At 40.1% G+C, this 47,415-nt stretch carries 50 protein-coding genes and 7 tRNA genes (1 of these 57 running past the window's edge); 26 read left to right on the top strand and 31 right to left on the bottom strand.

What is annotated here, in order from left to right; all coding sequences use genetic code 25:
- Together WC753_03500 and WC753_03495 are read right to left on the bottom strand one after the other, a co-directional pair.
- On the bottom strand, positions 1-1,308 hold a 1,308-nt coding region (locus WC753_03500; GenBank protein MFA6080514.1), incomplete at its 3' end, for a hypothetical protein.
- Between the two features lie 10 nt (positions 1,309-1,318).
- The gene (locus WC753_03495; GenBank protein ID MFA6080513.1) at positions 1,319-2,017 is read right to left on the bottom strand and encodes an exonuclease domain-containing protein; all 699 of its coding nucleotides are present in this window, start codon (positions 2,015-2,017) and stop codon (positions 1,319-1,321) included.
- Positions 2,018-2,215: 198 nt separating this feature from the next.
- On the opposite strand from WC753_03495, the gene WC753_03490 reads away from it, so the two are divergent.
- The 8 genes from WC753_03490 (at position 2,216) to WC753_03455 (ending at position 10,859) form a co-directional block, all read left to right on the top strand.
- Entirely contained in the window at positions 2,216-2,611 is a 396-nt protein-coding gene (locus WC753_03490) for a hypothetical protein (GenBank protein ID MFA6080512.1), read from the top strand.
- 40 nt (positions 2,612-2,651) lie between these two features.
- A complete protein-coding gene (locus tag WC753_03485) occupies positions 2,652-3,458 on the top strand; it encodes a WecB/TagA/CpsF family glycosyltransferase (GenBank protein ID MFA6080511.1) in 807 nt (268 codons plus the stop codon).
- 57 nt (positions 3,459-3,515) lie between these two features.
- On the top strand, positions 3,516-4,739 hold the full coding sequence (locus WC753_03480; protein MFA6080510.1) for a glycosyltransferase family 2 protein: 1,224 nt from the start codon (positions 3,516-3,518) through the stop codon (positions 4,737-4,739).
- A 65-nt stretch (positions 4,740-4,804) separates the two neighbouring features.
- Positions 4,805-5,560 (top strand): hypothetical protein, encoded by a 756-nt coding sequence (locus WC753_03475; protein MFA6080509.1) that lies wholly within the window; start codon positions 4,805-4,807, stop codon positions 5,558-5,560.
- A gap of 188 nt (positions 5,561-5,748) precedes the next feature.
- On the top strand, positions 5,749-7,401 hold the full coding sequence (dnaG, locus tag WC753_03470) for a DNA primase (GenBank protein ID MFA6080508.1): 1,653 nt from the start codon (positions 5,749-5,751) through the stop codon (positions 7,399-7,401).
- A gap of 11 nt (positions 7,402-7,412) precedes the next feature.
- Positions 7,413-8,897 (top strand): sigma-70 family RNA polymerase sigma factor, encoded by a 1,485-nt coding sequence (locus tag WC753_03465; protein ID MFA6080507.1) that lies wholly within the window; start codon positions 7,413-7,415, stop codon positions 8,895-8,897.
- Between the two features lie 74 nt (positions 8,898-8,971).
- Positions 8,972-9,388 carry an NUDIX domain-containing protein gene (locus WC753_03460; protein ID MFA6080506.1) on the top strand — a complete coding sequence of 139 codons (417 nt, stop codon included), beginning with the start codon at positions 8,972-8,974 and terminating at the stop codon, positions 9,386-9,388.
- A gap of 400 nt (positions 9,389-9,788) precedes the next feature.
- On the top strand, positions 9,789-10,859 hold the full coding sequence (locus WC753_03455) for a hypothetical protein (GenBank protein MFA6080505.1): 1,071 nt from the start codon (positions 9,789-9,791) through the stop codon (positions 10,857-10,859).
- A 2-nt stretch (positions 10,860-10,861) separates the two neighbouring features.
- Here WC753_03455 and WC753_03450 read toward each other — a convergent pair whose 3' ends face one another.
- The 4 genes from WC753_03450 to WC753_03435 form a co-directional block, all read right to left on the bottom strand.
- The gene (locus tag WC753_03450) at positions 10,862-12,133 is read right to left on the bottom strand and encodes a L,D-transpeptidase (GenBank protein ID MFA6080504.1); all 1,272 of its coding nucleotides are present in this window, start codon (positions 12,131-12,133) and stop codon (positions 10,862-10,864) included.
- A gap of 59 nt (positions 12,134-12,192) precedes the next feature.
- Complete coding sequence (locus tag WC753_03445) at positions 12,193-12,945, bottom strand: hypothetical protein (GenBank protein MFA6080503.1); 753 nt, start codon at positions 12,943-12,945, stop codon at positions 12,193-12,195.
- Positions 12,946-13,084: 139 nt separating this feature from the next.
- Positions 13,085-13,801 (bottom strand): hypothetical protein, encoded by a 717-nt coding sequence (locus WC753_03440; protein ID MFA6080502.1) that lies wholly within the window; start codon positions 13,799-13,801, stop codon positions 13,085-13,087.
- Positions 13,802-13,869: 68 nt separating this feature from the next.
- On the bottom strand, positions 13,870-15,090 hold the full coding sequence (locus WC753_03435; protein MFA6080501.1) for a hypothetical protein: 1,221 nt from the start codon (positions 15,088-15,090) through the stop codon (positions 13,870-13,872).
- A gap of 306 nt (positions 15,091-15,396) precedes the next feature.
- Here WC753_03435 and WC753_03430 point away from each other — a divergent pair, with 306 nt between their 5' ends.
- The 3 genes from WC753_03430 (at position 15,397) to WC753_03420 (ending at position 17,145) form a co-directional block, all read left to right on the top strand.
- Entirely contained in the window at positions 15,397-15,711 is a 315-nt protein-coding gene (locus WC753_03430) for a YbaB/EbfC family nucleoid-associated protein (protein MFA6080500.1), read from the top strand.
- A gap of 88 nt (positions 15,712-15,799) precedes the next feature.
- The gene (locus WC753_03425) at positions 15,800-16,159 is read left to right on the top strand and encodes a four helix bundle protein (GenBank protein MFA6080499.1); all 360 of its coding nucleotides are present in this window, start codon (positions 15,800-15,802) and stop codon (positions 16,157-16,159) included.
- Positions 16,160-16,191: 32 nt separating this feature from the next.
- On the top strand, positions 16,192-17,145 hold the full coding sequence (locus WC753_03420; GenBank protein MFA6080498.1) for a sugar phosphate nucleotidyltransferase: 954 nt from the start codon (positions 16,192-16,194) through the stop codon (positions 17,143-17,145).
- A gap of 251 nt (positions 17,146-17,396) precedes the next feature.
- Here the strand turns inward: WC753_03420 and WC753_03415 are convergent, their stop codons facing one another.
- The 9 genes from WC753_03415 to WC753_03375 all read right to left on the bottom strand — a co-directional run bounded on the left by WC753_03415 (position 17,397) and on the right by WC753_03375 (position 21,633).
- Entirely contained in the window at positions 17,397-18,269 is an 873-nt protein-coding gene (locus tag WC753_03415) for a cupin domain-containing protein (protein MFA6080497.1), read from the bottom strand.
- Between the two features lie 149 nt (positions 18,270-18,418).
- Positions 18,419-18,493, bottom strand: a tRNA-Arg gene (locus WC753_03410).
- A gap of 93 nt (positions 18,494-18,586) precedes the next feature.
- Positions 18,587-18,662 (bottom strand) — tRNA-Thr (locus WC753_03405).
- A gap of 269 nt (positions 18,663-18,931) precedes the next feature.
- Complete coding sequence (gene rpmB / locus WC753_03400) at positions 18,932-19,153, bottom strand: 50S ribosomal protein L28 (GenBank protein ID MFA6080496.1); 222 nt, start codon at positions 19,151-19,153, stop codon at positions 18,932-18,934.
- Between the two features lie 20 nt (positions 19,154-19,173).
- The gene (gene rpsJ / locus WC753_03395; GenBank protein MFA6080495.1) at positions 19,174-19,539 is read right to left on the bottom strand and encodes a 30S ribosomal protein S10; all 366 of its coding nucleotides are present in this window, start codon (positions 19,537-19,539) and stop codon (positions 19,174-19,176) included.
- A 164-nt stretch (positions 19,540-19,703) separates the two neighbouring features.
- Positions 19,704-20,891 carry an elongation factor Tu gene (gene tuf, locus WC753_03390; GenBank protein ID MFA6080494.1) on the bottom strand — a complete coding sequence of 396 codons (1,188 nt, stop codon included), beginning with the start codon at positions 20,889-20,891 and terminating at the stop codon, positions 19,704-19,706.
- Positions 20,892-21,066: 175 nt separating this feature from the next.
- Entirely contained in the window at positions 21,067-21,258 is a 192-nt protein-coding gene (locus tag WC753_03385; GenBank protein ID MFA6080493.1) for a hypothetical protein, read from the bottom strand.
- A gap of 137 nt (positions 21,259-21,395) precedes the next feature.
- Positions 21,396-21,472, bottom strand: a tRNA-Ala gene (locus WC753_03380).
- Between the two features lie 84 nt (positions 21,473-21,556).
- A tRNA-Asp gene (locus tag WC753_03375) sits at positions 21,557-21,633 on the bottom strand.
- Between the two features lie 91 nt (positions 21,634-21,724).
- On the opposite strand from WC753_03375, the gene WC753_03370 reads away from it, so the two are divergent.
- Positions 21,725-22,177 (top strand): NUDIX domain-containing protein, encoded by a 453-nt coding sequence (locus tag WC753_03370; protein MFA6080492.1) that lies wholly within the window; start codon positions 21,725-21,727, stop codon positions 22,175-22,177.
- 18 nt (positions 22,178-22,195) lie between these two features.
- The gene (locus tag WC753_03365) at positions 22,196-22,858 is read left to right on the top strand and encodes a phenylalanine--tRNA ligase beta subunit-related protein (GenBank protein ID MFA6080491.1); all 663 of its coding nucleotides are present in this window, start codon (positions 22,196-22,198) and stop codon (positions 22,856-22,858) included.
- A 13-nt stretch (positions 22,859-22,871) separates the two neighbouring features.
- On the opposite strand, the gene WC753_03360 is transcribed toward WC753_03365, so the two are convergent.
- Both WC753_03360 and WC753_03355 read right to left on the bottom strand, forming a co-directional pair.
- On the bottom strand, positions 22,872-23,975 hold the full coding sequence (locus tag WC753_03360) for an MraY family glycosyltransferase (protein MFA6080490.1): 1,104 nt from the start codon (positions 23,973-23,975) through the stop codon (positions 22,872-22,874).
- Between the two features lie 163 nt (positions 23,976-24,138).
- Positions 24,139-24,222 (bottom strand) — tRNA-Leu (locus WC753_03355).
- Between the two features lie 135 nt (positions 24,223-24,357).
- On the opposite strand from WC753_03355, the gene WC753_03350 reads away from it, so the two are divergent.
- Both WC753_03350 and WC753_03345 read left to right on the top strand, forming a co-directional pair.
- Positions 24,358-24,588 carry a hypothetical protein gene (locus tag WC753_03350; GenBank protein ID MFA6080489.1) on the top strand — a complete coding sequence of 77 codons (231 nt, stop codon included), beginning with the start codon at positions 24,358-24,360 and terminating at the stop codon, positions 24,586-24,588.
- Positions 24,589-24,592: 4 nt separating this feature from the next.
- Positions 24,593-25,198, top strand: coding sequence for a hypothetical protein (locus tag WC753_03345; protein ID MFA6080488.1), 606 nt, complete (start codon positions 24,593-24,595; stop codon positions 25,196-25,198).
- Positions 25,199-25,588: 390 nt separating this feature from the next.
- Here WC753_03345 and secD read toward each other — a convergent pair whose 3' ends face one another.
- The 6 genes from secD to secG all read right to left on the bottom strand — a co-directional run bounded on the left by secD (position 25,589) and on the right by secG (position 32,860).
- On the bottom strand, positions 25,589-27,277 hold the full coding sequence (gene secD / locus WC753_03340) for a protein translocase subunit SecD (protein MFA6080487.1): 1,689 nt from the start codon (positions 27,275-27,277) through the stop codon (positions 25,589-25,591).
- 57 nt (positions 27,278-27,334) lie between these two features.
- A complete protein-coding gene (locus tag WC753_03335; protein MFA6080486.1) occupies positions 27,335-28,936 on the bottom strand; it encodes a hypothetical protein in 1,602 nt (533 codons plus the stop codon).
- Positions 28,937-29,055: 119 nt separating this feature from the next.
- A complete protein-coding gene (locus WC753_03330; protein MFA6080485.1) occupies positions 29,056-29,631 on the bottom strand; it encodes a hypothetical protein in 576 nt (191 codons plus the stop codon).
- A gap of 9 nt (positions 29,632-29,640) precedes the next feature.
- Positions 29,641-30,597, bottom strand: coding sequence for a hypothetical protein (locus tag WC753_03325; GenBank protein ID MFA6080484.1), 957 nt, complete (start codon positions 30,595-30,597; stop codon positions 29,641-29,643).
- The gene (locus WC753_03320; GenBank protein ID MFA6080483.1) at positions 30,575-32,647 is read right to left on the bottom strand and encodes an ABC transporter substrate-binding protein; all 2,073 of its coding nucleotides are present in this window, start codon (positions 32,645-32,647) and stop codon (positions 30,575-30,577) included. Before WC753_03320 ends, WC753_03325 begins: the two co-directional genes overlap by 23 nt.
- 9 nt (positions 32,648-32,656) lie before the next feature.
- Positions 32,657-32,860 (bottom strand): preprotein translocase subunit SecG, encoded by a 204-nt coding sequence (secG, locus tag WC753_03315; protein ID MFA6080482.1) that lies wholly within the window; start codon positions 32,858-32,860, stop codon positions 32,657-32,659.
- A gap of 92 nt (positions 32,861-32,952) precedes the next feature.
- Here secG and WC753_03310 point away from each other — a divergent pair, with 92 nt between their 5' ends.
- The 4 genes from WC753_03310 to WC753_03295 are packed head-to-tail and all read left to right on the top strand — an operon-like array spanning position 32,953 to position 35,448.
- Positions 32,953-33,645, top strand: coding sequence for a TrbC/VirB2 family protein (locus tag WC753_03310; GenBank protein ID MFA6080481.1), 693 nt, complete (start codon positions 32,953-32,955; stop codon positions 33,643-33,645).
- A gap of 4 nt (positions 33,646-33,649) precedes the next feature.
- Entirely contained in the window at positions 33,650-34,033 is a 384-nt protein-coding gene (locus tag WC753_03305) for a pilin (protein ID MFA6080480.1), read from the top strand.
- A 1-nt stretch (position 34,034) separates the two neighbouring features.
- The gene (locus tag WC753_03300) at positions 34,035-34,436 is read left to right on the top strand and encodes a hypothetical protein (GenBank protein ID MFA6080479.1); all 402 of its coding nucleotides are present in this window, start codon (positions 34,035-34,037) and stop codon (positions 34,434-34,436) included.
- Positions 34,420-35,448 (top strand): hypothetical protein, encoded by a 1,029-nt coding sequence (locus tag WC753_03295; protein MFA6080478.1) that lies wholly within the window; start codon positions 34,420-34,422, stop codon positions 35,446-35,448. The genes WC753_03300 and WC753_03295 overlap by 17 nt, the downstream gene beginning before the upstream one ends.
- Positions 35,449-35,584: 136 nt before the next feature.
- Here WC753_03295 and WC753_03290 read toward each other — a convergent pair whose 3' ends face one another.
- The 4 genes from WC753_03290 to WC753_03275 are packed head-to-tail and all read right to left on the bottom strand — an operon-like array spanning position 35,585 to position 38,706.
- Positions 35,585-36,550 carry a hypothetical protein gene (locus WC753_03290; protein ID MFA6080477.1) on the bottom strand — a complete coding sequence of 322 codons (966 nt, stop codon included), beginning with the start codon at positions 36,548-36,550 and terminating at the stop codon, positions 35,585-35,587.
- Positions 36,537-37,757, bottom strand: a complete 1,221-nt coding sequence (locus WC753_03285; protein MFA6080476.1) for an MFS transporter — start codon at positions 37,755-37,757, stop codon at positions 36,537-36,539. Before WC753_03285 ends, WC753_03290 begins: the two co-directional genes overlap by 14 nt.
- 6 nt (positions 37,758-37,763) lie before the next feature.
- Positions 37,764-38,420, bottom strand: coding sequence for a SufD family Fe-S cluster assembly protein (locus WC753_03280; protein MFA6080475.1), 657 nt, complete (start codon positions 38,418-38,420; stop codon positions 37,764-37,766).
- A gap of 4 nt (positions 38,421-38,424) precedes the next feature.
- On the bottom strand, positions 38,425-38,706 hold the full coding sequence (locus tag WC753_03275; GenBank protein MFA6080474.1) for a glutaredoxin: 282 nt from the start codon (positions 38,704-38,706) through the stop codon (positions 38,425-38,427).
- Between the two features lie 47 nt (positions 38,707-38,753).
- Between WC753_03275 and WC753_03270 the strand changes: the two genes are divergently transcribed.
- From WC753_03270 to WC753_03240, 7 genes are all read left to right on the top strand, one after another.
- Entirely contained in the window at positions 38,754-39,206 is a 453-nt protein-coding gene (locus WC753_03270) for a TrmH family RNA methyltransferase (protein MFA6080473.1), read from the top strand.
- 37 nt (positions 39,207-39,243) lie between these two features.
- On the top strand, positions 39,244-39,558 hold the full coding sequence (locus tag WC753_03265; protein ID MFA6080472.1) for a zinc ribbon domain-containing protein: 315 nt from the start codon (positions 39,244-39,246) through the stop codon (positions 39,556-39,558).
- Positions 39,559-39,626: 68 nt separating this feature from the next.
- The gene (locus tag WC753_03260; protein ID MFA6080471.1) at positions 39,627-40,181 is read left to right on the top strand and encodes a Sua5/YciO/YrdC/YwlC family protein; all 555 of its coding nucleotides are present in this window, start codon (positions 39,627-39,629) and stop codon (positions 40,179-40,181) included.
- 3 nt (positions 40,182-40,184) lie between these two features.
- Positions 40,185-40,796 carry a phosphatase PAP2 family protein gene (locus WC753_03255; GenBank protein MFA6080470.1) on the top strand — a complete coding sequence of 204 codons (612 nt, stop codon included), beginning with the start codon at positions 40,185-40,187 and terminating at the stop codon, positions 40,794-40,796.
- A gap of 42 nt (positions 40,797-40,838) precedes the next feature.
- Positions 40,839-41,915 carry a M23 family metallopeptidase gene (locus WC753_03250; protein ID MFA6080469.1) on the top strand — a complete coding sequence of 359 codons (1,077 nt, stop codon included), beginning with the start codon at positions 40,839-40,841 and terminating at the stop codon, positions 41,913-41,915.
- A 448-nt stretch (positions 41,916-42,363) separates the two neighbouring features.
- On the top strand, positions 42,364-44,463 hold the full coding sequence (locus tag WC753_03245) for a ribonuclease J (protein MFA6080468.1): 2,100 nt from the start codon (positions 42,364-42,366) through the stop codon (positions 44,461-44,463).
- Positions 44,464-44,532: 69 nt separating this feature from the next.
- Positions 44,533-45,660: a hypothetical protein gene (locus tag WC753_03240; protein ID MFA6080467.1), complete on the top strand. Its 1,128-nt coding sequence runs from the start codon at positions 44,533-44,535 to the stop codon at positions 45,658-45,660.
- A gap of 43 nt (positions 45,661-45,703) precedes the next feature.
- Here WC753_03240 and WC753_03235 read toward each other — a convergent pair.
- The 4 genes from WC753_03235 to WC753_03220 all read right to left on the bottom strand — a co-directional run.
- A tRNA-Met gene (locus tag WC753_03235) sits at positions 45,704-45,778 on the bottom strand.
- A gap of 57 nt (positions 45,779-45,835) precedes the next feature.
- Positions 45,836-45,911 (bottom strand) — tRNA-Arg (locus WC753_03230).
- Positions 45,912-46,101: 190 nt separating this feature from the next.
- Positions 46,102-46,269, bottom strand: coding sequence for a hypothetical protein (locus WC753_03225; GenBank protein ID MFA6080466.1), 168 nt, complete (start codon positions 46,267-46,269; stop codon positions 46,102-46,104).
- Between the two features lie 61 nt (positions 46,270-46,330).
- Positions 46,331-47,415 carry the 3' portion of a sugar transferase gene (locus WC753_03220; GenBank protein ID MFA6080465.1) on the bottom strand. 331 nt of this gene lie beyond the right edge of the window, so the window shows 1,085 of its 1,416 coding nt (coding positions 332-1,416); its start codon lies off the right edge, out of view; the stop codon is at positions 46,331-46,333.

The raw sequence follows: 47,415 nt of genomic DNA, 5'->3' as shown, positions 1-47,415 counted from the left end.
AAAGTATTCTTGTGCCACTGTTTCATTGTATCAGAAAGGAGAGAGTTTATGAGGAAAGAATTCTCACCATTCTCCTGTACTTCTCATATGATCGATGATCTTTCCACAGAGCGTCTCATATTCTTGGGTTGAATAAGACTTATTGAGGATGCAGTGATGAGCTTTTTTGAGAGAAGAGCACCCAAAAAGATGCTGACTTCCATGACAATTATTGAGATAGAGACCATCAGTACAATCCCAGACATACGTACTAAAGGCGTTATTTTGCGCGGGAAACGGACTCAGACATTCATAGCACCATTGGCTCCCGAGAGCCGTATAGTTGCAATCATATCCGTCCATACTCCATCGGCCAGTACTGACATATCGGAGACGTTCTCACTTGGAATAATTGAAACAATAAAAGCAATCTCCACACTCATTGAGATAATCTCCGATACAATTTTCATTTTTTATCCCTTGAACGGCTTGATGCGGTACGTGAGCAATCATCTCCAGAAAACGCTTTTGGAGAAGTGGAAGATGTTCTTGGAGCGAAATCCGTGCTCTCTCTTTTTGATACTCATCTGGAGAAAGTTGCGTATTATTGATACAGTATTCCTTGCCTCTCAGATTCGAACAAAAAAGACAATGTGTACAATTTTTGCAGTCATAACAAAATTGACAATCCCGACAACTCGCAAGTTCTTGAGAAAAATAACAATTGTAGCAGCTATGCGTATCGACGACCTGATAACAGTATTCTGAATCATTTGCATGGTAAAAATCAAGGCAATTTTTCGATCCATTTCCCTGATATCCATACAGCAGGTTTTCTCCAAACATGGTCGATATAATCAGATAACAATTTTTCATATTCCCCGAGTGAAGTGTAAAATCACTATTTTCGAGATTCTTTCCGAGTGACGCTGGAAGAGGTACCTGTCTCATCAGTTCATGAAATTGCTCAAAAAATCATCGCTCAAAATCAAATGGTCTTCCATAGTCAAGCGGTGACCAATCATCACTCCACCATACTTTCTGATCATAGACTACATAAGGAGATTCTGGAGCATACATTCAGACAGTTTCTCTTCCGGTCTTATCACAGGTTCTCTTATAAAGCTTTCGCTCGTTACGAAAAGAAAGCCGCCTCTTTTGTCTCTCATCCGGACACAAAGTTGGGCTCGGAATGCTATACTTCTTCCCTCTGAAAACAGGAGAAATCCGATCATAAAATTCTAGATCTTTGTCAGTAATCACAAAATCTTGACCTGAAAGCAGGCACTTCTTTGTCTCAATACTCTGTTCTCCAGGAGGTAGTATCATAGAGATGTGGCTAAGATTTTTCGAGATAATATCTCGCTGTATACAGTACATCTTCATCCGTAAAATCGGATTTATTGACTACCCAGTCCAGATAATCTCGTGGGACTTCGCTCCACAGAGTGCCTTTATGTTTGCCAAATTTACACATATAGAGCACTGATGGACGTGACGAGATGTCGATCATGAGTGACTGTAATTCTTCCTCATTTTTCTCTGGATTCTGAGCTTTGAGAGTTTCGTGAAGTTTATAAAATACTTTTTCGAGAACGAGGACATCACCAAGGGCATCATGCGTTTGTGGTTTTTCCGCAAACTCGATACCGAGATAGTATCGCAGGTATTGGAGCTTATGTTGCTCTATTTCTGGATAGAGATAACGAGCCAGACGAAGCGTGCAAATAGAAGAGCTGATTTCGATGCCTTGACGGACCAATACGTCGATATCATACGTGGCATTGTGAGCGACCAGTGTATAGGTTTTGAGGAGTTTCTGGAGATTTCACGCATCGGAAGAATCACGAAAAAGCGGTTTATCAGCTATCTCTCATTCTGTGATATGATGCACTGCCATGGCTGAGAAATCCATAGCCACACCCCCAGTACTATACAGGGCTGAGAAGTATTCAAATCTATCTGATGGCTTATAGGCGAGCTGTATCAGGATAGGATCCGTGGTGCTATGCGTTTCGGTATCGAGAAAAAGATACATAAGGGAAAGGTTAATAAGTTTAGTAGGTTTATTGGGTTGATAGGTTCTGGACTAATAATCTGTTCGCTGTGGCGAATTCCTTTCTCTAACTCCTGCTTCTGCTCTATCTATCCATAGCAGATAATATCGTAAACCCCTGAAAAAGAAAGAGGATATAGAGAATTTGCAATACCATCATATATAGAGTATACTAATTCTATGGATAAAAATCCTCCTTCATTGCCAGAATCTCATGCAAAACCTGAGACCGTTTCAGAGAAGATAACAAGAATATTGGGATATGAATTTACGAATCCAGATTTTGTACGATTTATAGATACTTGTGGAGATATTGATCAGCTTAACTGCCTCGAACGCACAGATGGTATCCGGCTAAAAACTCAAGAAAGAGTCGTAAGAATGATTCGGTGATGGGAAATAGAATGTACTCATTCTATAGCCAATGAAGCCATAGAAATAGTGCATGCTGAAAAAGAGGCAAATAGAAAATTACGATGAGCCAATATTCCAATAATCCTTAGAAAAGCACAAGTATTATTAAGAGAAGAACACCGCCCTGTATTTGAAGCAACGGGATACCGAGGAAGAAAATAACTATGATTTGATAAGTACGTATTTTCAGTACTATATCGGTATGTTTTCCCATACCTTTTTTGGCATCGATTTTATCAAAAGCTCCTACGAGGATTGTCTACGAGAGATTCAAATACGCCTAGTGGAAGGACAAAAAACACTGATAGTGACCCCAAATCCTGAAATGCTCTATGCGGCATCGCAAGATGCAGAGCTCCAGAAAATACTGGAGTCAAGCGATATGGCTCTACCCGATGGAGTAGGGATTTTTGTCGGATATCAGATAAGAGCATCACGACTTCCGAAATGGATGAAATATATGATGCTCCCCTATTGGTGCTTGCGTGCTATTATGCAGACAGAAAAATTTCGAAAATACTACGGAGAGCGCATCACAGGATCAAAAATCACACCAGATATTCTCTCCTATGCCGCTCAAAATAGTATTTGAATAAGTATTATCGATCCTCCCGTGACTGGGAACAGTCCGTGAGATACACTCAAAAAAGAATCACAAAAAACGATGAAAGATATTCTCCAAAAAAAATATCCATGACTGATGTGTGATATTATCCTCGCAGACAGTGGTGGGAAAGGTGATTATTGGCCCATAGTGCTCACGACACACGGCAATGGAACACAAGAAAAAATCGTAACGCAAATTCTCGCAGAAAATTCTGAGGTTCTCCTCGGTATAGGAGTTGGGAGCTCTATTGATCTTTTAACAGGATTTCGAATACCAGCACCGATATTCTTTCGCCGTTTTGGTGGCGAGTGGCTCTATCGGCTGTATAAAAACCCGAGAAAACATATAAAGAGAATAGGAAATGTGTGGCAATTTCTAAAAATATGTTTAGGAGAAAATTAAACTCGCTTTTCCAAAAAAATATTTATAATAAGCGAAAATACCATAAAGCTTGGGCATATGAATCAGTTTTTCCAAATTATCAGCTATATTTTTCTCTTCTTCGTTTTTTACTTTGAAATCTTTATTCTTCTCTCATTCCTTGAGAGAAAAAAGACACCAGAAAGTAAAGAGATGATTGAAGATATGCCGGTCACTATTCTCATCCCCTGTTTCAATGAAGAGACCACAATAGTAGGCACTTTAGAATCTATTTTTGAGCTGAATTATGATCAAGAAAAACTCCAGATTATCATCATCAACGATGGGTCAACAGACAAAACAGCAGAACTCCTAAAACCATATGCGTCACATCACAATATACAGATTATTCATAAGGAAAATGGAGGAAAACATACCGCTCTCAATCTCGGGCTCGAATATTGTACGACGTCTTTTGTTTGATGTCTCGATGCGGATTCATTTGTCGTTCCAGATGCTCTTCGTCAGATAATGCACAAATTCGCAGACCCGAAAGTGATGGCCGTGACGCCCTCTACAGTCATCTGGGAAGCGAAAACATTGATACAAAAAATGCAAAGGGCCGAATACCACTATGGAAATCTCATCAGATATGCGATGTCACTGATGCATGCTATTCATATCGCTCCTGGACCATTTTCTTTCTTTCGAAAAGAAGTCTTCGAAATGCTCTGAAACTACAAACATGCGCACAATACTGAGGATATGGAAATCGCGATGAGAATGCAAAAAAATAATCTCAAAATCGTACACTCCCCTCGAGCTGTGGTCTACACTTCAAGTCCTAGTACTATCAAAAAACTCTATAAACAACGCGTTCGATGGGTCGGTGGCTTTCTCGGGAATCTGATAGATTACAAGAATATGTTGTTCAATAAAAAGCATGGTGACCTCGGGATTATCGTCCTTCCTATGGCACTCATCAGCATCCTCCTCACGATACCATTTGTTCTCGCAAGTGTTTATAGGATGATCATAAGCATACAGAGCACAATAAATGATTATTGGATATACGGACTCAAGCATTGGAAGTGGGAAAATTTTGATATCTTTTTCGTAAATATGAATACTATGTGACTCCTAACGTCTGTTTTACTCCTGATTCTCATTTTTTTGCTCGCCTGCGGAAAGCGGATAACATCAGGAAAATGGGAGATAAGTGGAGACTTTATTTTTCTGATGCTCTACACATTTATAGCTCCTTTTTGGCTCTGAAAAGCTCTCTACAATAATGTCCAGAAAAAACAAGCCAACTGGAGATAATCACACGAGCTACTCTCTCATCTTAATACTTCTTGTAGCCATCTTAATACTTAATACTTTTCTTTATGATCGACTGGAAAAAATATATCATCACCTTTATTATGACAGGCACAGTCTTTGGCTCAGCCGTTGTCGTCAATAATTATTTCAATCGGACACGTGTCGTGGAGATGAAGTCTATTTATGAAAGTATCTCAACCGATATCCTCGCGAGTGAGACACAGTTCTCACTCATCTCAGAACTTTCATGCAAAGAAGTAGGAAGTCAGATTCTCTCTCAAGAGCTCGTAGATCTGGCTCGAAAAATTGAATTTACAGAACAAAATGTTGGAGCGAAAAGTCCCGATATTGTCCAACTAAAAAAGTTTTATTCTCTCTTGGAAATCAAAGACTATCTCCTTATGAAAAGAATCACCGAACGGTGTGGCAAAAAAATTATGTTTGCTTTTTATTTTTACTCCAATTCAGATAAATGTGATGACTGTATCAATGCGGGTAATACGCTCACAAAACTTCGTGAAAAATATCCTCAACTCAGAGTCTATTCTTTTGATTACATCCTCGATCTCTCTGTTATAAAGACCCTTATCTCTATATTTAATATTGAAAATACCTTACCTGCTATGGTCATGGGGGATAAAGTGAGTTATGGGTATAAAAATATCGATGAACTGGAGAAGCTGCTCAGGACAGCGTATCCACGAGAGATGAAGCTTATTGATGATGAACAGAAAGCGAAAGAGGAAGCAGAAAAGGCGAGAATAGAAGCTGAAAAAAATGCTATCCTCCTCGAACTCGGCAAAACAACAAGAAAAGAATAAGCGCTAGAATCAGAAAACAGCCAAAGCAGAAGAGAGAGAAAGGATTTATTCGTTCGGATAACCTATGAAATCAAGAAGAGTAATAGTCATAGTAAAAGTCATAGGAAGGAATTATCTATTTGGTAACAACTCAATAAACTTAAGAAACTCAGTAAACCTAGTAAACTTATTAACTTCCCCCATCCCCTATGTCCTCCACACTTGTCTCTGACATAGAATCACGTATCGATATCGTCGAACTCGTGCGAGAATACGTACCTCTCAAAAAGTCTGGAACGAATTGGAAATGACTCTCTCCTTTTAAGGCGGAAAAAACACCTTCTTTTGTCGTATCACCCGCCAAACAAATTGCCTACTGTTTTGCAACAAATCAAGGAGGGGGACCACTACAAATACTCATGCTTTTAGAAAAAATAGAATTTCGGGAAGCACTCCAAATACTCGCTAAAAAAGCATGAGTAGAGCTCAAGACAGATACCGTGCAAAACCAAACCAGTGATGAAAAAGCACTCCTCATAAAGCTCTATCAAGAAGTGGCAGCATTTTATACCAAAACATTGTGGTCACCCGAGGGGGAAAAGGCACGCGAATATATCCTCGCACGGGGACTCTCAGAAGAGACACTGAAGACGTGGGGGATTGGTTATAGTCTTGAGCCACGAGAAATGTTTGAATCGATGAAAAAGAAAGGTTTTTCAGAAAAACTCCTGCTCGAAAGTGGCATTTTTATATCGGGATATAAAGACCGATTTTTCGGACGACTGATATTTCCTATACGAAATTATCGCTGAGATGTCATCGCTTTCTCAGGAAGAACGCTCAAATCAGGAAGTGATGAGGCAAAATATGTGAATTCTCCTGAGACACTTATTTTTCATAAAAGTAATATCCTCTTTGGTATCGATCGTGCAAAGCAATCCATCGCAAAAGCAAAAAAGGTCATCATCGTGGAGGGACAAATGGACACAGTCAGTCTCCATCAGGCCGGTATAGATAATGTCGTCTGAATCAGTGGCACGGCCCTCACAGAAGAACATATCCGACTCATCCGACGTCTGACAGACCAGATTTACCTCTGCCTCGATCGAGATGAGGCAGGCACATTGGCGATTCTGCGTTCAATAGAAAATCTCCAAAATGAAGCAGTGGATATTTATGTGATTGACCTCGGAGGAGCAAAAGATCCTGATGAATTTCTCCGGTCATGAGGAGATTTTTGAGAAAAAATACAGCATGCCAAACCTGCCATAGAATTTCTTATAGAAGCTGGGGCACAAAAGCATAATATCACAACAAATCAAGGCAAGAAAGCTCTCCTACAAGAAATTCTCACGATGATAACCCATATGCAGGGGACGGTGGAAATCGACCAATCCCTGCGTCTTACGGCAAAAAAACTTGATTTAAGCTTGCAAACTCTCTACTCTGAATACAATAGAGCAGTTCGTGGGAAAAAGTATGAGAAACCTCAGACCGAAAGTGCATCTCCACAGCTCTCATGACAAGACTATCTTATCGCTTATATAGCGGGTCTTGTGGGAGGAAAAGAACTATTTTTGGAGCAGTGTATTTTCTATACTGAAATGTCTCACGATGCCTCATTTTTAAACCTCCAGCATTGTCTGGAAGGTACTCTCGATGACGAGACACTCCGTATGTATGAGCTCCGTTTTGAAACTCTTACGGAAAATAAAAAACCAGAGACTCTCTTCCAAGAATTCAGTGAACTTATCAAAAATACTGATAAGGCAATTTTTCGAAAGCTCCAAAAAGAATATGCTCACGATCTTCAGAAACTGCAAGATCTCCTCATAAAGGCAAAGGAGAAATCACTTATTTAATACACTTTTCTATGTCTACCCCTCAGGATAAAAGAAAAAAAACTTCTCCAATTTCAACAAAAAATAAAGAGAAAAAAGATGTGATACAAGAAATATCGCTCGATGATATCGATGTCTGAAGGACGCCAGAGACAAAAGGACACGAAAAGAAAGAAAAGGAGATTTTTATTCCCCCAAATTTTGAAGAAAATGAGGATCCGCAAGACTGGAAAGTCCCTCTGAAAAAAGTCATCGCTGAAGATGATGATACTCTAGATCACGAAGATCGTCATGTCCTAGAACAAATCGAGGAAGATGAGATGCTCTTTCGAGAAAAATGACCAAAATCCCAAGGAAATCGTATCAATGTCGATCGTGATAAGGATGGACGACGCGTCGGAAAATGATTTAATACTTTTATCGATACTTCACTTCCGGAGGAGCTCGTACAAGACATACCAGACAATATCCAAGAACTGATAAAAAAATGAAAGGTGGAGTGAAAAATCAGTCAGGATGAACTCACCGCTCTTCTTCCAAGGGCCGAAGAAGATATCGACCTTCTCGATCGTGTCTACAATGCCTTGCTCGTTCTCAAGATAGAACTCGTCGATAATCTCGAACGTGAAAATCTCTTTGAATCCTCAAAAGAGGATGAAGAAGAAAAGCCAGAAATGATCGATCTCTCAGTCATCTCAGATGATTCGATTCGAATGTATCTGAATGAGATCGGACGCTACCCTCTGATCAATGGTGACGAGGAAGTACGTCTCGGACGTCTGATAAAAAAATGAGATCAAGCCGCTCGAAAAAAACTCGCAGAATCCAATCTCCGTCTCGTCGTCTCAATCGCCAAAAAATATATGGGTCGCGGTCTCGGACTCCTCGATTTGATTCAAGAATGAAATGTCGGACTCTTTCGTGCGGTGGATAAATTTGATCCGGAAAAAGGGTTCAAATTCTCGACCTACGCGACGTGGTGGATCCGTCAGGGTGTCACACGTGCTATCGCTGACCAATCACGCACCATACGTGTCCCAGTACATATGACAGAGACGATTAATCGATTCAATTATACGTACCGGATGATGACACAGGAATTGAATCGTGAACCATTGATTGAAGAGCTCGCTGCCGAACTCGAAATGGATGTCCGAAAAGTTCGCCAGATTATGCGTATTTCCCAAGATATTCTCTCTATCGACACCCCCGTTGGAAAAGAAGAAGATGCCACACTCGGCGACTTTATCCAAGATGAGAAATACGAGAAACCTGATGATGCAGCGAATATGCATCTCGTAAAAACCAACCTCTACGATATGCTCGACTTCCTCACACCTCGTGAGCGAAAGATAGTCATTATGCGATTTGGCCTTGATGGTGGTGAAGTACACACGTTAGAAGAGGTCGGAAAAGAATTTGGTGTGACTCGCGAGCGTGTCCGACAGATCGAAGCAAAGACTCTCCAAAAACTCAAAAACCATCCTGCCAGCGATAAAATCAGGTATTTCTTCTAGCATTCCCGTCATTCCTGCGAAAGCAGGAATCTACACTGTCTTATTATCAAGACATAAATTGCAATATATCTCCTATGAAAACACGCGTTATTGTCAGTGCAGTTATCGAAAAAGACCAAGACCTACTTTTTGGAAAAAAGAAAAAAGATGTCGGACCATATCCCAATACTTGGCACCTCATCGGTGGTGGTGTAGATGATGAAGAATCTTTGACTGATGCGATACAGCGTGAAATCTTAGAAGAGGCAGGTATTGAGGTGGAGATTATTAAATCGCTCGGATTTGATGAAGATTTTGAACCAAATAAACATGGTGAAATGACTCACTATATTTTTCTCGTGTATCTCGCGAGATATGTTTCAGGCGAAATCAGAGCTGATGATGATATTGAGGAACTTAAATGGATACCAAAAGAAGAGCTTACCAAAATCAAACTCAATAAACCGTCTATTAAATTATTCCAAGCAATGGGTTATCTCAACATACCATAGAAACTCCGACAATCCCACACGGTCTCGGTATCCTGAAACGAGAACCCGAAAGAAAGTACTGTTTATGAGCTATGCCACTTTGATAAAGGGGGTGGGGGATAAGAATAAAGTCCCCCTGTCAAGGGGGATGCCGTAGGCAGGGGGTTTTCACTGGTACCAACCCCCTTTGTCCCACTCACTGTCCCATCCCCCTTGACAGGGGACTTTCAAATGATTTTATTTTTTTCGTTCTCTCAAATTCCCCTCCCACCTTTCACAAGGGGGAGGACTACAGTATAGTGCACTTATTTCACATACATCTTCGTCCAGTAGTTACCAAAAACTCAAAAACCATCCTGCAAGCGATAAAAACAGGTATTTCTTTTAGTTGACAATAATTATTTTAAATTATAATCATCAGATGGATAAAATTGAGGATTATATAAATGAGTACGGCGGAAAACACGGGTGACTCCTATTTGCAAGAGAAAAAGGAATAAGAGTACCAGAAATATACGTATGGAAGATTCATGAATCTCCTGATTTTCATAAACTCAAAAGAATATTCGATATATCACGGGAAGGTACGGGAGCGATTATAATACGGACAAGTGTTCCTGATGATTTTCGAGGCATCATAGATCAGATGCCGACACATGTTCTCGGCATACCAGAATCAGAAGTACAATTGGCAAGATGGATTAAATGAATTATTGAAGAACTAGAACAAGATTATGAGTATGTTAAAGAACATGCTGAACTAGAATGAACAAATTATGTTCTAAAAGATGTTACCTTTTCCATATCTCCATATCTTGGGAATACAACTTTTATGGGTACAGAACATCCAAATTTTGATTGAATATTAGCAGATACTCAAGTGAAATCGAGTGAAGATAATATTCATATTCCTTCAGAGTGGTGAGGCATTCAATGACATAAAAGTCTATCCATGGTAAAACAGGTACAAGAATCCATCAGACAATTATTAGGATTACCACTCGATACATCCTATCAATTTGAAGTTTGATGTGAACAACACGAGACTACCCCTGAACTTCTCCAATTACGAGAATTTGCTCGAAGGAATCCTCTCGAGGTTGACAAGGGAGTGATACCAAACTTACGCTATTTCTTAGGGAATAATTGAAGGAGAATAATAGTACCGACAGTATCATTCAGATATCTCAACGAAGTCTTAAATCGAACGAATCCCTATGCAGCACATATGATAGGAAGTTTCTGACAATTGAAAAAATGGGAGTTAAAAAATAATGCTCAAGGCATTATCACGCCAAAATGAGGTACTTGTTTGAGCCATATACTGACACAACCAGTTGTAGATATCTTAAAAAGGAGAGGTTTCGCATTACTAAATATTTTACCCAATGCCGATGGGCAGCGTTTTGACCCAGGAAGAATTTCTTGAAAACAAATCTATGTATTTCATGATCCAAGTCGATGAATAGATTGGAAACAAGTTCAGGATTAAATTTATTTGATATACACCGTCGTCCCTACTCTCGCCCAATTATAAATCATTTTTACAGCATTGTACGGTGTATTGATACACCCATGGCTCCCATTGTAGACATAACTCGAGAGTCCAAATTTGGTTCTCCAGCAATCCGTAGAATTACACGCATCGTGGATACCATAACCACCAGAAAACCCAAGCCAATAATCGACCCAGAGCTCATAGACCTCTTCTGGAAAAGGCGACTTCATTATCTTGCCGCGTTGCTTGGTATAGATACGAAACTTTCACCGAATCGTTTCATAATTATTGCGTCAACTCGTAATCGATGTCGAGAGAATGAGCTCATTATCTTCATAGACATACATCATCTGTTTTGCGAGAGAGATAGAGATGAGCTGATACACCTCAGGAAGAGGCGATGTTGGCACACCTGTTGTGGAAGCTTCCCATTTTTTTTCTTCAGTCGCAACCCAAGCGGCACGTTTTTCACGAGCGGCAGCACGGGCCTGCGCAGCTGTATCACGATAGTCTTGTGTGAGAGATTTGAGTTGCTTGAGAAGAGTAGTGAGTTCTTCAGTGGAAGAATTTTTCAGAACATTTCTCGTAAAAGAAGCTTTGAAATCTTTCCAAAAAACCTTCGTGTCGAGAGAGGGCTTTTTGATGGATGAAAGGCGATACACATCCGCTAAAAAAAGCATCTCGTGTTTAAAAGAGAGGATATCCTGTAATATCAATTTACGCTCAGCATAAGCGATATTTTTTTGTACTCATTCTATCATGCTCGTAGAAAATTTTGCAAGTTCTGTGAGTTGTGTGATATCTCCCGAAGGGATTGCATCCAGCTTTGTCTGAAGGAGATTAGCGTGAGTCAATACCTCAGTTTGACCAGGAAACACCATTTCTTGCCCTATCTCAGAAGCAGCTGAGAGGTACCGAATATGCTGGACGATAGTGTCATGGAGACGGTAGACGTCATTTTTATATTGCGTGATTAAGGATTTTGCTCACTCCTGGATAACACCTATCTCGCGAGCGAGAACGTCTGGACGAGACCAAAATCTACGATTCTGTGCGACAGTATAGTTTTGTAAAAAATCCTCTGGCATCTGGATGGCGGCACCATTATCTTGTATCTGTGCATAGATGTTATCATATCGCATAATAGCAAAGGAGTGCCATGCAAATATCACAGTATGAAAAAGGACGAAAACGAGAACAGCAAAAATCCCCATCAACCATGGTCGATGTGCAAAATGAGAGAGAATGGAATGCTTTTTTTGTGACACCCGAAAATACTACGAGAGAGTGAAAAAAATGCAATGATTATTTGGAGAAAATTTTTGTATTAAATGCCAAAAAGAGACTGAAAAGGAAAAAAAATCATACAACTCACGAGCAAAGAGACACCACAATAGAAAATAACACTCACAATATGTGGCGACCAATAGAAAAATGGCGAAGCTCCTACGAGTTCACAGACATCTCTTTCGTCCTGAAAGATACGGATATGGATGCGGATAATCACCACCATCAGGACCGCCATCAACACTCAGATAAATACGAGAAAAATTGCTGTCATATTCGTAAGACGTTTAATCTCCAGAAGCGATGCTTCAAAATCCCTCAAACTCTTCTGAACCTCATCAAGAGATTGAACCGCCTCAAACATATCACTATTTTGTTGTACCACTCGGACAAGAGTTTCTATATTTGTCCCATAGAGCGGCACCATGATGATATCATTGAGAGGATTGACTCCCCCAAGAATTTTGAGAATACTCGGATCCTTCTGGATCTGCATATCGAGAACTCTATCCTTTGGAATATATTGTATCTGATCAGGGCTTGCAATGGTTTTTTTGAGCGTAATCATAAAATCAATCACCTTCTGATCACCAGACGTGTACTGATTGCTGATAAAAATCGGGTAATTAAATTTTTTGACGACCAGCTGTCTCTGTATCTCTGCTTGCTGTATCAAGAAAAATCCGATAAAGAAGGTGAAGAAAAGCCCCGTCAATACCACGACTATTCCGATGGAAGCAAGTCGTGTCCGCGAAATATGTTGCCATGATGTCGTGAAAATACGCGAGAACATGGTCTTACAATACCATAAGTACCACTAAAATACAACCAAGAGTACTGGTATGGAGTTGATTTTCAGGAAATTGGGGTGTGAGATTATTCCTTTCTGGCTTATAAAATATCAAAAATAGAAGAAATTTTTGTAATAATCTCTATGATTGTGTAAACTGGTATTTAAATTTTATAATACCCTGTACTCTTTTTTTGGCTTCGGCACTAATAAGTGGAGTACGCTGACGCGGAAGCCCCGCAGGCACTAAATCTGATTCTTCAGGTCTCAAAATGACACTAGTTTGTGCTCATAATTTGCTTCATGCAATCTGTGCAAGAATAGCCCTTAAATCTACACTTCGGTTTTTCTTATGAGAACCTCATCCTATAAGAAATGAGGCAATAATACGAGCTGATGCAGCACGTCCAAACATACCTAGCAGTTCTAAATCTTCAGGGGAAACATATTTATCCCAATCAATACTCTTTCATAATGTTTGTAGTATAGTTGCTGGCACTGAATTAATACTGACAGGCCTAAGAGTGATGATATCATGAATACGATCAAATCATAGCATGACAGCATCATTAGCAGTTGACCAATCATTTTCAAAATGTGTTCCTATAACATGGAGTCTGGCAGGCTCTCAGGATGGAGTACAGAGTTTATCAAGAGTGATAGTAGAGACAGCACCTATTCATCAAAGAACGGCTTGCAATTGTTGGCAAGCGCCCTCTGGATTAGCTGTATATCGAGTAATATAGTCTCCGGCAGCACTTCCGGGATTTGGTTTTGTATTAATTCGTCCTCAAGCCACAATATCTCCAGTAAGCCCGAGCTCTACCATCTCTGCCATATTACCTATTTGTAGTTCCATAAAAGTTGATTAGAGTAATCATTTTATACTTATAATTTTTTTGTCAACAATGAAAATTTTGCGGAAAATTATCTCTCTCCAATCACTCCACCAGCTGAATCCAAAAATTTCTCTGGAATCGCCGCTTGTGGTGATGTGATGGCATTGATTTCATCTTGCTGTGTATCAGTATCGAGCATCAGCGTCTTCATCTCCGTAGGAGAGGGTGGCTGAATTCGCATCTTCCCTTTTTTCATTCGGATTTCTTCCTTGAGGTCTTTTTTGAGATTGTGCACCTTTGAGAGGACAGAGATTCCGGTCTGTGAAGCGATGATATCAAGAGCATTGCGCATATTGATATGATGGTCAAATTCAGCAATCAGGGTAACGATATTTTCTCTATCACGTGGATCCATCTGCTCAGCGAGCTCATACGCACTAATTCGTTTGAAGGCCGCAAGAAGCACTGGAATTGCCTCAGGAGAAATAATAAAGAATTCATACCCCTGCTCTTGAAAGTGAGTCTTCGAAAGCATCGCAATAGCATCCGTTGGGACAACGAAGAAGACCATTGGGTAAATCTTTGCATCATTATTGATCTTATCGGCGGTGGATTTTACATTCGTACTCACGTAGGTTTGTAAATTCTCAGATTTTGAAACCTTGGCATCAAATATCACATATTGCCCCAGAAATTCTATCATAAAATCTGGTTTAAATTTCCCACCAAATCCTTCAGGAAGATGTTTATTATCATAGGATTGGAAATTATATTGAGGGAGCTTGCAGAGTTCGCCAAGATGACTTTTTACCTTTTCTTCATGCTCTGCCCACATACGATCACGATTCGCTTTTTCCTGTGCGGCTTCTTCTTCGTCTTCTTTTCTGATACGCTTTTTCTCATTCTCCAATGATTCATTGGCTCGATCAAGTCGCTCGACTTTCTCCGTAAACGCTTTTTCCTTTTGGATTTCCTGTGCTTGAAATTGTGTCAGTTCTTTCTCTATTTTTTCCTTTTCTCGTCCGAGCGCTTCGTGTCGAGCTTGTAAATCGGTCAATTGTGCAAACATCGCTTTCCCCTTCCCTGCCAGTTCATCTTTGGCAGTTTTTTCTTCATTGAGTTGTTGATTCATTTTCCCGAGCTCACGAGTTTTTTCTTCCAGCTGCGCCTTCATCTGAGCATTTTCTTGGATATATCTTTCGATATCTCCTGTCCCCCCAGAGGAACGATTTTGTCCTTTAAAATACATCGCAAACCCGATGGCGACACAGGCAAGAAGTCAGAAAATAAGAGGGAGAATATAGGACATAAAAAGGTTTATTAGGTTTGTAGGTTTACTGAGTTAATAGGTTGATGGATTTATAGGTTTCCGAACCAATAATCTGTTCGCTGGGGCGAATTCCTTCCTATCCGCCTAGGCGGATGACTGTAACTATCTGCATTATAGTGAAAATAAAAAAAATCCCACCGAAAGGTGGTTGTATTTTGCAAAAAGAGAAAAAATCATACAATGCGTGGCAAGTAAAGAGTGTCGAGTGACGAGTACCGAGAAAATACCAACTCTCAGTGAATCGTGAACTATAAACTCTTAATTTTAAATTCTTAATTTTCTACTATGGACTACTCCAAAGCAAAAGAAATGATGCGTCTCCAGCAAGAAATGGGCAAAATCAAAAAAGAACTCGCTAATACTCATATCGAGGCAGAAGTTGATGGGCTTGTGGTGACTATCGATGGTGAGATGAAGGTGGTTGCAGTTGTCTTCGAAGATCCAAGCATCCTCTCAGATCAGAAAAAAACAGAAAATGCTATTATGCAAGCAACCAACAAAGGTATGAAAAAGGCACAAGAAATCGCTTCTACTCGAATGCAATCCGTCGCCAAAGATATGGGAATCGACCTTGGAGGGATGATGGGCGGCGGCATGTAGTGCCGCAAGCATACATCGTTTAATACGTTTGATTGGTTTAATAGGTTTTATACGTTGATGGTAAGTTTTTATTCATTTAATAAGGAACATGAGCACAATTCAAAAGTTTGAAGACCTCGAATGTTGGCAACAAGCAAGGAAAGAGACAAAACTTATTTACGCATATCTAAGAGAGTGTCGAGATTTTAGCTTTCGCGACCAGATTCAGAGAGCTTCCGTTTCAGTCATGAATAACATTGCTGAAGGTTTTGCTCGTACAACTGCAAAAGATAGAATTCAGTTCTTTATGATAGCTACATCCTCACTCTCAGAAGTACGATCGATGATATATTTATGACAAGATATTGGGTATTTTTCAAAAGAGCAATCGGAAATACTTTTCGAACAAAATCTCCATACCTCTCAGGTAACCTATGGGTTTTTGAAATACCTCAATTCTCTCAAATAATTTCCCCCTAACTTATTAAACCTATTAAACGTATGAAACCTATTAAACCTAGTTTAGTTATAATGGCTGCTGGTCTCGGAAGCCGGTATGGTGGGCTCAAACAAATCGATCCTATCGGACCGAATGGGGAAATACTCCTCGAATTTGCCATTCAAGATATGATATCCTTTGGTGGAGAAAAAATTATCTGTATTGTGAGTGAATGAATTCGTAGTGATTTTGAGACAATGATTGTCGAGAAATATAAGGGAAAAATCCAAATCGAGCTCGTCGTACAGACAATCGCAGAAATTCCTGAACTCGGAACTCGTCACTCGGAACTCTGAACTGGAACGCAAAAGCGTTCCAAGCCCTGGGGAACTGCCCATGCTGTTTGGTGTGCACGAAAAAGTATTGAGTGACCTTTTATTGTTATAAATGCTGATGATTTTTATGGTCGTGAAGCGCTCAAACAGGCCTATGATTTCTTGATTCATCCCAACGAATGAAACCAACAAAACAAATTAAACCAATTAAACTCGCACTGCGTCGTCACCTATCCCCTACAAAACACTCTCTCAAAATATGGAACGGTCGCACGCGGTATTTGTGAAGTAGTAGATGGTAAACTGGTAAAAATACTGGAGCATACCAAAATCGCCTGGAAAATGCCCCCCTGACAAGGGGGGGTAGGGGGGGTTTTGACACACACATGCCAAGATGGACATGAGATTATTCTGAATCCACAGGTGCCAGCGAATATGAATCTTTTTGGTTTTCAAAAAAGCTTCCTAGAGTTACTCGATCAAGAATGCATCAAATTTTTCAAGGAATATGGACACGATGAAAAGAGAGAATTTTTTCTCCCTTCTGTCGTCATGGAAATGATAGTAGAAAAAAAAGGTGACATCTACGCACTTCCTACAACCAGTGAATGGTTCGGAATGACCTATCCGGAAGACAGAATTGAGGCGAAAGAGAAGATTAAAAGAATATTCTCCGTGTAATTTTACTTCATTTGCACCATAAACAGAAATGAGAGTCCGAGAGCAAATACTGTTTGAGCGTCCTGAAAAACAGAATACGATGAAGAACTGGAGAGCGAGTTTATTTGCTTTCGGTGGTTTTGCAGTACTTTTGCCATCAAAAGTACGAAAATGAATCCTGTAATTGGAATAGCTTGATGACCTGGATTCTGAATCGAGTTCAGAATGACGGAACGGGATAGATTCCTGCCTACGCAGGAATGACGATACTCCTAGTTTCGTCAAAAATCGTCCTCATAGCGATGAATATCATCTTCACCCATATAGTCACCACACTGAACTTCTATCAACACCACAGGATCAGAGGAGGTGTTTATGAGGCGATGAATATATCAACAAGGAATGTAACAACTTTCATTTACATTGAGAATCTGTAACTGTTCAGAGGAAGCTTGGTCTGGCGAGCGAATATCGACCCTTGCTGTGCCCGATACAACCGTCCAGTGTTCACTTCGGTGCTCATGACTCTGAAGAGAAAGTCGCAATCCTGGCTGTACAATAATTTTTTTCACTTTAAACAGTGCCTCATCCTCCAGTACATAATACACCCCCCACGGACGATATCCTATCTCCAAATATCGGTCTTGTTTGTGATCTTCAGGGAGTTTCTCGAGTGTTTCTTTTAATTTTGTTTCATCATCCTTATTTTTGAGTTTCAGAAAGTCACTCGAATTATGTGTTTTGGCACCAAGCCCATCTACAATTCGCACTCCATGAGAAGCGAGAATACCAGCTTCTGGAATCTCAGAAGCAAAACGATCACCTCATTTGGTAAAAATAATCTCATCAAACTGACCAGTTTCCTTTGCTTCACGGATTACCATATCAAGACTCTGGCAAACACTTTTATCTTGGTCAATACTCAAAAATACCCTATCAACTGGCTTGAGTGCTCCCACCACATCCATACGAAATCGCTCATTTTGGAAACTCTTTTCACCTCGCTTCAATTCTGCTTGTTTATCATTATTTATGATCACCCACAATTCATCTGCTCCTGTTTGGCTTTTTGAAAGCTCCAGACATTCGATATGCCCTGGATGGAGAGGGTTGGCATACACGGATGTGATAGCAAGTTTCGGCATAAAAAGTTAAGAAAGGGATATGCTAAGGAACAGGAAGGATTATATATTTTTTGCTCAAGCACCCAAGCACTTACAAACTTACACACTCTTATTTCAACGAATTAAACCTATTAAACCTATTAAACATATGAAACACTTAAAACGTTTCATGGTACCCGCGGTAGGGATCGGACCTACGACCTTTAGCTTAGAAGGCTACTGCTCTTCCACTGAGCTACGCGGGCAAATATGAGAAAAAGCTAGAGATACAGCCAGAGAAAGGAATGTATTGACATACTATGTCCATTCTCTATCTTCTGCTCTATCTATGGCTAACATGGAGCCGATTATCGGATTTGAACCGATGACCTAAGGTTTACGATACCTTCGCTCTACCAGCTGAGCTAAATCGGCAAATACTTTTTGCGATGCCTAAGGTTTATCCGCCTAGGCGGACTCTACCAGCTGAGCTAAATCGGCAAATAAAGCATAAGCAAAAAGATATAGCCAAAGAAAAGAATTTAAAGAATTTTTAAAAAATTCCTTTCTCTATCTTCTGCTCTATCTATAGCTAACATAGAGCTGTATGCTGATTATAGTGATTTTATTATGAGAGCAAGCAATATTTTCCTTATAAAAAACTCCCCGAAGGGAGTTTTTATATTTTGTTTTGATACAGACTACTACAAACCAAAGTCTTGCAAGAAAGCAACTACGCCCTTTTTTCTCATAGTACGAATAGCAGCAGCAGAAAGACGAAGTCGATACACGATACCATCGCGTGGATCGCGGATTTTCTTGTAAAAAAGATTAGCAAGAAACGTTCTTTTTGTACGACGTACAGAGTGAGAAACTTTGTTTCCTGATCCAGTTGTTTTACCGGTATAGACGCAGATTCGGGTCATAATACAATAAGATAAGAGATTTAAGCTGAGATAATAGCGATATCAACACCGACACCGGAAGGGAGATTGATCTTTTGAAGAGTTTCAAGCGTCTCTGGAGTAGGAGAATTGATGAGGAGAATGCGTCGATGACGACGAATCTCAAACTGCTCACGAGCGTTTTTATTGACAAATGTTGATCGGTTCACAGTGAACTTTTCAATCTTAGTAGGCAGAGGAATAGGTCCAACGGTATGAGACCCTGTGTCCTGAGCAGCACTAATGATTTTTTTGACAGCTTCATCGACCACTCGGTGCTCAAAAGCTTTCACAGAAATCTTGAGAGTTTCTGTTTTTGAAACAGCAGAAACCTTCGTGATTTTGGAAGAGATAGCTTTTTTAGTCACTTTCCCAACTTTTTTAGTCACTTTTGCTGGAGTTTTCTTTGTCGTAGATCCTGTCTTCGACCCTGAGCTTGTCGAAGGGGAGCGTGTCGAAGGAGCAGTCTTCTTTGCTGGAGCAGCTTTCGTTTTTATTGCTTTTGCAGAAGTTTTGGTTTGAGCGGACATAATTAATCGAGAATTTTTGTAATAATACCAGAGCCGACAGTTCGTCCACCCTCTCGGATAGCGAATCGGAGCTGGAGTTCCATAGCGACACCACAACCGAGTTCTACGAGGAACTTGATGCTATCACCTGGCATAACCATCTCAACACCTGCTGGAAGCTCGATAGCTCCTGTCACATCTGTTGTTCGGATATAAAATTGTGGTTTGTAGCCCTTGAAGAACGGAGTATGTCGTCCACCTTCCTCTTTTTTGAGTACGTACACTTCAGCTTCGAATTTCTTGTGTGGCTTGATAGATCCTGGCTTCGCGAGAACTTGTCCTCGCTCGATCTGTTCACGCTCAATACCTCGGAGGAGGAGACCTGCGTTGTCACCAGCTTGACCTTGACCAAGTTGTTTTTTAAACATCTCGACTCCAGTAACCACACATTTCTGTGTGTCACGGATACCGACGATCTCGACTTCATCATTGATTTTTACGATACCTTGTTCGATACGACCTGTCGCAACAGTTCCTCGTCCCTTGATAGAGAAGACATCTTCTACAGACATAAGGAATGGCTTGTCGAGGTCACGAACTGGTTCTTCGATATACGTGTCAAGAGCATCGAGAAGATCTCGAACACCCTTTGAGGCAACTGGATCAGTTGGATTGTTGAGAGCAGTGAAAGCAGAACCTTGGATAATCGGAGCATTGTCTCCATCAAATCCATATTTCGTAAGAAGTTCACGAACTTCCATCTCTACGAGCTCAGTAAGCTCTGGATCAGCAATATCACATTTGTTGAGGAATACGACGATTCTCTTCACACCTACTTGAGATGCGAGAAGTACGTGTTCACGAGTTTGAGGCATCACACCATCAACAGCTGATACTACGAGAATAGCACCATCCATCTGAGCAGCACCAGTAATCATGTTCTTGACGTAGTCAGCATGTCCTGGACAGTCAACGTGAGCATAGTGTCTCTTTGGAGACTCATACTCTACGTGAGACGTAGAAATAGTGATGATCTTGTCAGATCCAGCACGAGCGGTACCACCTTTTGCGATATCAGCATAGGTAACAGCGCCAGTACCTCCACTCGTACCTACAGCTGTCAAAGCAGCAGTAAGGGTGGTCTTACCGTGGTCGATATGTCAGATAGTTCCGACATTGACGTGAGGTTTGTTGCGTACAAATTCAGCCATAAAAAAGAAATAGGGAAATAAAAATAAGTAACGGTATTATAGGAAAAACAAGAATAATTCAAATTTTATTTTTTCTTCTTGAGTTTTCGGACTTTCTTATCGATGATAAGAATTGCTCTGCGGAGCTTTTTATGTCATTTAAATGCGATACGTGGCATAAGAAAAAATTAGAGATTTATATTTTTGTTTTTGTGAGATGTGAGAGCCCCATCTTCTTGAGTCGTGCGACTGACTTTGCGAAAGCATCGACAAGCCAAGGTGTCATACCTTCATGCTTTTCACGACGAACGAGTTTTTCATACGTCTTTTGGGCATTTTTGATTTTATCTCCAGTGATGGCACGTCGTTTGCTCACGATGTATATCATATTTCTGGGTCTTTTTCCTGATCATGTCATAGCAATAAAGTGAAAAATTAAGAATTAAGAATTAAGAATTAAGGAGATAAAAAACATAACTTCCGTTACATTTTTAACTTTTAATTTTTAACTTTTAATTAAAAAAATGGTGGAGTCTAAGGGAATCGAACCCTTAACCTCCTGCGTGCAAAGCAGGCGCTCTAGCCAATTGAGCTAAGACCCCATACCTCATTCAGATATTAAATATAAAGAATAAATAATAAATGAAAAATGCTTCATACATACGAGGGCCACCAGACAAGATATCTGGCGGGAGCGACGGGGCTCGAACCCGCGACCTCCGCCGTGACAGGGCGGCGCTCTAACCAGCTGAGCTACACCCCCTCTCTATATAAAGTAGCGGGAGTATAAATAAAATATCAGATTATGCAAATTTATTTCTTCGATTTTTAGAAAAATCTCATACAATGCCACTATGAAAAAGAATTTACATCCACTTTTCCGTCTCTGGAAGAGGTCAAATAGATTTATCTCGTCTCTCTTTTGGCTCGATCCTTGTGCCTGATGAGTATGCATCCGAAAACACGGTACCACACCAGAAGTACTCTGCGTCTGCCATAAAAATGGAAAAATCATGCTCCCTAAATGACGATGCAAAGCAGGAGAGACGCTGGAAAAAGCAGCTGTTCGTGAATTCCGAGAAGAAACTGGTATCTATGATTTCAAGCTCGGAGATATAGTCTGAATTGTACGAGACAGGAAACGACGAAAAAAAACCACCTTTTTCCTTATAGAAAAATCCGGCAAACAACATACCAATTTCCATGATGAAGCGACCCTCTGGGTCAAAATAGAAGATGCCCTCGTCGATATGCGACACAAGGGGGAGAGAAAGTTGATTAAGGAATATATCGAAAACTCTAAATAATAATTCTATGAAAGGATAATGACAGAAAAAATCATACGATACTCTATCTCTGATAATCTTCTTAATGATGGCATAAAAGTAGCCCTAGCTATTTTTTCTGTGCCAAAAAACTCAAAACGCAGAGGTAACACATTGGAAAAACACATTAAAACGACTATTAAAGAATTAGATATAGATAACATGCTAAGCTCAGATATCTTGAAAGCATATAAAGAATTATATAGAAAGAGAGGCCTGAGGGGAACACCGCCAGCAGAACACTTACTACTATTGGTCAAGAAAGTAAAAATGTTACCAAATATAAATAAGATTGTGGACTGTTGTAATATAGTCTCATTGAAAACTTTATTGTCAGTCGGTGCACATGATGTTGATCATATCAAAGGTGATATCAGATTTACAAATACCGACGGAACAGAAAAGTATACACCTCTTGGAAAAGATAACCATGAATCTGTAACAAAAAATGAATACGCATGTTTAGATGAAGAAAAAATACTTTGTCGTATGGATTTAAAAAACTGTGATGAAACAAAAATAAGACTCGAAACAATATCATTTCTTGTTTATGTACAAGGAAATAAGGAAACCTCGCAAGAATATGTGGATGAATGATTACTAAGAATATGTGAAAATATAGAAAAGTTCTGTAATGGGAAATATAAAATTCTACAGAAATAAGTCTTAGATAATACTATTTATTCTTCTTCACCACCCCCTCAATAAGTCCAGCTATTTGTGAGATATAGACGACGACGGTACAGATAATACCAAAGAGAATAATCTTGCCCCATGTATCGAGGAATATCGCTCCAAGACCAAAGAAAAATGACAGAGCCATCACGAGATAGCGTTGAGAGCGATCTTCGACTCAGCGAAGTGTCATACGATGATGGAGATGGGTGAGGTCCCCTTTCATAGGATTTTTACCAGCACGGATTCGCCCAAGGATGACATAAAACGCATCAATAAAATAGATACCGAGCACAATAGAGGCAGTAGCTATTTTACCACCTGAGACAATCGCGAGCGTTGCGATGATATACCCGAGGAACATCGTCCCCGCATCTCCGACAATGCACGCTCGACGAGTATCATACCGCCAGAAGACAAAAATCGTTGGGATAAGAATTGTCAGAAATGAAAAAACAAACACAGAATTGTTACGAGCAGCAAACGAAGTATCCGTGAGATAGAGTTTTACCGAGAGAAGCCCCAGAACAATAAGCGTTACCAGCCCCACGCTCGATGTCATAGCGCGTCCATTATCGCTCCAATTAATCGCATTCATCACAAGGACATACCATCCGATCGTGATAATAAGTGGTATAAGATATATAGTCTTTCCGAGAATATTCCATTGAAGAAGCTGAAATTGGTCGAGTGAGATAATACCTCAGAAAATATTACTGATATAACCGATTTTGATGGCGGTCAGTCCAAAAAATGCTCAGAGACCAACCTGAAATCATAAGCGGAGCAAGGGGGAAAGTGTGCGTCTCTGATCATCCCATGCCATCAGAAGACTGGTGAACACACCTGCTATCACAACATACATAGATTTTTTGATATCTGCTTCTGCCACGGCAGAGAAAATCCATGGTGACCAAAGAAACATATTGAGCATCAGGACGATACCGCCTGGATATGGAATTGGTGCTCTCCCCTGTTCATGAGGGTAAAGATGGGGCTTATCGACGATACCAAATCGACGAAATAATGAAAAAACTCCCCAGGTCAGAACCCACATCGTGAGTCCAGCTGCGAGAGCAATCAAGGGAAGAAAAGTGAAGGCCATAAGAAAAGGTTGATGAGTTTACTAGGTTTCTTAAGTTTACTGAGTTATCTAAATCAAAACTTCCTTCATTTTGTATTTTGTCCTTTGTATTTTGTATTTTAAAAAATTCCTTTCTCTATCTTCTGCTTCTGCTCTATCTTTTATCAGTTTTGCTTCGCAAAACTGGTGCCTAGGGCGGGATTCGAACCCGCACGCCCGAAAGCAAAGGATTTTAAGTCCTTCGTGTCTACCATTCCACCACCCAGGCACGAGAAGTATTGTAGGATTTTTAGCGAAGAATCAAGGAAAAAATATCGTAGAAAAAAAATAGAACAAACCAATATACAAAAATACAAGAAAGTGTCATTGCATATACATCATATAAAAATATACTGAGCTCACTATGACTATTCTTTCCTCTCTCGATATCCTTGCTATCGTCTCCACACTGGTAATTGCCTGTGTTGGAGTGTACCTGGTTATCATCCTCCACCGAGTCGCCCATATGACTCGTGTCGCTGATCGATTTGCTCAGACTGTGGAAAAATTTCAGGACGTCTTTGCTATCGTCGATGATATCCCGACAAATATGATTCGAAAAATCACCGATTCATTTCCTAAAAGTAAAAAATAATACTATGAAAAATATCCAAATTATCCTCATTATCGCTATTTTGATTTTGGTCTATCTTATCAGTATGCAGTGGATAGGAGATAGAAATATCTCAGATACTCAAAAAGTAGTCATAACCCCTCGAACGTCAGTGACAGAAACACAGCTACCTCCTGCAGTTACTTTGCCTGCAGTAGAAACCATAAAAGACACGCAACCAGTAACAGATACTTCGACAGTTACTCCGCCTCCTGCGACAACCCCAACAGCCGATATCACGACTCCGCTCGATATATCAAAATTGATAGAATATAAAAATAGTAATTTTGGCTATCATTTCTCGATGCCAAAAAAAGTCTACTATGCCGGATTTGGTGCACGAGATGGAGCCGTCCACACGGTCGCGATACAATCAGATATGGTCCCAGAAGTATTTGAAACTGCTCTAGTAAGAGTATTTTTCTATGGTAAGAAGATTCTCCCAGAACTCAAAAGTACAACTCGCTATGTCGATCCAAATGGTAAATATATCCTCCTCCTGATCGACGGAGCATATTCAGTCCGCATAGAGTCAGATAATCTCAAGAGTGCAACGGTCCAAGCTATCGAGGCAACGATTGGAGTGGATTAAATCCCCATACCCCCCGTTCGACTGAGCTCACGGTCGAAGTCCTGTATCAAGGGGGCAAGAATATTGTTTCTTTCTTTTCTTACTATTCAGATATGAGAGTCTGAGAGGAAATACTGTTTGAGCGTCAGGCTGAACAGATTTTTAAGACGCTGATTTGGAGAGCGAGTTTATTTCCTCTCAGTGGTTTTGGGTACTTTTGCCATCAAAAGTACCAAAATGCCGCCGGGAATTGAATTGTTTTCTGTTCTGTGAAAATCCCCCCTACCCCCCTTTATCAAGGGGGCAATAATACTAACTCTTTCTGTTCGAACACCCCCATTTTTATTCTCTTTATTCCGCCCCCTCATAAATAAGGGGGAGTTTAGTAGTATTTTAAAATATTACTGAATTCTATCTCTCTCCCCTACTTCTCCACCAGACCGTGAGAGGATTACAGAGATATTTGATGACAAAGAGACTGATCAGGATACCGAGGACGGTCATCTGTCCGAATCCTTTTACCAAGCTCACGCCCATCCACCAGAGGATGAGTCCGACGAGAAGACCTGTGATATTACTGTCCCAAACAGTTGCCCATGCACCTTCGAATCCAAGACGAAGAGAATCCCTCATATCTCTGCCTTGCCGGAGATAATCCTTCACACGTTCGAGCAAGAGGATATTACTATCGATAGCGATACCGATACCCAGGACGATACCTGCGATACCAGAGAGCGTCATCGTGATGCCGAGGAGACGCACCATGGCGAGGAGGAAGATGACATGAATCGTAAGACCAAAAATAGCGACGACACCGTCCATCTTATATCTCCAGAATATGAGTAATGTCACGAGGATAAGACCGATAAAACCACTGAGAACAAGCTGACGAAGTGATGCCTGCCCGAGATTTGGACCAATCGCCTTCTCACTGTGCTCATAGATAGCGACTGGGACGATACCTTCATTGATATTTTTGCTCAATTCTGTTGCCCATTTCTTGGTGTCTGCCTCAGCTCCAGAAGTGATGATAGCGTTTCCATCGATTCTCTGTGAGACATTTGGAGCTGTGAGAAGTTTATTGCCGAGGAAGATAGCGATGACTTTCCCAGCATTTCGCTCAGTGATATCACCAAACATTTTTTGTCCTTCGGTATTGAAGACGAGATTTACGACATACTGCCCCGTCGTAGGATCAGGGGTAGGAATAGTATTGATAAGATAGCGCTCATTGAGTGGTTCTTTATTTGATCCAAGTGCTGGACGAAAACGCAGCGGCTCCTTCCCCACCAAAAGCATATTGGCATCGAGTGGCTTGCCAGGGAGGATATCGCCACCATCGAGTGCTTCAACATAAATAAATCCACTTCATGTCATGTCTCAAAACTTTATAGAAGCCACTTTACCTTCAAATTTCTTTCCAGTAATTGACATATCTCCGAGTATTTTCTTCAAATTTTCGAGTGTCACTTCTTGTTCTGCAGGAATATTTGATTGTCCTTTGAGGTAATTCTTTATGTCCTGATTTTTATAATAAAAGACGTTCTCATACGAATCACTAACCTTTTGAGCGAAAGAATCAAAAGGGATAGTTTTTTTCTGAAAATCTGTATCAATAGCCGTCACCACTTCTCCACGCTGTGCAAGGAGATCATTGTATTCATTCTCAGGGCGCATTTCACGAAATTGGACCTTGATAACTTGCCCAATAACCGCCTTTGCTTCACGGATAAAATCAGCATCTTTCTTTGCTCTTTCAGCGGCAGGAAGACCATTGAATTCACTCGGTGTCGGTATCTGTACGATGATGTGGGTTTCTTCTCCGTATTGAGCGGTATTCAGCGTTGGTTCTGTCGTTCCGATACGACGTACACGTCCATCGAGAATCGTCTTCATATCCTCGATAACCTGAGCACGTCGAGTCGCTGCCATATCAGTCGGGAAATCGACGAGATAATCGAGCTCGACACCACCATGGAGGTCGAGACCGAGCTTATAGGTACCGATTTGTCTGTCGACCTGAGGAAGACCGACGAGTGACCATGGCATAGCTGCCCAGATAGACCCCACGACGAGGAGGAAAAGAAGAACTTTTTTCATACAAAGAAAAACAGGAAATATACGGGTCAGTATAATAATTTTTTCTAAAAGAAAAGTCTACCCCACCACTTTCAGATATTCCTCCTCAGATAGTATCCTCCCATCATATTCACTAGGCCAAGAAGTCTGTATCTCCTTACCAGACTTCGCACAGGTCGTCGTACGAAGAGTACCATTATAGGGCATCCATCGGAAGTTTTCTTGGATGCGTCGCATATAGTATGTGGATGGGAGCGGTACCCCGAGATCACGACAGAAATTGATATCTTGAGCCAGGATTTGAAACGGTCTCTGTGCCACCTCATCCCAATAGGTATTTTTTGTGGTTTCAAGAGTAGCATCTGAAGAGATTGGAATTTCCTCTGATGGCTGATAATGTTCATTATGTTTCTCAGGATTGGGAAGAAAAAAATATCATTGCGCCTTTTGCTCTGACTCAGAAAGGGGGAAATGAAAACTACTCCAGCTCTCGTCATACGGATTCGGGGCAAATGATCATGGAAAAAACTGTCACCATTCACCCGTTGATTTCATATGATCAATAACCTTGTCTTTCAGTGTAGAGTATTCTTGCGCAGAATACGGGGTATTGAGAATACAATTTTTCCCATCGAGAAGTCCACAACATCCAAAAATATTTTCACACCGAGAACTGTAGCCACTATAGAGAGCAAACCGAGCATTATCCATCATAAATGAATATCGTACATCGTATGATTTTATTTGCACTCATGACGACATATATACCATTTCGGCATCTTGGAGACTAATACCATCCAGCACTGTTTTTGCCCATCCAAGACGGGCAATGTTATACCCATCTTCTACGCCGTTTCCAAAAAACATTTGTGATACATTTTTCACCCTGAGGATATAGTTTCCAGAAGAGTTCTCAGCGAAATCCATATAGTGTGATTTGTGCCATGCTACCTCATGCAGCATAGTAGAAAAAAGTGCCTTGCATCGTTCATAACCGGATCGAGTTTCGAAAGAAAAATTTTTCTTCTGTGATTCATATTCTTCTTTTGTTAACTGCTTATTTCCTATGCAATATTGTTTATTTCTGAGATTGGAACACAGGAGACAATCATGACAATTACGACAGTCATAACAAAAAGCCATATCATTACAATTTCTCAGATACAGACCGTAGATACACCGAGAGCATTTTTCAGAATTGATAACATCGATACACCATTCGCATTCAAATAAAAAAACTCAATAGAGCATGTTTTTGCAATCAAGGATTCGATACGAATATCGACTATCCTCACAGCGGACACCACTATGACAGAGGTAGCAATTTCGGCTATACCACCAATCATCAGTAAATTCACAATTCTCATTATGCAGACCAGAGATATGTGGAATAGGACAGCGCTTAAAAAGTGGCTCAGTTTGCGAAAAAAACGATTGAGAAAAATCAAATACTGCCTGAGGCGGTTGTGCCGCAGAAAACCACTCGTCCCGATGCCATACTGGATACAAGCATTCAGGTTGAAAGGTCGAAATAATATCCCGACCAGTTTTATCGCATTTTCGTTTATGAAGAGCCCAGTGGGGCCAAAATGCACCCAAATGTTTTATACGAAGATACGGTGGCATTTCCGACGCTGGAACATCGAAAATGGTACGGAGCTTTGATTCAATAGTGGACATACAGGATGGGAAAGTTCAAAGTTTGATAGGTTTATTCGTTTGATTGGTTTCCGAACCAATAATTCCTGCCTATGACTGTTCCGCCTAGGCGGATGACTTTTTCTCGTGCTCTTTGAATTCTAAATATTCGCTCCATCGAGGTCCAGTGCTGCAAGATCAGCTGTGATATCAGCAGCTTTGCTCGGCTTGGAAACAACCTGAGAAAGTGTATCGGAACCAGTTGGTGTGATACCTTCTTTGAGTTTGATATGAAGCTCTCGCCCCTTCTCTCCATCGATACTCTTCGTCTCAATTTCTGGATATGTGTCTCCGATATAGGCATGGACCTGCTTTCTCTCATATCCGGTGAGCTCATAAATCACTTGATCAATACCATTTTTCCGCGCAAGATCAACTTTTCTATCGACGACCGCAAAGAGTTTTTTCTGTTTTTCCGCGAGGTAATCATTGATTTCTAGGTGAATCAGACAAAAAGAGCCGAGTGCATTTTCACACATTTGTATCAGAAGAGACTGCATCTCTTCGAGCGTTCTACCGTGGAGTCAGATAAGAAGAGCGGAATCATCAGAACGAATTTTGACAGAATAAATATGTTGTTCTTCGTCCTGGATGGTGACTTCAAGGGCAGAAAAATCGAGACCAAGATTGGTAAAAAATCATTGCGCAATGTCGGTTATGAGAGTAAGTGGGACCATAAGAAAAAATTAGTGATGTGAGGAGTGATGGCTCTCATGGATAACAGGTGTATGGGAAGAGCTATTTTCACGAAAAACAGAAAACCAGAGAGACTCAACAAAGATCTCTATAACAGAGTTCATCGCTGAGACTATAATCAAAAAAAGTAAATATACTAGTCCTAAAATAATGAAAACACCTTGCAAAAATATTGGACCGAGCTGAAGTGCTATAATCCAGCTCATCAAAAATGGTAAGAAAAAGATAGCGAGCAAAAGGACAAATTCTCGAGAATATACGAGAATCAAAGAGAAAAAGAGTCGAAGTGTAACACCAAAATTCTCCATCGTCATCATCACAGAGAGTCCTAAAGCTTCGAATACCCCAGAGTCATTGACGATAATATAATACCGAGCGTATTCGAAGAGGAGTCGCGTCACAGCCAAAAGAATCATAAATCCTATCGCAATACCAATAATAACATTCCAATTGTCATGAAGGAAACGATACCCCCAGAAGAAAATATAAAATATATAGACTGGCTTTGACCAGAAAAGAAGTGAATGGTATTCAGCGAGTTTGACAGACTTCCTCCATCAAAACGTAAACGCCTTCATGGTTTTATAGCTCTTTTCGTCTTGATCAATGTAGGCCTTTATAAGATGGATCAATCCGGCATTAAAGATATTTTTTATAAGAAAATTTACGAAAAAATACAGCAGACCTATCGCTATCAGTCCGCCTAACCATGTCAGACTATGACTTCCCCCGAGTGTAGTACCAGCGAATTCTCGCAACCAAGTAAAAAAAGCTGATTTTCGGTGCATCACATCGAGCCATACATACCCAATCTGATAAATCAAGACTTCCGAAAGAATCAAGGTATCAAGTAAAGAACCAAAAAAATTAAATCGACGTATTTTCCCAGCATGAGTGGTCAGTTTCCAGGCGTTTGGGAGATGATTATGTGCGAGAGAAGAGTGCATTTTTTAACCACAAGAAGAATCACGATACTGTTTTAGCTTCAGAAGAACGTTTGTAACCTTCTTTGAAATAACTCTTTGTGACCAGATCAGATATCATCTCTTTCCCAGAAAAAAATGATGATGATGTGACACCCAGGACATAATTTTTGATATACCATGATTCTTCGGGAGTTCCAAGAGGAAATATGATAGATTCAGACTCAAGAATTTTTTGTATTTCTGTTTCTATATTTCTGAGCTTGTCTGGAGAATTATAATACAGTCGCTCTATCAATTTCTCTGTCAGAGAATCAAGAGAAGCATTTCGAATACGTGAAATATTGAATCCATTTTTGATCTGGCCAGAATGGAAAAATGGCATAATATTGTAATGAAATACTCACAAATTCACTCCAGCCAGTACGATATCGTAGGTTGGATTTTGTCCTGCCACGATTTTTTGGATATCAGCGAGGGGGAGAAATTCTACCTTTACGTTGACAGGCAGGGTAGCCAATTTGGCTTGGATTTTACTCGCGACTTCCTGGAAAAGAGGAACATCTGATTGCACGAGAAGAGAAAACTCCAATATTTTTCAGTTTTTATCATAGAGCTTATTTGGGTCTAGAGTTGCTGGCGGAGGAGGAGGTGGTTCTGCGACAGGCGTATTTTTCTTGATCCAATCAGCTTTGATAGCATCGAGAGAAGCAGTATTAGAATTATAGAGTACCATTACTTTCTCCTCTGCGAGAAGTTTCAAGCCCGCAAAAAATTGTATCTTATAAAGATTCTCTCCATCATTAAGGTTTTTGAATTCTTTTCTTGCTTTGTATATAAAAATCCTGTTTCGAGGTATAAATCCTTGCAAAGTATAGTCGTTTACAATTACTTTTGTTGTACCAACTGGAGCAGTACCTTTGAGCTCTATGAGATCAGCCGAGAGAAAGAGGGGTGAAACACGTCCTGGTTGATCTACATATTTCAGAGAAGTATACGAGGGACCTGCTGGTACTGTAGGAGCTGGAACAGGCGTAACACCGCCTAAAGTATACCCTGATAAAAGAGCGGCAGAGGAAAAAAGAGGTTCTGCTGAAATGGTTCGTGGAGAATTCTGTATTTCGCCGAGAAAGACATTTTCTTTTGGTATAAAATTATTTTTGTTAAATTCCAAAGTATTGAAAACATCAGAAAATAGGGCCTTTCTCAATGGTTTCGGGATACGTTCTGCGTTGAGATAGATACTTGAGAGAACTGGACGAGAATATTTTTGTTGGAGAAAACCAGACCCAATATCAGAAACATCGCCTAACCACACATCTGGATCAACGGACTTTTTAACTTCTTTTTTGCTTGTACCAAATCCAAATCGCACCTGATCCAAAAAATATTTATCTCTGATAGATCGGTATGCTGGATTCTTCTTGAGAATGACGGCCCCGGAATCAGGATTTTTTTCAGCAAATATGTAAGGGCCATTAAATGAAATGGTAGAAAAATTGGTATTTTCACGCAATCCTTCTGCATCTTTACCTCGGATAATAGGGAGAAAGAGGATATCGAGCGTGGTAATATCATGAGTATTAAAACGAAAGATAATATCCCCTCTATCTTCACTCACATCCACGACAGAAAGTCGTGATTTGGTAGATTCATTATGAGAGCTCTCCTTGAAGAGTGTGTAGGTCGCAAGCACATCCTCTATATCAATGGCTCGCCCGTCATTCCAGAGAGCATCTTGGTTCAAGGTACAGCGTACATTTGGAAATGTATCGATATCACAGTGAGCGAGATCTCCTACGATTCTTTTGTCATCGAGAGAATATTTGAGCATCCCGCGATAAAGAAATCGGAACACCATATCATTTGTATCGTTTTCGAGTTTTGTGTCGACAGAGAGGATATCGAGAGAGGGTGCCTCTCAGATAACCCCGATATTCACCGTCCCCCCTGGCAGGGGATATACCGTAGCTCCTTCATAGAGATAGAGCACAGCCACGTGTGCCCCCAAAAGGAGACAAAAAAACCCTACCAAATAAAGGAGGTATTTTTTGATTTCAGAATAAAGACTCATAAAAAGTAATTAAGCGAGAAAATTGACCAGGCAACTTCCAACAAAAATAACAGCAAAAATGATCGTCATGATATGAAGAGTTTTAGCAGTGCCTCGACGCTCAATAGGGGCCTGAAGAGTGCTTGTGAGAGCCACATTGAGTCCCCCATCACGTACTTGCAAAATAATCAAAACAACGAGAATAATACCGGAAATAAGGGAAAAAAGCATCATAAAATTTATTATAAGGATGATAAGAGTATAAAAAAAAACATTTTTTTGCAATTTTTTTTGCAATTGACACAAAAATATAGTACGATAAACGCATGAAAAGGTTTTTTCTCCTCATAGTATCCTGCAGTATCCTTCTGCCGACTACTTTTCATATATGTGCTGCCGCAGATAATGGATTTACGGGGGGCATAGCTGAAAAGACGTTTACAATCAGTGTCAATACATTTTTCCCTTGGATGAGTGATAGGGCAGAGAAATCGAGTGACCGATGAATCATGAATGTTGGTGATTTCATAGTCAGTCTCATACCGATGATCACCACGATGATGGCTGTCTGAGCGACACTGATGGTGATATGGTGAGGATATCAGATGGTTTTTGGGGGAGCAAATCCATCTCAAACTGAAGCAGGAAAAAGCATCATAAAAGATGCGCTGTTGGGGCTTTTGATGGGGTTACTCGCCTATGTTATCATATTCTGGGTGTGATGAGGTAAAAAGCTTATAGGCATCAAAGATTCAACGGGGCTACCTGGCGAGAATGCTAATAATATAATCAGTGTTTTTCAAACTGTTATTACTATATCACAAGATATCGCGGCTGTTATTGCCGTCCTCGGAATATGTATAGTCGGGGTAATGTACATCATGTCTCATGGGGATGAAGAAAAAACTGCATCAGCTAAGAAATATATGGTAACCATACTCATCGGTGTCCTCCTCGTATTTGCTGCTTGGGGAATAATGAGTCTCATAAATATTATACCGAATTCTTTTAATCTCTAGGTTTATGAAAAAAAGAGTGAACATTTTAGGATATCTCTTGATAGTATTGATCTCAAATGGACTCTTCTGTCATGAAGTTTTTGCTACCATTTCCAAAGAGGAGCTGACACAGGTTGTGCAAAAAATAATCCCAGACGCATCCTCTGGGTCGCACGCAATCAGCTACACCTCTATCGCACAAGAAATACAGTATTGGATTTTTGCTCTCGTGGGAGTTATAGCAATTATCTACATCATTTGGGCAGGTGCGAAACTTCTCTGGGCACCAGGAAACATGGAAGAAGTATCTACTGCAATGAAATCACTCTGATACATCATTATCTGACTCGCTCTAATTCCTTTTGCATATTTTATTGTCTCCTTTTTGTCCAGTCTCAATATCAATTAATATGAAAAAAATATTTTGTATTCTCTGAATACTTGCCATAAGTACCCTCTCTGTTTTTGCAGAATGTTCTTTTACTGGAAATCCAGCATCAGATTTTAATAATTGTTTTCCAAAGGGTGGTATAAAAGATGGATCATCCCCAAACCTCAGTATCACAACCCCTGGATCGGATTTTATGACATTTACCCAACAGGCAGTTAAATTAGTACAAACAGGTGCATTTTATATAGGAGTAGGTATCATAATTTGGTTAGGAATCTTGATGGTAATCCCAGGAAACACAGAAGCAAAAGAATCAACAAAATCAAAACTTATATCCGTTCTTCTTGGTTTTTTATTGATGCTTTCTGCAACAATTATTGTCAATGCCATCATTAATATCATCTATGAAATTTTTCCCTAAAAAAACATTTCTACTACAGTTTTTATGATATTTTTCTCTTGTGTTGATTCTCTTGAGTATTTTTCAATCTATTTTTGGGACGATACGGCTCTACAATGCGAGTGAACAATCGTATGAAAATCTCTCCACAAAGAAAACATACACAACTGATACAGCTCCAAAAAATGCTGCTACAAAAGTGACTAAAAAAGAAAATTCAGAAGACATCATTTTTTATCTCGTAGAGAATAAGCAAGCCATACAAAGTGCTCTCAAAGAAATGCCTCCAGAAAAGGCAAAAAAAGTGACAGAAAAAACAGAGAGTCTCGAAGACACAATGCAAAAAACGATATCAGAACCAGAAAAAAAGGCAAAAAGTGATGAAAAATTCACCTCACCTGTGGAAATAACTGTCACACCAGAAACATCATCTGCTCCAAAATGATATACAGAAACGCTCTGGACCGTAGTGACTGGTGCATATTTTCGTGATGCACTCTGGAAATTCTCTATCATTGTCGATACAAGCCGTGTAGAACCGAGGTGACAAATGTACAATGAGAGTATCACGCTCTCGAGTCGTATCAGTAATCTCCCGGAGGTCTCAAAGGTGCTCGTTCATGAAATCGCTCATATGATCGATATTTACACGCTCAAAAAAAAGCTCAAAAAGGCTGATCCATCGGAAGAATTTTATGCCATCAGTTGGGTGAAACCCAGTATTATGAAGGCGTGACTTTCTGGATCATCTTTTGTCTCTGGATACGCATCGACGAATCAATATGAAGATTTTGCGGAAAGTTTTACGATGTATGTCTTCCATAACAAGGAATTTCTCAAGAGAGCACAAGGAAACACTCTGATACAAAAAAAATACACTTTTCTGAAGTCACGTATTTTTTGAAATGTATTTATCGGATCTGCCTACGAGAAAGATGTGATACCAAAAAAGGTTTGGGATATCACAAAAATTAGTATCAAAGAAACAAATCTCATCAAAATATTTGCCTGGGTACGAGCTTATGCGGGTTAGGGAAATACGAGAAAATGAAAAAATGCACAACAACAAACAGAATGAGGAGACGAGTTTTTGCTCCTTAGATGCTGTTGGTTACTTTTTTCACAAAAAGTAACCAACAAATCGTGAGCTTTGGAAAATGGAATCGATATTAGATACCATAGATACGTATCAGATTATTCTTGCAATCTACATTATCACGAGGGCACACATAGAGTTTTTTGGGCACACGAATATCGATAGTGAGATATCGTTTTGGGAAAATCTTTTCCTGGTTAATAAGGAGAGTAATCATCTGAAGTTGTTTAACGATATCAATTTGCTTCATCTGTCTCGTAAGACGTAATTGTTCAGATCATCCAAAAAGTGTAAAAATAAACCGAGTCCCTTGGCTCGTTATATGAAGTTCTTTTTCCTGGTCATAATAATCGATGGCTTCTATCGGAAAATTAGGAAGTTCATGATACCAGAGTTTTTCTATTTCTTGGATAATGAGCGTATCAGTTGTTGGGAGTGTCGTATTTTGTGTCCCGCTCAAATCAGGAATGAGATTATGAATACGCAGAGAAGATATATCGATTTCCGGGATATCTGCGATGAGCTGTCCATTTTTTGTAAGAAGAAACACTTCATCACCAATAAAAGCACGATAAATAGGCCCTGAAGAAACGACTTTGATACGTATACCGTCAGGCAGAAGGAGTGTTTTTTCGACCGATTGAATATGGCGAATATTTTCTTGGAGAGAGGTAAAAATCTCCGTCGCAGTAAGACGAAAAATATTTTTACCAGAAAAATCACGTAACAAGGTCATAATAGCCGAACGATCAAAGACAGGTTCTGGGTCGAGAACCAGTTCAATTTTTTCAGATTTGAGCGAGAAAAATGGTGTCGTAAACAGAACTATAAAAGAAGTTATGAGAATACCTCATAAAAAAATCCAACCTACAGTCCGAAAATATCTTCAAAAAAATTGGGTTACTACTCGTGCATATTCAAAAGAGGATACTTTATTCACTCGAGAACGAATGAGTGTCTCAGATTGAATTGGGGGGATCTTGGTAGATATTTTCCAAGAAGGTTCAGAAGTTTTTTTTCGTTTTTTAAACCATTTCATATTTTGATTTTTTTGAAGAGAAATAAAATCCTATAATGATAAAGCTGAGGGCAATAAAAATTGCTGTTCCAAAAAATGTTCGAATACTCGTAGAAAGCATAAATCATCCTATCATCGGACCGATAATCATCGTGAGAGAACCAATGGAAGCTAAAATACCATTCACTCATCCGGCATTGCTTCTGTCCGTATGCGCGATGACTTCCGTCGTATAAAGAGCTCCAACGAACGATCAAAGCGGAGAAATCGCAAGCCACAGAAGAGCAAAAAGTGTAAAATTATGGAGTATTCCCATAATTACAAAAGTGATGATACCGACGATATGAAGTCCGATGATAAGAGTGCGTGGCGAAAATTTCTTTGTCCAAAAACGCGGATACAAAAGAGATTGGTTTATGGCTATGAGTGCTCATTGAATGGCCAGAAAAAATCCAATATTTTCTCCTGGAACCTGAAAATACTGAAACATCGCCAGAGTCATCACAGACTGAAACAAGAATATACCCGTATTGAAAACAAAATAGGACCAAAGATAGTGTGAAATTTTTGGAGAAGAAAAATACTCTACAAATGGCGATATAATATTCAGAGAGAGAGAAATCCCTTTATCAGGATGATGGGTTTCTCGATAATAGAATGCTATTGCGATAGACTCAAGAGCAGCCAAAATCGCTCAAAAAATAAAGATAGATTCGATAGTGCTTACCTTGAGAAGCACAGTGCCGAGTAATGGTCCAATGATAAATCCAATACCAAAAATCGCTCAGAGAAGTCAAAAATTTTTATTTCTTTCTTCAGTTGTTTTTGAGAGATCAGCAAGTATCGCCTGTATAATACTGATATTGCCTCCTGTAAGACCATTCACAATACGGGAAAAGAGATACAGCCAATAACTCTGTGTCAGCATCAGAATAACATAGGCAAGACACGTCCCAAGAACGGAAAATAACAATGGTCTCTTTCGTCCAAAACGATCAGATATGATACCCAGGAGTGGTGCACTAAAAAACGCACACAGCGCATACAATGACATACCGAGTGCAATAAGTGTCCCCGGTTGTAGAAGGAGAGAAAGACCAAAAATGGAAACGTTCCAAGTCGTGAGATGGTAGAGCTGCTGCATGCCTTCAAAGGCAGGAATCATAATACCGATACTGATGACATCGAGGATAAGAACAGAAAAAATAATAAGGCGAGAATATTTCATAGGATTTTATAGGATAGCAAGAACATGAGACATTATCTCTTCTTTTTTCTCTTCGTCCAGTCAAGAAAAAAGTCAAAATACAGAACTTTTGATCATCATCACAACGGCATCATCACGAGGAATGCCACGAGCTCGGAGGTAATACAGTTTCTCATCTGATATTCGTTCGATACGCGCCGCGTGTCATGCTTCTACGTCATCAGAATGCACGAGAAGTGATGGAAGTACACGTATCTGTCATCGTGATCCGAGAAAGATATTTTCTTCTAAAATGTGTCCAGAAACTTTTTCGATTCAAGAAGTAATCTCCACAGTACCATTGAGATCAATACTGCCGTTATCGGCTACGAGTGAAAGTAAATGAATATCCGTCGATGTATGAGATTGATCGAGAGTAGACTGAACTGTGACCTGAATCTGTTTATCATTATAAGACAAAAATAATATATGTACCAAACTTTTTCATGACTCTGTTACAAAATGAATCCTGTAGTGAGAACCTCCTGTCATTACGCCATACCACTCTAGTTGTGTATTATTCTTGATAAGTATTGTGCGAGTCATTGCTTCTTCTGCATGAGTTTGGTCAAACACTATAACTACTCCTCCTTGATCATAGATGAGAGAATCTGGGCTTTGGTTATCGATAGAAATACAGGTCATATTATTATGTCAAAAGAGTAAACTGGCTCGTAATATTTGTCCGTTCTTCCATTCACAGGAGACTGCGGATATCAGCCACCAATGTTTCTTCGGTATCATAATCATAGATGATGATATCTCGAAGCGCAACTTGAGGAACACCAGTATGTCCTGAGAGTTTTTCCATAGTGACTCTTTGATCTGGTTGCTTGTTGATATCGATGACCTCATACGGTATCTTTTCTCCATCAAGAAGCGAGATAAGCTTAACACAGTACGGGCAGTATGATTTGATGTAAATCTGCATGACCGTATGATAGCAATTTCCCAAAAAAAAGATATACTTATTTTCGTATGCATGTTATCATTCTCGAAAATATCAGATCACTCAATAATGTCGGTGCCATATTTCGCACCGCCGATGGTGCTGGATTTGATCGAGTTGCCCTCGTAGGATATACACCCACTCCACCACGAGAGGAAATATCAAAGACGGCTCTCTGAGCAGAAAATTTTGTTCCATGGGAATACTTCGTCGAAATACAAGATGCTATTGAGTACTACAAAAAACAATGATGTACCATTATTGCTCTGGAAAAAAATGAAATAAGTAGCAATCTTTTCGATCTAAAAAAACCAACTTCAATCGCACTTATCGTCGGCAATGAACTCGAATGAGTCTCCAAAATGGCACAAGAAATCGCAGAACATATTTGTCATCTCCCGATGCTCGGGAAGAAAGAATCCCTCAATGTCGCCGTCGCGGCTGGGATTGGAATGTACGCACTAATAGAATCTTCACTTTAAAAAATATGCTTTTTATTTCTCTTACTACAAAATAACTATGAATAAAATATATAAACAATGTCAATCCTGCGGCATGCCTCTCAAAAAAGATAAAAATGGGGGAGGTTCAGAGAAAGATGGTACCACCAGTACCATGTATTGTAGTTCTTGTTATAAGGATGGTCTATTCAGAAAACCAGATATGACCCTGGAAGATATGAAGAAGCTCGTTGATATGGTTCTAAAAAATGAAATGAAATTCGCCAGCATTTTTAGATGGCTCGCCGTACAACAGATACCGCGGCTTGTACGATGGCAAAAAAATAAAAATACCACTCTTCTGTGCCCAAGCTCTATTACACACCATAAATAGCTTATTTGCAATGAGTCTTCTTCGTATTTGAGTTGCAAAAAATGGGCTATTTAATAAGCTAAACAGATATGGACTCGAAAATATTTGTTATACCTACCGATACGTGTATCGGTTTTGGATGTCGTCTGGATGATAAAAAATGATATGAGCTTCTTGTGAGTCTCAAGGGAAGAGACCCAAAAAAACCTATCGCTATAATGGTTCCATCATGGGAAGACCTCCTCTATGAAACGACACTTTCACCGGCTCAAGTGAATTTTTTACGTACCTATAAATTCCCCTTTACTATTCTTTCTGAAGTACGTGAAGACTTTCGAGATGAATACCCTCTTTTGGATGCTTATGGATATACAGTAGTTGGATTTCGCGTCGCGGAGGCCTGTCTCTCAAAAGAAACACTTCCCTACATCCGTAGCCCCCTCTTTCTGACGTCAGCGAATAAGTCAGGCGAAAAAGAGTGCCACACAATCCAGGAGGTAGAGAAAAAATTCTCAGAACACTTGAATCTCCTCAAGATATTACCAGGAGTTGCTGGAAATCTTCCAGCAAGCAATGTGATTACCTTTCGTGGAAACTCAAACGATCTCCAATATACTAGAAAAAATTATCCTCTTCCTCTTTAAAAAATGCTGACCGCTCTCCTTACTTTTCTCCAAAATATTGATGCAAAAATACTGGAAATCATGCGTTCCAGTATAGCAAATATGGAATGGACTCATCCTGTAATTCTCTTTTTTACCGATTTACATCCTATTGTTTTCGGAGTGTTTTTGATAGGACTCTGGATCTATGGAGTGTACCAAAAAGATAACGGACCAAAACACGTCGCTCTAGATCTTTTCTGGCATGTCTTAGGTGCCTTTACTATCTATTGGGTTATTAATCAGCTTCTTCCAGTGAGACCACGACCAGAAACTATCGGGTCCATCCCCGCACTTATTACACATTTACCAGATAACTCTTTCCCTTCTGGACATGCGATGTTTTTAGGAGCTTCATGGTGGGCACTCCATATTCTCTTGGGGAAGAAACGTATCGTCATAGGATTTCTCTCTCTCTGAATACTCACCGTAACGGCTAGAGTGCTTGCAGGAATCCATTATCCTGGCGATATTCTCGTGGGTTTTTTACTCGGATGGTGACTCGTGGCTATTTTTGCCTGATTACCACACGGAAAAAAATATCGCACTTTTGCTCATACTATACCCGTAAAATTAGCATCCTATTTTCGACTTTAAGGTCATTGATTTTTTCTTATTACCATTACAATCTTTTGTATTATGAATTCTGTTCGCCTCACAATCTACTCTTCTTTTCTCACTATTTGAGTAGTGTTACTCGGCTTCTCTCCCAGCACGATCATATCCGAACCACGACGCGAAACAGTCCCAGCAATCGATGCACTCACTATTCTCTATTCGGGTATTACAAAGCTCGACACGGGCAATTCCCTCTTATTGCGTATCAATAGTGGCAACCCTGCAGATCTTATCTCAGAATGTGAAGACGAGAGAATCATTCTAAAACAAGATGAACATACTTCTACACTACAATGGAAACCTGGTAAAGATTGCAAAGTGCCTCTGATATCCTACAAAGGAAAGAAATATATCCTTCCTCTGAACCAAAAAAATATCCCAATAGATACACTCTCTGACTTTTCAACAGAAACGCTCAAAAATACGATCAAGATAACCACGCTCATTAATACTGATACAAAACTTTCGACGCTCAAAACACGAAAAATTATTAGAAATATTCAAGCTATTCTGGAGGCACGTAATAATCATTTTCTTCTCCCTATTGAATGAACCAAATTACCAGAAAAGGACACTTTTCTCCCTAATTCTCTCCGCCCATTTCGTGCAGAATCCACAGACGGAATTCATCATGGGTGGGACCTCTACGTCAATCAATGAACGCCAGTACGCGCTATAGAAGAGTGAATGATTGTACATATCAAGAGAGATTTTTCATGGTCTGAAATGGATCACCTTCTGTCTGGTGATAATGAGCTCAATCGACAAGAAAATCTCGATGTCTATCGAGGAAATACAGTGTATCTCAAGACACTCTCTGGGCACGTCGCTATCTATGCTCATATGCAGGATATTCCTGCTAGTCTCCAGGTAGGTGATTATGTAGGCGCAGGAACAACGGTGGGGCATGTCTGAGATTCTGCTGTTCCGAGTAAACAATATCTCTACCACCTCCATTTTGAGCTTGCTATGAATTCTTTTGATGACAAAAGGGCTGGCATGAATACGTTTGCGGATTATCTCGTCTGGCCATGGTTTGGAAAAGGAAAAACAACTGCTTGGGTCCGTGAAAATGATGAAAGCTTATTCCAATCATAGACTTACGTCTACCGCCTTTGGCGGGATTGTTCGACATACAAATTTCAACATATGCTCCCATTATTGAAATTTGAGTCTCACGAATAAACTTGCAAAATAAAATATTCCCCTATACTCTTTGCAGAGTAAGCGAAAATATACTGCCAACTTAAAACAACACGAGTCAAGATATAAATACTGGAAACCTGAGAAATACTCTGGTAACATAAGAGTAAACAAAACAAACTACCAACCCTCACAGAAACACGTTCGTGGCTATCAATGGAGTCGATGCAATCGGTTTTTTGATATTCATGAATACTTTCTCACACCACTCTCTCCCTTGTGATACAAAAATTCTTTAAGATTTTTTAGTGTACCTCTGCCGCTACACGGTAGATAAGCGACAGTGTTCTTTTTATTATTTCTTTTTTAGGGGAATTCCCCCTTCTATTTTTACCCTTTTATTATGTCAGATTTTTTCGAGCAACTCAATTCTGAGCTCGGTTCCATACCCCAAAATACGGGGTCAGGAACACCTCCAAAACCCGTGCCAAAAGCACCTATTTCCAGCACACAACCAGCTATGCCTCAAAAAATGGCACAAAAACCTGTATGAACACATCCGCCATTGACTCCAAAGAAACCTTTCTTTTCGACACAGATAACGTCCTCGCCAATCCAACCACTCACAAAAAAGGAGTGAACTCCAACGGGGAAAATCCTGGGGAAAGTCATGGGCGGATTTGCAAAGAATAGTTCCTCTAAGCGACTTCAGCTTCCTCCAGTACATCCACCTCATGGTGCTGAGACATCACAGCATCCACACCCTCTCGTACAAAAGAATCCTCCTCTCTCCCCAGCAACTCTCAAGGGATTGAATGTGCCTGTGATATTTCCAAAATCTCACGAACCACAGACACTTCCAAAACTTGAGCGCAATATCACTCGTATTATCCCTATCGGAGGCCTCCGAACTATCGGAGCCAATATGACGATGATCGAGCATAATGATGAGATCCTCCTCGTGGATGGTGGTCTCGAATTCGCTCGTGGTGGAGAAAGTCCATGATTTGATTATCTTCTTCCAGACATCCGTTGTCTCCTCTGAGAAACAAAAAAAATCAAAGGGATGCTCGTCACACATGGCCATCTCGACCATATTGGCGCGCTCAAAAATATCATCCCCGCTCTCGGATTTCCACCGATTTATGCAGCACCATTTACGATTGCATTTATAAAAAAATTCTTCGAAGAAGCAGGCCTCCGTGGAAAAGTACAATTCTTCCCCGTGAACCCAGACAGTGGGAAACTCTCAAATATTGGCGTCTTCAAATATGAATTTTTCAGAGTGAACCACACAATCCCTGATAGCTGTGGTATCTATATCGAAACGCCAAATGTACGCATTATGCATATGGGTGACTACAAGATAGAATTTTTCCCACGACTCGATAAACCAGCTGATCTCCAAAACTATGCCCGTATCGCTGCTCGTGGTATCGATATTCTCCTCCAAGAAACAACGAACTCATACAAACAGGAATGGACAGCATCAGAATCAAATGTCTCCACTGAATTGCGCTCTTTGATTCAAGATGCACCCGAAAGAGTCATCATCGGAAACTTTTCAACACTCATTAGCCGTATTCAAGATATCGTCTCTATCGCAGAATCTCTCGGAAAATTCGTCCTCATTAATTGACGGAGCATGGTCGATTCTGTCGCTATCGCCCGAGAACTCGGCTACCTAAAATGCAAAGAAGGTATCATGAAACCGCTCGACGAAAAAACGATGGAGAGTATCCCAGAAAATAAACAAATTATTATCACAACTGGTGCTCAGGGGGAAGAATTTGGTGGGCTCAATACTATCTCAAAATGAGATCACAGGAATATCTCTATCAAACCGCGCGATACTATCATTCTCTCTTCTTCTATTATTCCTGGAAACGAACTCGCCATCATCGGGATGATGAACCGTCTCAATCGATTTTGAGCGAGGATTATCACTATCAAGGAATATGAGGTCCACTCAGGATGACATGGGGGTATCATCGAGCAACGAGTTCTCATCAATCTCGTCAAACCGAAATACATTATCCCCGTTCATGGAGATATCACACAACGACTCACACTCAAGCGTGAAGCTGTGAAGATGGGATGGGACCCAAAAAATGTCCCAATGCTGGAAGATGGTTCTATCGTAGAACTCGACAGTCACCATGAGATTATTTTCTGACGCAAGAAAATCCCGATGGAACAAATCTGAGTGGATGGTATGAGTATCGGAGCTCTCAGCTCTCGTGCAATACAAGACCGCATCCAAATCGGTGAAGAGGGTGTCCTCATCGTCAATAGTAAAGATGGTGTCGTCGAGTCTCGATGACTCTTCTTCCCGGATGAAATCGCCGCTTCGCATACAGCCATTAGCGCTGAGGTCAAAAAACTCACCTCTGGAAAAAAGGCAGGAGACAATGATAAAAATGCACGTGATGCTCTCGCAAAAGAACTCGGGAAAATGCTCAATAAAGTCTGGGGAAGGAGCCCTGTGGTTGTGGTGCTTTAAAAATCATCACTGTCCAAAAAATTGACATCCAAATAAAAATACTACAATTTATACTTGTAAGATATTTTTATGATACTTCATCTCAATCCGTCCACTATTGACCACTTCGTCTCATTTGCCCCTGAAGGCAGAGAGGAGGAAGTGCACCAAGGCCTCACAGATCTAAACCAAAAAATTCCTGTTTCTGAAAGTGTCTTAAATCTCTTAATACAGGATACTCTAGGATCACAAGAAGCTCAGGAAGCTTTTGATGATGCAATAAAAAGGATTGAAATATTGCAAGTTTTAGCACTACGTAGGAGTGTGCTCGAAAGTTTTGACACATGTCTATCGTGAAAAATGAGTAATCGAGAACTTATAGAGACGTTGGGAAACCCCGGCTTCGAAATAGAGAGTTGATTATCCCAACAAAGTATTAAAGACATACAAAACGGGATTCAAGAATTGCAAAAAAAGGCTCTTGAAGCCAAAAAAGCACAAGAATTACAAACTCGAAAAGATGCATTACTCGAGGATTTTTTACAAGGAGGAATGAATATATTGCAAACAATTACAGACCCAGAAAAACCTGGTTCATGAATATTTATTTGTCATAAGAAAACTGACTGAACTTTTGTAGATATAGCTTTTTCATGAGAATTAACAGAAGGGCAGAAAATATTACAAGTAGCAGAAATAAGCGAATCGGGTTATTTATCAAATCCTATTCAGGTATGAAATGATATGCAGATTTTTCGTCGTGATGATTCCCAGTGGATGTATTTGGTAACAAAAAATTGAAAAGAATTAATGTTTGGTGGCCTCACAAATTATGATGGAACATACCAGAGAGTTATCCCAGCAATTCCAGACCATGAGAGATCAGAATCAGCAAGAAAAACTGGAGCATGTCTGTGAGGTCATCTTTATATATATATTGGTGGAGAAGAAAAAGAAATCCTACCACTCTGTCATTTAACAAATATATCATTTTGTCAAAATGAACAGGGTGAGCACTTCGCGATCTTAGAGCGCCCGATAAAATACAATTTGATTCATTTTGTCTCCTGTAAAACTGGAGAAATCGTGGCAGAAATACCAGCAGATGAGTTTCTTCATGCATCAACTTGAGAAGTAAAATTTCAACCAGTGAAAAAGCGGTTTTGACGAGGCAATAAACCAAATCCCAAGAACTTCCAATTAAGAAATCCACAGTAAAGTAAAAATCCCCTCAAATTGAGGGGATTTTTTTGATGTCTTTTGGTGGCGGGGGATGGGATCGAACCATCGACCTTCAGATTATGAGCCTGACGAGCTACCACTGCTCTACCCCGCGACACGCATACAATATATAAAAATACTCTCGATTGTCAAATGGTCTCCAACTCAAATATGGTGTAACCGACAGGATTTGAACCTGTGACCTCTTCCTTCGCAGGGAAGCGTTCTTCCAGCTGAACTACGGCTACACAAACAACTCTATACTGAAAATCCTTGCAATGGATTTGAACCTGTGACTCTTCTCCGCCGCGGCGGACGTTCTTCTATGCTGTACTACGGCTACACAGATGCTACGCAAATTAAAAATGAAAAATGAAGAAAGAAAAATGAGCAGATATCCGTCAATTCTTAATTCTTACCTTTTAATTCTTAATTTTTCTAAATCCACTCAGGATGATCTATATCTTCTGGGTGTGTTTCTTCCAGTTCCTTGATATTTTCAAGACGCTTACTCGTCTCAGCAAACTTTCTTTGCATCTCACGGAGCTTTTCTCGAGTGAGTGGTATCGGATGATGAGATGGAGGAGAAAAACCTCGTTCTGACATAGACAGGGGGATTATAGAGATTATTTTCGTCTGACAAGCCCTCTTGTCAATTTTATTATTTTTACTTCCCCTGAAAAATAGCACGGAACGTCAGAAGAAGTATCTTGGTGTCGAGAAGAAGACTCCAATTTTCTATGTAAAATAGATCGAGTTCTACTTCTCGATCAAAGGTGTTTGTATCCCGTCAATATACCTGTGCCATACCGGTAATGCCTGGCTTGATCGTAAGAACCTGTTTTTGTCTATCAGTATATCGTGCGACTTCTTCTGGAAGATGCGGGCGAGGTCAGATAAAACTCATATCGCCACGAAGTACATTGAGAATTTGAGGAAGTTCATCAATAGACCATTTACGCATAAATCTCCCAATCTTGGTGATACGGGGATCGTGCTTGATCTTAAAAAGCGGACCGTCATGGCGTTCATTTGATTCGAGCATACCACCTTTCAGATGGTCGGCGTTTTCTACCATAGAGCGAAACTTCATCATAGAAAAGAGGATGTTATTTCGTCATACGCGTACACTCGCATAAAAGGGATTTCCCTGGGATTCAAGTAATATCAAGAGGCTCATAATAAGTCCAAATGGGATAAAAAATATCAAGAGAACTACTCCTACCACGAGGTCAAAAAGTCTTTTTATCACACGTCACCATGAAGTGATGCCAATCGTGCGGATTTCAATAAAGGGGATGCGCCCGACAAAATCAATATGCGCATTTTGCTTCGTGGTCTCATAGAGATTGCCCACATATCGGTAACGAATACCATGGATCTGACAGTATTCAAACAATGATTTTTTGATTTCGTATGGTAGATCATGCGAGAGAACAATGATTTCTTCTATGGTATACTGCGCAATAACATCCGCATGCTGACTAATCGTCCCGAGATAAGGAAAATGACTTTTTTGTTCAAAGGGGGAAAGATAACCGACGATATCAGTGTATTGATCCGCTTGCAATATCTTTTCGAGATCTGCCTCAGAATGATTGATGACGAGGAGAACCTTTTTCGTAGCAAGCCATTTTCGACGAATACCAAAGAGGCGTGCCTGCTTGATGAAAAAACGCTCAATAATAATACCCATCAGACAGAGAATAAAGGCGTAGAGAAGGATAAGCCGTGGAATCAAAATAGTGTCAT

The sequence above is a fragment of the Candidatus Gracilibacteria bacterium genome, assembly GCA_041660965.1.
In the GTDB taxonomy this organism is placed as follows: Bacteria; Patescibacteriota; Gracilibacteria; order BD1-5; family JAGOOR01; genus JAGOOR01.
Note: the sequence above shows the minus strand (reverse complement) of the source record. Positions and strands in the feature narration are given on the sequence as shown.